This is a genomic window from Deinococcus marmoris DSM 12784, from assembly GCF_000701405.1.
Lineage (GTDB): Bacteria > Deinococcota > Deinococci > Deinococcales > Deinococcaceae > Deinococcus > Deinococcus marmoris.
Genome location: NZ_JNIV01000022.1, coordinates 1 through 52828, shown reverse-complemented (window position 1 = coordinate 52828; position 52828 = coordinate 1). Strand labels below are relative to the sequence as shown.

Here is a 52828-nt window from a genome sequence, read left to right as displayed (position 1 = left end):
GAATCACACAGTCATCGACACTCAGCGTTCCGTCCTCCTGCTCGATCTGCCTGACCAACGGCTTTGCCAGTTTCCAGAGCGTACGGGAAAAAGCCTCTTCCTGACGCAAAAAACGAGTGACCTGATCGTGACTGACTTCCCCCAGCAGCAACTGGGCGAGCATGGTGGCACTCGTTTGACCGAACGAGGAGATCAAGAAATCGCTGTACAGTTCCATCATCCGGCGAGTCACCTCCCCAGTTTGCGTCGCCGCAGTGCGAAGCAAGAAATCCTGATGATTTCATGGAGTCTTCAAATCGTAGCGCGTAAGGTCAGTAATGAATCATTCACCGCTTCTATCGGCTCTTTGGGAGCAACAAGTAACACTGTGGCGCAATCACTTTATCATTACTTCGTTTCTTCGGCCAAAGCTCAGGGCATTCCTGTCGAAGAGATGGAAGATGCAGAGTGTGAAGATTACGCCGTCGGTCTGGGTTTTGGAGCGACGACAGGTACGCCCCGTGCGTGGTACGGCGAACTTAACCTGTGGGATCTCTCCGCCTATGCCTCGTCAAATGCTAAAAACGGGTATGTTGAAGCGGTGAGCGTATGGAGTACAGGAGCCTATGACGTTTTGACCAGCAACGACGGATTGGCCGCTTATCTGATCGGTGAGGGCAAGACCATGATCAACACGTTCCTCAAAGAGTATAAGTCCGCCAACTGAGCCTTAAGGGTAGGTCAAATTTATAGCTTCTCAGATTGGTCGCATGGTATATGTCGTGTGACCAATCTGATTTTCATTTTTCCTGTGATCGCCGCCCGCAACGACGATAAGGTTTATCGGCTGATGGGGCGGCGCTTCGATTGACTGCTCCCGCTACTTCACTAGCTCACTCTTTAGCGTGTTAAAAGCTTCCGGGCGGTTCAGCAAGCGCCAGTTCAACTGATTTTCGCCGCTCAGTTCGGCCACGCGCTCAGTGGCGCAGTCATAGGTGGCGTTGGCTTTCCGCATGATCGGCCAGACCACGGCGGCGGCGCGTCCGGCTACATCGCGCCTTTGCACCGTGCCAAACAGCCGGGAATCCTCCGAGCCGTTGGCGGTGCGATTGTCGCCCATCACGAAATATTGGGCGGGCGGCACGGTGACCTCGGCCTGATCGGGCACCACGCCCGCGCGGCTGGAAGTGGCGTTGTTCGCCAGTTCGCTCTGGTTGTCCCAGCAGCCCTGCTGCCGCCAGTAATCGGTGGTCCAGCCGGAATCCAGCTTGACGCCGTTGACCGTGACCTCGCCGCCCTGCACCGTGATCGTGTCGCCGGGCAGGCCGATCACGCGCTTGATCAGGAAGGGGCGGTAGTCCCACAACCCCAGAAAATTCTTGTTCAGGTTGCCGATCTGCGCGGACGCCTCACGCGGGGGCTTGAAGATCACGATGTCGCCCCGGCTGAAGTCGCCGACGCCCGCCTTGTGCAGCCACGTTTCGTATTTGGGCACGAAGACCCGCTCGCGGTCCCGCAGGTTGGGCATCATGCTCACGCCGTCCACGCCCACCAGGGTAGCCACGAACTGGGTGATCACCACGGCAAAAACAATGGGTTCTAGAAAATCCTTCCAAACTTTTTGCAACGTGGAGGGCGCGGTGGACTGGAGTCTGGTCATGCACCGCGCAGGATAGCGGATTAAGGGTTGATGGAAGGTTAAAGGCGGGCGGCGGCTGCCGGGTTGTTGCGCGCTTCGGCGCTCAGCTCTCGCCCAGCAGCGCTTTCAGGCGCGGCAGGTCTTCCAGCGCCGCGTCCCGGCCCGCCGCGATGGCCTGATCGGTGCGGTTGAAATTCATCAGATCGATGTTGCCCAGGCGGGGGCGCAGCAGCACGTCGGGGCGGTACAGGCTCAGGCGCGCGTCGGTCAGTTGCGCCTGCATGATCTCCACCGCGCGCCTCAGCGCCCGCACCGGACTCAGGGAGGCCTCACGCTTCCACAGCAGCACGCGGCGTTCGTGCAGTTCCAGCGCGTCGGGGGCCGTGACATCTACCGCCAGTACTTTCTGAACGCCCAGAAACAGCGCGGCGTCCACCGGCACCTGATTCAGGATGCCGCCGTCCGAGAGCAGCATGCCCTGCACCGGCACGCTGTCCAGTGCGCCGGGATAGGCACTGGTGGCGCGCAGGGCGTCGAACAGGCTGCCGCGCGTCAGGTACACGCCCCGGCCCGTCAGCATGTCGGTGGCCGTGATCGCCAGGGGCAGGGACAGTTCCTCGAAGGTCTGGGGCAGGTTGTGGGCCAGCCAGCCTTCCATCGCCGAGATCTTCAGCAGGCCGGTGCCGGGCCGCCAGTCCAGCAGGCGACGCCACGACACCGTGCCGGAGATGCGCTCCAGTTCGGCCCCGCTGTAGCCCGCCGCGATAAAGGCCCCCACCAGACCGCCCATGCTGGTTCCAGTGACCACGCTGGGCCTCAGTCCCGCCTCCTCCAGCACCTGCCACACGCCGATGTGCGCCAGCCCACGCGCGCCGCCGCCGCCCAGCACCAGACCGTAACCGTTCATTTCCTGTGCTCGCCGCTGCTCATGGTGGGATTGTAGTCCGGCTGCGCTGATGCCGGGAACCGGATTTGGTGGCCTGACACTCGGGCAGTCTGTCTCTGAACTGGTCAGTTTGGGAACGTCTATGCCAATTGCTCCAGTCTGCCCCGCCGAATTGGATTAAGATGGGATGAATGGCTCTGGCAGGACAGGTGGTAGGCGACGGTGTGCGGCTGATCAGGCCCATCGGGCGTGGCTCCCACAGCCTGGTGTATTTTGCGGTGGACGGATTCGGTCAGCCGTGCGCCGTCAAGGTCTTCCATGCGAATTTGAGCGCCTTTGCCGAACGCGAATTTCAGCATGCCAGCGGGCTGGACCATCCCCGGCTGGCTTCCATGCTGGGCCGGGACACCCTGGAGGGCCGCCCGGTCCTGATCAGCACGCTGGCACGCGGCGAGGTGTTGTTCTCGCGCTACGTGCGGCGGCCCGCCCTGAAAACCGAGCGCCGGGCCTTTCTGCTGACGCTGGCGCACCTGCTTGACGCCCTGGCGTATCTGCATTCCTGCGGGCTGGTCCACCGCGATATTAAACCGGAAAACATTGTGGTGGAGCCGGACGGCAGCGCCAAGCTGGTGGATCTGGACCTGTCCGGCCCGGCCCTGGAAACCTTCCCGGTGCCCACCCGTTTCGGCACGGCGGCCTTCCAGAGTCCCGAGGCGGCGCGCGGCGAACCGCTGGGGCCGGAGGCGGACCTGTACGGGGTGGGCATGTTGCTGGGCTGGGGCATTTTCGGCTCGCTGCCGGACCCCACCCGCCCCGCGCCGTACCACCCGGACCCGCTGTGTTCGCTGTACCTGTCCCTGACCCGCCCGGACCGCCAGCAGCGCCCCAGTGACGCCGCCTGGGTCCGCGCCCGGATTCTGAAGCTGTCCAGAGTGAAATCCTGAATCCGGGAAACAGAGACCGACAGCAAAGGCCGCCAGCAGGACTTGTCCCTCTGGCGGTTTCGGGTGTTGCTTCCCTGTCCCAGCGCTACCCCAGCAGAATGCGGGCCTCGTTGGGCCGCAGCTTCGCGCTGCTTTCAGGCTGATCGTTCAGCGAGCTGAGCAGCGCCTGCCCCACCGCCACCTCGTCCAGATCATGTTCGCCCGCGCCGAAGTTCAGCAGCACCGTCACGCTCTGCCCGTCCAGGGTGCGGCGGAAGGCGAAGACGTCCTCATGACTGCTGTCCACGCTCTGATAGTCGCCCGCCACCAGTGCGGGGTGCTGTTGCCGCAGCCGTGTCAGCGCGCGGAAATAATTCAGATCGCTGTGCGGGTCCGCCTCCTGCGCCTGCACGTTCACGGCTGCGAAGTCGCCCGCCAGGGGCAGCCAGGGCGTCGTGTCCGCCGCGCTGAATCCCGCGTTGGGCGAGGCGTCCCACTGCATCGGGGTGCGCTCCGGGTCACGGCTGGCGGCGGGGACATCTGGCTGTTGCAGGCCCGCCGGGTCCACCATGCGCTCCAGGGGAACGGACACGTCCTGCATCCCGATCTCGTCGCCGTAATAGACCGTGGGCGTGCCGCGCAGGGTCAGCAGCAGGGTCTGGGCCACCCGGTACTGATCTGCGCCCAGACGCGATTTGAAACGGCGCTGATCGTGGTTCCCCAGCACCCAGTTGGGCCAGGTGCCGATTTCACGACACGCGGCGTCGTAGCTGTCGGCAAATTCGCGGACCGCCTGCGCCTGCCAGGGCCGCAGGATTAGGTGGAAGTTGAAGGGCAGGTGGACCATCGGGGCGTCGGGCGTGCCCGCGTAGGGCAGCAATTGATCCACCGGCAGGTAAATCTCGCCCACCATCATGCGGTCATCGAATTCGTCCAGCACCGCCCGCATCTCGCGGATGTAGGCGTGGGTCTCCGGCTGGTCCTGGGTGTAGATGTGAGAAACGCTGTTGTGTTCGATGTCGCCGGGGGTCCACTCCGGGTTGGCGGGTTCGTCCAGAAAGCGGTCGTCCTCGGCCAGCAGCCAGATCACGTCCACCCGGAAGCCGTCCACACCCCGGCGCATCCAGAAGCGCAGTACCTCGAACATGGCGGCGCGCACGTCCGGGTTGCGCCAGTTCAGATCCGGCTGGCTGGGCAGAAACTGGTGCAGATAGTATTGCCCGCTGGCCTCGTCCAATGTCCAGGCCGGGCCGCCAAAGAAGGATTTCCAGTTGTTGGGCAGCCCACCGTCCGGGCCGGGGTCGCGCCAAACGTACCAGTCGCGCTTCTCGCTTCCTTTGCCGCTCAGCGCCTCCTGAAACCACGCATGGTCCGAGGACGTGTGGTTGGGCACGTAGTCCAGCATCACCTTGAGGCCCAGCCCGTGCGCCTCACTGACCAGCGCGTCGAAATCGGCCAGATCGCCGAACAGTGGGTCGATGTCGCAGTAGTCGGCCACGTCATAGCCGAAGTCGCGCATGGGACTGGTGAAAATGGGCGAGAGCCACGCGGCCTCCACCCCCAGGCTTTTCAGGTACGGCAGCCGCGCCGTGATGCCGCGCAGGTCGCCCACGCCGCCGCCTGTGCTGTCCTGAAAGGAACGCGGGTAAATCTGATAGATGACGCCACTCTGCCACCACTTGAGCTGCTGTGCGCCGTGCGCCGGATTGGTCATGCCCAGAGGCTAGCAGGAACAAGGGGGTAACTTAATCGATTCAGAACAATTATATAGAGAATCAGGGGCAGTCAATGGACCGCGCCTAGAGCAGTTGTCATCAAAATGGTCTTTTGATGACCGAGCAGAGCGAGTAACTTGTCTCGAGCAGAACGGAGAATGGAGTCACCGGAAGTCTTTTATTCCGGTGACTCCATTCGCAGAACTGCTCCTAGTTTGTCGGGGTGTCGCTGCCCAGCCGCACTGTCACGTCCGCGCCGGGGACACCGGGAAGTTGCGCCACCTGACCATGCCCCACATCCTGCAAGATGCGGTCTGCCTGTGGACCGGTGATGGTGGTCATGGCGTTGCTCTGCGGCCCGTTGGCGACGCTGACCCGCAGGTAGCCCAGGCCCTCCAGCTTTTCTTGCAGGCGGCGGGCGCTGCCGTCGGGGGCGGCGGCGTTGATCACGGCGATGCTCAGACGGCGCGGATCGTCGGGATCGGTGAAGTTGTCGTCTACCAGGGTGGCCAGCGCGGCGCGGTCCGCTATCCAGGTGCCGCCGCCGCCGAAATCGCCCGGGACGGTGTGCATGGCCACCTTTGGGCCGCTCAGGGCCGCGCCCAGGATCCCGGACACCTGTGAGCGGCTCAGGTTGCTTTTCATGTTGCGGTCCACCGCGCCCACCATGCCGGGCATACGCCACCAGTTCAGCGGGCTTTTCACCTTGTTGAGCAGCGCTCCCAGAAAGTTCTGCTGCCGCGCCACCCGCCCGATATCGCCCAGATTGTCCTTGCGAAAACGCAGGTAGCCCTCGGCCTGTTCACCGCTGAGGTGCTGGCGGCCTGCCTTGAGGTCGATGTGCAGTTTCCCGGCGTTGTCGTCGTATTTCATGTCCTGCGCCACGTCCAGCGTCACGCCGCCCGCCGCCGTGGTCATGGCGCGCATGGCGTTCAGCGACAGCAGGGCGTAGGCGTCCACCTTCACGCCGGTCAGGTTCTGGACCGCCGCCACCAGCGTGTCCGGGCCGCCGTGGGGGTTGGAGCCGTTGATCTTGCCCCAGCCATTGCCCGGCACATTCACCCAGGTATCGCGCGGAATGCTGAGCATGTTGGTGGTGCCGTCGGGCCGCAGTTGGGCCATCACGATGGTGTCCGTGATCCCGCTGTAATCCTCCGGGCGGGTGGGCCAGGGCCACACTGGAGCGCTGTCGTCGTATCTGGGGGTCACGCCCGCCAGCAGAACAGTGACTGGCCCATCCGCCTTGCGGGGAACCGTTCCGTACCGCACCAAAAAAGGAAAAGCCGGGGCCGCCACCGCCACCATACCTGCCAACACCACCAGACCAATTACACGCCGCCGCACGCCCCGAGCATAGCGGCTGCGGGGTGAGGAAAGCATGCGCCTTTCGGATGACTGGCAGCGGGAGAGCTGGCGTGCAGGAAGCAGAAAGCGGAGGCCGAACCCCTTTCAGGTCCGGCCTCCGCCTTTCAAAAAGCTCAGTTGAAGCTCAGTTCAGGGTGACTTTGTTGGCGATCAGGGTGCTAGCAGCCTCGTCGATGGTGCCCTCAACGGCCACGTTGGCGGCGGCACGGTCCGTCCCGAAGAAGTCCTCGGCAGTGGTGGCGGTGCCTTCAAAGACCGTTTCAGGGGTGATGGTCACGGCATAGTTGGCGTCGTTCTCGTTCAGGGTGAACGTCTGGGCCGTGCCGTCAAAGTCGGCCACAGTGCCTTCCAGGCCGTCGCCCACGGCCATATCGATTTCCTCACCGGTGCCTGCATCGTCGGCATTGGTCAGGGTGCTGTCGACACCGGGATCGGCGGCGTCATCCATCGCGCCTTCACCCTCGGCAATCGGGTTGTCGATGCCGGCCTCGTCGGTTTCCATCGTGTCGGTGGTGGACTCGGTGGTGGTGGTCTCATCCGGCACAGCGGCATCCGTGGTGGTGGTCGTGTCGGTGGTCGTGGTGGTCGTCTCGGTCTTGGGCGTGCAGGCGGCCAGCAGAGAACCGGTCAGCAGGATCAGCAGAATATTCTTCATGCCCCGATTGTCCATTCTGTTTCATTGTCCAACATGAAAGAAAACCCGGTGAATCTTTACACCCGTGGGCCAGGGCCGATACCAACGCCATTTGGTCTGGTCTGGTGTGAATCTCACCGGCCCTGTCCGGTGCCTGAAAAAGCCGTCTCCAGCGGCAAAATAAAGTTCTGTGGTCAGAAGGGCGGGACCAGAGACTTCCCCGGAGAGACCTGGGATTATGGAGAGAAGATAAACGTCTCGCCTTCCAGGGAAACGTTCACCGTGCCGCCGTCCCTGAGACGGCCAAAGAGCAGTTCGTCGGCCAGCGGGCGTTTGAGGCGTTCCTCTATTACGCGGGCCAGCGGGCGCGCGCCCATCTGAGGGTCATAGCCCAGCTCGGCCAGCCGGGCGCGGGCCTCCGGCGACACGCTCAGGCTCACCTTGCGCCCGGCCAGTTGCGCTTCCAGCTCGCGCAGGAACTTGTCCACGACGGCGGCCATCACCTCGCGCGACAGCGGGCGGAAGTAGATCACGGCGTCCAGACGGTTGCGGAACTCGGGGGTAAAGGTGCGCTTGACGGCTTCGGCTTCCTCGCCCGCGCGGCCCTCGCGCCCGAAGCCCAGCGCGGGGCGGCTGGCGTCGGCGGCCCCGGCGTTGGTGGTGAAGACCAGGATCAGTCCGCGTCCGTCCACCTTCTTGCCCGCGTGATCGGTCAGCGTGCCGTGGTCCATCAGTTGCAGGAAGACGTTGTACACGTCCGGGTGCGCCTTCTCGATCTCGTCCAGCAGCAGCACGGCGTGTGGGTTCTTTGCCACCGCGTCGGTCAGCAGGCCGCCCTGATCGAAGCCCACGTAGCCGGGAGGTGCGCCGATCAGCCGGGCGACGGTGTGCGCCTCCTGGTACTCGGACATGTCGAAGCGGGCAAGGTGGATGCCCAGGCGGTCTGCCAGCGCGCGGGCCAGCTCCGTCTTGCCCACCCCTGTCGGCCCGGCGAACAGGAACGCCCCCTGCGGCTTCTGCGGATCGCGCAGGCCCGCGCGGGCCAGTTTGACGGCGCTGGCGACAGCCCCGACTGCCGCGTCCTGCCCGAACACACGCCCCTGCAAGTCCGTTTCCAGCGTGGCAAGCGACTGGATTTCCTCGGCCCTGACCGCGCCCACCGGAACGCGGGCCATACGGGCCACCGTGGCCTCCAGATCGGTCACATCGATCTGGCCGCCCACCCCGGCGCTGCTGCGGGCGGCCCCGGCCTCGTCAATGACGTCGATGGCCTTGTCGGGCAGAAAGCGGTCCCGCAGGTGGCGCACGCTCAGGCGCACGGCGGCGTCCAGGGCTTCGGGCGTGTACGTCACGCCGTGGTGCTGGGCGTACTTGGGGGCCAGCCCGCGCAGAATTTCCAGCGCATCTTCCTCGGAAGGTTCGGCCACGTCCACGGTCTGAAACCGCCGCCACAGTGCCCGGTCTTTTTCCAGGTGGCGCAGCTCGGCAGGGGTGGTGGCCCCCATCACCCGCAGTTTGCCGCGTGCCAGCGCGGGTTTGAGCAGGTTGGCGGCGTCCACGTTGCCGCCCTCGGTGGCCCCCGCGCCCACTAACGTGTGCAACTCGTCGATGAAGAGGACGCTGTTTTTGCCGTCCAGAGCTGCCAGCACCGCTTTCAATCGCTGCTCAAAGTCGCCCCGGTAGCGCGCTCCGGCCAGCAACGCACCCAGGTCAAGGGCATAGACGGACGCGCCTTTCAGAAATCCGGGCGCTTTGCCGTCTGCCACGCGCTGCGCCAGTCCCTCGGCCAGCGCGGTTTTGCCCACCCCTGGCTCGCCCACCAGCACGGGGTTGTTCTTGCCGCGCCGCGCCAGGATATGCACCGTGCGCGTCAGTTCGGCGTCTCGCCCGATCACCGGGTCAAATTCCCCAGCTTTGGCGGCAGCAGTCAAATCCTGGGTGTACGCCTCCAGCGGGTCCTGCTCGGTCTCGGCTTCCGGCGCACCTTCCTCCACTCCGGCCACGCGGCGCTCCCGGCCCCGGCCTTCCACTTTGGCCGTGCCGTGTGACACGTAGGCCAGTACGTCCAGCCGGGTCACGCCTAGGCTCTCCAGCGCGGCGCGGGCCGGGGAGTCGGCCTCTTCCAGCAGTTCCACCAGCACACGCGCTCCGTCGGCGTCCTCGCCCCCCTTGCCGCTGGCGTGCAGTTGCAGGACCGCGCCCTGCACGACGCGGTGGAAGCCTAGCGTGAAATCCGGTTCGGAATCCTCCACCGATTCCAGCACGTCCAGTTGCGCCTCCAACTCGCCGCGCAGGTGTTCCACATCCGCGCCCACGGCCAGCAGCGCGTCCCTGCCTTCCGGGTCATGCGTCAGCGCCAGCAGCAGGTGTTCCAGGGTCACGTATTCATGCCCGGCCTCCCGCGCGTAGTCGGCGGCGCGGGCGATGGTGACTTGCAGGTGATCGCCGATCATTCTGCCGCCTCCGGTTCTGCCACCACGCGCAGCGGGTGGCCTTCCTGGCGGGCGTGGGCGGTCACCTGGGCCACCTTCGTCTCGGCCACGTCGCGGGTGTAAACGCCGGCCACGCCCTGACCCTTGTGATGCACGGCCAGCATGATCATTTCTGCGTCACCTTCGGCCTTGCGGAAATACTGGGATAGGACCATCACCACAAAATCCATCGGGGTGTAATCGTCGTTGAGGAGCAGCACCCGGTACAGCCGGGGGCGCTGGGTCGTGGTGCGTTCTAGGGTCTGGGTGCGGCCTTCTGGGTCACGGCCACCGTCACGGCGCGTCATGGGGGGAGTGTAGCGGGCGCGGAGGGCGGTAGGCGGGGCAGAGGTTACGGTGACCCGCCAGAAAGGCCCGGAGGAAGACCCGGAAGAAACCGTTACGCCATTTCGCCTACTTCCCCCGCAGAAATCCGTTTCTGGCGTATTCTGAGCGCACTTATGACCACATCATCCCCGGACGCCTCCGTTCACGTCCGAGACCTGAAAAAACAGTACGCCGTCCACGAGAAGGAACCCGGTTTCATGGGCAGCCTCCGCAGCTTCGTGAGTCGCAAGACCAAGTACGTGGAGGCCGTCAAGGGCGTGTCCTTTGACCTCGCGCCCGGCGAGGTGGTGGGCTTTCTGGGGCCGAACGGGGCAGGGAAGACCACCACCCTCAAGATGCTGTCGGGGTTACTGCACCCGTCCGGCGGCGTGGCAAAGATCGCTGGATTTGAGCCGCGCAAACGCGAAACGGCCTTCCTGAAGCAGATCACCCTCGTCATGGGCCAGAAGCAGCAATTGATCTGGGATTTGCCCGCGCTGGACAGCTTTCTGGTCAACCAGGCCATCTACGAGATTCCCGACGCCCAGTACCACGCCACCATGCGCGAGTTCACGGAGGTGCTGTCGCTGGACGGCATTCTGAAAAAACAGGTCCGCAAACTGAGCCTGGGCGAGCGCATGAAGTGCGAGCTGGCCGCCGCGCTGCTGCACCGCCCGCGCGTGCTGTTTCTGGACGAGCCGACGATTGGCCTGGACGTGAACATGCAGGAGGCCGTGCGCGCCTTTATCCGCGACTACAACGAGCGCTACGGGGCCACCGTCATTCTGACCAGTCACTACATGGCCGACGTGACGGCGCTGGCCCAGCGGATTCTGGTGATTGACAGCGGTCAACTGGTCTTTGACGGCGATCTGGCGCGACTGGCCGAACAGGGGAAAGGGGGCGGCAAAACCGTAAAGCTCAAGCTGCGCGAGGCCGTCAGTGCCGCACAACTGGCCCCCTACGGGCAGGATGTGAAGGTGGACGGCCTGAGCGTGGAGTTGACGGTTCCCCGCTCCGAGGTCAGCGCCCGCGCTGCAAAGTTACTGGCCGATCTGGACGTGGCGGACTTGACTGTGGAAGACCCGCCCATTGAAGCAGTGATGGCGGAGTTGTTTGGGGCAGGGGAGAAGGCGACAGTGGAAAAGGAGGTAGTGCGGGGATGAGGCACCTTGAATTCGCGGCCTGCCCGGTGGCCCCCCCTCCCCAGCCCTCCCCCACGAGGAGGGAGGGAGTTAAAAGCCTCAGTCTTTTAGACCTTCAGACCCCCAAATCGCCTCGCCAGAGGCACCCATGATCCGCAAGACCCGTGTCCTCTTCGCCACCCGTTTCGCGGAGATGGCCGAATACCGTGCCGAGGTCATCATCTGGATGCTGTCGGGCACGATCTCGCTGGTCATGATGCTGGTGTGGATGGCGCAGGCGGCGAATGCTCCGGGTGGGCAGATCAACGGCTACGACGCCTCCCAGTTCGCCACCTATTTCCTCAGCGTGTGGCTGGTGGGGCAACTGCTGGTGGTCTGGGTGGGCTGGGAACTGGACTTCATGATCCGGCAGGGCACGCTGTCGCCCAAGCTGCTGCGCCCGATGGATCCGATGTGGCAGGAATACGCCGCCCACGTCGCCGAGCGTTTTGTGCGTATTGGGCCGATGCTGGTGCTGCTGGTGATCTTTGCCGCCCTATCCGGCGCGTCCTTTACCCGCGAGTGGTGGGCCTATCCGGTCACGCTGGGCCTGTGCATCCTGGGCTTTACCTGCCGCTTTCTCTACGAGTACACCCTGGGCCTGCTGGCCTTCTGGACCGAAAGCAGCACCAGCTTTTCGGAGGTGGCGTGGTTGCTGTACGCCGCACTGGGCGGCCTGTTCGCCCCGCTGGCCTTTTACCCGCAGTGGGTGCAGGACATCGCGGTGTGGACACCGTTTCCCTACATGCTGGGGCTGCCCGCGCAGTTGCTGGCGGGTAAGGCTACGCTGGCGCAGGCGGGTTCCGGCGCGCTGATTCTGTTCGGCTGGGTGGTCTTCTTCTGGTTTGCGCGACTGCTGGTCTGGCGGCTGGGGCTAAGGAAGTATGGAGCGGTGGGAGCGTGACCCGGTATCTGCGCCTAGTCCGCATCTTTACTGGGGCCACCATCTCGGCTCAGCTAGAGTACCGGGCGAATTTCATCGGGGCCGTGCTAAGCAGTCTGGGGCAGGTGGGCGTGGCGCTGCTGGCGATTGGCGTGTTGTTCGGGCAGGGCAGCGATACGGTGGGCGGCTGGACCTTCCGCGAGGCGCTGCTGGTCACCGGGTTTTTCATTCTCACCGAGGGTTTCATCGCTGTGTTCGTCCAGCCCAACATGAGCCGCATTGCCGAGGCCATCCGCACCGGCAGCATGGATTTCACGCTGCTCAAGCCGCTGGACGCCCAGTTCAGCGTCAGCACGCGCTACCTGAACGTGCTGCGCGTGCCCGACATCCTGATTGGACTGGGGCTGATCGTGTACGCGGCCTCGGCGCTGACCATCACGCTGGGAGGGGTGCTGATCGCCGCCGTGCTGTACCTGTCGGCATTGACCATCGTGTACTGCATCTGGCTGGCGCTGTCCACCACGGCGTTCTGGTTCGTCAAGACGCAGAACGTTGCGGAACTGTTCAACGGCATCTTCGGCGCGGGGCGTTTTCCGGTCACGGCTTTTCCGCTGCCCGTGCGTTTCGCCCTGACCTTTATCGTGCCCATCGCCCTGATCACCACCGTTCCCGCACAGGCCATGACCGGGCGGCTGTCGCCCGCGCTGGCGGTGGCCTCGCCGCTGGTGGCGTTGGCGCTGTTCGCCGTCACCCGCTGGTTCTGGCTCAGGGCCGTCGCCAGTTACACGAGTGCCAGCAGTTGAACGCTGGGCAGAGGCTGGAACGTCTGGGCGCGGCGCTGCTGGGGGAGGGATTTGAACTTCGCGCGGAGGTGGATTTCTCCAGTCTCGCCACTCTGAATGCCTCGCTGCAAGCTCAAAACATCATCCTGGACTCCCAAACTCTGCGCCACGTTGCCTGGGCCGCACTCGGCCAGCCCCGCCCCCGTAGCGTCATGCTCAAGCCTGAAGCCCGCGCCCGCCTGTCCCACCTGACCGACTTGCGCGACGTGTTCTCGCCGTCCGACGCCGAACGGGTGGGCCGTGAATTCGCGGGTGAAAGGTGGCTGGCCCCCGACTTGCTGGCCGCGCGCCCGTGGCTGATGTCCACCACGCCTCCAAAGCAGGTGATTTCCGATGTGATGCACTCGCAGTGGTCTGGACTGGTGGCATTGCTGGGCGAATACGGCCCGTGGGTCTACGCCGCGAATGTGGCGGATTTGCAGATTCTGGGACGGCTGTACGGCGAACTGGTCAGGGGAGCGGCCCTGTCCTCCGAAGATGAGGTGCTGGACGCGGCTTTCAAGCAGACTGAGCATCCCTCGCTGCTGGCCCGGCTGGAGGCCACCGATTACCGCCAGCCAGCATCTGACCCGAACGCTGATCTGACGGCGCTGGAATCCGCTTTCTGGGCGGTGGCGCAGGCACAGGCACGGCGCGACTGGGAAGCGTGGCAGGCCCGGCGCAGCGGTTAAGCTGAGCAGCATGACGAATCTTCTTGCCAATCGGTGGGGCATTCGCTCGTGGCCTGGGCGTTCCCTGAGCCTCGCCCTGCTGCTCTCTGCTGGCATGGCCTTGGCGCAATATTCGCCTTCCGGGACTTTCGATCTGGGCGTGGGTTTCGGCCAGACAGCGCTGAGCAGTTCCATCCTTCAGGGAACCCTCGAACTGCCCGTCAAGTCGGTCAAGACCACAGCCCCGCCCGCATACAGACCCGATCTGCGACTGGCCGTGACGTTCAGTGAAGCCCGTCTGGCGCTGTTCCGGCAGACGCTGGCCGATCAGGCCCTGAAGGGGAAGTCCCAGCAGGAGAAGCGGGCGTTTGTCGTCCACTTGAAGGACAACGATCTGGCGAATGGCCTGTGGGTCTTCAACGCGTTCGATAAACGCAGTCCGGGCCTACCGGAACTGGTGGCCACCTATCTGGGCGGGATGTGGAAGCAGGTCTCTGGCAGGAGTCCTGACCCGGCCAAGCTGGACATCCTCAGAAGCCAGCTTCAGCGGTCCATGCTTCAACCTGCCCAGTTCTCCAGAATCAAGGCCATGTCAACCGATCAGCGCCTGGACTGGATGTTTGGCCTGTCGTATCACCACGACGCTCTGGCCCAGGACGGTCTCTTCAACAATGATCAGACAAGTCGGCAGCAACGCGCCCGTCTGGCCCTCGAATCCAGCAGGGGCAACGGCTTTGATCTGAATGGACTTGACCTGAAGTAAGCGTGAGCCTCGCCGATTTTTCCCCGTCACATGTGCGCTAGCCTCCTTCCCGTGTCCACGCTGATCACTGCCGAAAACCTGACCGTGTTCTACGCGGAGCGGGCGGTGCTGCGTGACGTGTCCCTGAGCGTTTCGAGCGGTGAGCGTGTGGCACTGCTGGGCCGCAACGGGGCGGGCAAGACCACCCTGTTGCGCGTGCTGACGGCGGAGTTGCTGCCCGAGGAAGGCACGGTCTGGCGCGCGGATGGCCTGCGCCTGGGCGTGCTGGAGCAGCACCACGCGCACCCGCCGGGCAAAACGGTGCGCGCCCTGGTGGACGCCGCGCACCCCTACCGCGAGCTGGAAGCCGAACTGCTGGCACTGGAGGCCGATCTGGGTGATCCGGCAGTCCTGGCCGCCTGGACCGAACTGAACGCCCGCCTGGAGGACGCTGAAGCCTACGCGTGGCCCTCGCGCGTGGCCCGTGTGCTGGGGATGCTGGACCTGACCCGCTTTCTGGGCCGTGAGGCCACCACGCTGTCCGGCGGCGAGCGCACCCGGCTGGCCCTGGCTCTAGCCCTGGCCCGCGAACCTGATCTGCTGCTGCTGGACGAACCCACCAACCATCTGGATATCCGTATGCGCGAGTGGCTGGAAGGCTGGCTGCGGACGTTCCGGGGCGGCGTGGTCCTGACCAGCCATGACCGCGACTTTCTGGACGCGGTGGCCGATTCATCCGGTGGGCGCAGCGTCTGGCTGGAGGCGGGCGAGGCAACCGCGTATCCCGGCGGGTACACACGGGCGAAGGCGCAGCGCGATCTGGAGCGGCGCACCCAGGAACGCGCCGCGAAGCTCTCGGCACAGGAACAGCGCCGACTCGTGGGCAGTGCGGAGAATCTGGACCGCTGGGGCCGCCGCTCACGCGGTCTCAAATCCCGCGCCGAGCGGCTGCCGAATGCCGAGGCCCCACTGCCCGAACGCCAGTTGCGAATGCGCCTGCTGGCCGGAAGCGCCCGCGCCCCGCTGGTGGCCTGGGGCGATCACCTCTCCAAGTCCTATGACGGGCGCAACGTCATTTCGGGCGTGGCCTTCAAGCTGCGCCAGGGGGACCGCGTGGCTTTAATGGGCGCGAACGGCACTGGCAAGACCACCCTGATGAAACTGCTGTCGGGCGAGGAACACCCGGACGCAGCCGCTGGCCTGGGTGAACCCGCCCCCCTGCTGCGCGTGGCGGGCGGCGTGACCGTCGCCAGCCTGGACCAGACCTGGCATGGCCTGCTGCCCGGCGATGGATTGCACGCCCAGTTCACGGGCCGCTTCGGCAAGCAGGCCAATACCCTGCTGGGCCGCGCGGGCTTCACCGAGGCCGACTGGCCCAAGACCCCGCGCCAGCTCTCTGGCGGCGAGCGGGCGCGGGCGGGGCTGGCCCTGGTGAGTGCCCTGCGCGCCGATCTGCTGCTGCTGGACGAACCCACCAACCATCTGGATATCGAGGCGCTGGACGCGCTGGAGGCCGCCGTCCACGCTTACGGCGGCGCGGTGGTAATCGTGACCCATGACCGCCGCTTTGCCCGCGAGGTGGCCAACCGCCTGTGGCTGATCGAGGACGGCCAGCTCCGCGAGGTCACCGGCTGGGGCAGCCGCGAGTACACGGACCCGGCCCGGCACCTTCAGGGCGATCCGCCGCCACCGCCGCCGCGTCCCACGGCCCGGCAGCGGCTGGTCCACATCGAGAACCAGTTGGCCGATGTGCGTACGGCGCTGGACTCCACCCCCGGCGGCCTCAGCGGGCGCGAGGAAGGGCGGCTGCGGTCCCAGGCACACGGGTTGCAGCAGCACCTCTATGACCTGTACGCCGAGGCGTTCGAGTGTCCGCAGTACGACATTCAAGTGCGTGAGCCGCCGCTGATGGTGCGTGCCCAGCGACTTGGAGAGGACGAATTGTGCGGGGGCGGGATGTTCTGGGCCGCGCGGGATGAGACCTGCCCGCATCTGGCCTGGGACGGAACGGTGCTGCGCTGGAGTGCCCTGCCGCCCGACTGGTACGGCGCGGCGCTGCTGGGCGGAACGTTGCGAATCCTCTTTGAGCGCTGGAACGCGGGCCGGGTCCAACTGGGCGAGGGCGGCCCCACGCTGACCCGTCGCCAGTATTTCGAGAAGCTGGGCTTGATCCGCTTGCCAGCGTCCTCACCCCCAGTTTCACAGGCGTAACCCCACGGTCATGCGCCGCCCGCTATACTTCCGCGCATGGACGACCTCATCAAAGGACGCCTCGGGGGCGCGGACGGATACGACATCCGCTGCGTTATCGAAGGCGACAGTATTTCGGGCCGCGCAGGCGGCAAGTTACACGGCAAGGACATCGATCTGGAAATCACCGAGCGCGGCGTGCAGGGCACTGTGGGCAACGATCCGGTCAAGATCGAGCTGGACGGCGGCGAGCTGAAAGGCAACGTGGGCAGCCAGAAGCTGGTGCTGCGCGGTGTGGACCGCGTGACCGGCTTCATGGGCGAACCCATCGTCGGCTGGAACGTGGTGGCGCAGCAGACCGGCGAACACCTGAGCGGGCAACTGGGCAGCACCGTGCTGGGCCGCCCCTTCGAGATGGAACTGGGCAGCGCCCCCGGCTGGGTCGGCACCCTGGTGGCCCTGGTGGCCTTCTACGCGCTGGAACCCCGCGCCAGCGTGACCGTCAACCGCTGAGCAGGGTCAGCCACTAGATTCAATCAATCCAGAAGGGGGCCGCCGATACTGGGCGGCCCCTCTTCTTTGGATGAGGATAGACAGCTCGTATCACCCAGACAGCCTCTAGCGTCCCCCGATCCGGTAGGTCACCCCGAATCTGACCCGTGTACTCGCGTCCGTGTTCTGCACGCCGATGCTCAGGTTGGTGCGCGGGTTGATGTTGTACCCGGCGCTGAAGCTGGGGCGCAGGGTGCCCAGGTCCAGCCCCGTCAGCGGCGTGCTGACCCGGAAGGTGAAGCGGTCATCTGGGGTGCTGTAGGTGGCGTCCAGCAGGCCCTTGCCCGCCAGATCCACCTGATATTGCAGGTACAGGTCACGGGTCAGGTACGAACCCAGTGTCAGGGTCGCGTTCACGCCGTCCACCCCGTTCAGGTTGGGAGTCAGGCGGAAGACGTCTAGGCCAAACGCCCGGGCCAGTGTGCGTTCCAGTTCGCCCAGCACGAAGACATTCAGGGCGGTCTGCACGGCGCTGGCCCCCAGCGCGCCGATGTTGCCGGGCAGCGCGGTCAGGTTGGGCACCCCGGTGGCCACCAGGGCGTACAGTTCCGGCTCGGTGTAGCCCTGCCCGGTGTCGGGATCGTTGCAGGCTGTGCCCTCAGTGGCGCAGTTCAGCGTGGTGGTCAGGTTCAGGGCGGCCTGACCGTCCGCGCGGGTCACGAACTCGCCGCTCAGGTTGAGGGTCACGGGCACGCGCTGGCGGGTGGTCACGGCCTGCACCTGTCCGGTGGCCGCGATGTTGAAAGCGGGCAGCAGGCTGTCTCCAGCAAAGGTTACGCTGCTGTCACCCAGCGTGAATTCGTTCTCGCGCAGATAGATGAAGCCGCGCTCGGAGCGGACGCTGCCGCTCATGCGGGGCCGCGCGCCGCTGCCCGAGAGGGTCAGGCCCGCCGTGCTGAACTCGGCGCGGGCCAGGCTCTCGTCCACCCGGATGCCGCCGGGGGCGCGGATGGGAATGTCCTCGAAAACCACCCGCTCCAGAAAAGGGCGCGCGGGCCGGGGCGCGGCCTCGTCTGTATCCGTGGCCGGAGCCGGGAAGGTGGAGTAGACATCGGGCAGGGGGCTGACATAGTTGTCAGTGGTGCGCCCTGTGCTGGCGTTCGGCCCGCTATCTGTGCCGCTCACCGCCTGCCCGTTGGTCTTCCCTGGCGTGGGAAGAGCAGTCGTGGCAGCAGCGCGCCCCAGCGTCAGGCGCAGGAAGTCCGCCGCGCCGCTGACGCGGATCAGGGTGCCGTCGTCCACCGCGCGCAGATCGGCGTTCAGGGCACTTTCGCGGGCAAAGATGATCGACAGCGGCAGGTTGTAGTTGCGGGCGGTCAGCGTCAGGTCAAGTCTGGGCGAGACCTGCCCGCTCAGCCGCAGGTTGCCCGCCCCGGTGGCCGCATTGGTGCTGCGGCTCTGGGCGTCCAGCGTGAAGCCCTCCCCGTTTTGCGCCAGCACCACTGTGCTGCCCGGCAGCGCGCCCAGTCCCTGCGGGGCCAGCAGACCCGCAAAGCCCACCCGCGCGCCGCTCAGCTTGCCCAGCGTGAGCTGTCCGGTCACGTCCAGTCTGCCGTTGGCTCCCAGCGCGCCGCCCGTCAGGATGGTGCCCCCTGCCGTGAACGCGCCGCTGTCGGGCAGGTCTCCCGCGAAGTCGGGGATTTCCAGGCTCAGGCCCGCCACACTGCCGCTGACGTTCTGCACGCGCAGCAGCCCGCGTGGGCGCTCATACGTGCCCGCCGCGCTGAGGGTCAGGCTGCCGCGCAGGCTGGGGTCCAGCTCGCTCAGTCCAGGGATCAGGCGCAGAACCGGGGTAAAGGTGGTGTTGGTGAAGCGGGCATTCACGTCCACCTTCTGGCGGGTGTACTGCCCACGCACGTCCCAGGTACCCGCCCCCGTGAGCTGCACGTTCAGGCCGCGCAGTTCCCCCGCCGCGTATTCCAGCGTGCCGGTGCCGGTCAGGGTCTCGGTGGAGGCGGCCTCGCCTGTCCCGTTGGTGGCGCTGACCCGGATGCGCTCGGCCACCACGCTGACGCTGCCGGAAGGCGGATCGGCCAGCGGGAAGCGGAAGCGGGCCACCCCGGTCACGACGCCCTCGCCGGGGGCCGCCCCCGTGAAGGCCGCCACCAGCGCGCCCACCGGGAGCGCCCGCAGGCTGCCCTGGCCGAAGACCTCGCCGCTCCCTTCTCCAGAGGTACTGAATCCGGCTGTGAAATCCGACTGACCCAGGAAGCCCCGAATGCGCCAGCTTCCCCCGGCCAGCGTGCCTTCCAGCCGGGCGGGCAGGGTTTTGGACCCCACCATCAGGCCTTCTGAGCGCAGCACGAAGGTGCCGCCGCCGTCCTGCAAGTTGGCGTTGCCGTTCAGGCGGCCCGAGAGGTCGGGGGCGATCTTGAGGTTACTGACCTCCAGATCGTCCAGCACGGCGCGGACGCTGTAGCCGTCGCCCGTGGGTCTCAGCGCCAGCGCGGCCAGTGGAGTCTGAGGCAGCAGATCGGCGATGCCGCCGGACGCGTCCACGCTGACCTCGCCCACCTCGTTGCGGGCGGCCAGAGCGGCCACGAAAGTCTGGCCCTTCAGGTTCACCTCGCCGTCCACGGTGAGCTTCTGCCCTCCCACATCCACCGGATAGGTCCCCACGCCCAGCAATCCGGTCAGGCCGCCGCTGTCCAGTCCGACATTCACATTCAGCGTGCCGCCCGCCTGCTTCAGGCTGCCGCTCAGGCGTCCGGTCCAGTTCTTCTCGCCCTGCAAGGCATTGAGTTGCAGCGTACCGGAGGGCAGCGTCACCTGCGCCGCCACGGTAGGCCGCCCGCCGCGCAGGGTCACGTTCGCGCTGGCCTCGCCGGACAGTTGCAGCCCCAGGTACGGAAGCTCAGCGGGCGAGGTGAAGTTCGTGACCTTCAGCGCCACCTGCCCGTTCTGCGTGCTGGTGTTCAGCGTGCCGCTGGCGGTCAGCACGCCGTTGAGGTTGGGAATGCCCAGCCGTGCCAGTTGCAGCCCCGGCAGATTGGTGGCGAGTTGCCCATCCCTGAAACTCAGGGAACCGTCGCGTTCGCCGTCGCTGACGCGCAGATCGGCCCCCTCCAGCGTGGCCGTGCCACTGGCGCGCCACTCGCCCCGCCGCACGCTGAGCAGCACACTGGGATCAGCCAGCAGACCGCTGGGGGTCACGCTCAGGCTCAGTTCGGGACGGGTCAGACTGGCCGCCCCGTTCCAGCGCCACTCGCCGTTTGCGTCAGGGCGCACGCCCACCGCGCCATTGGCCGTCGCGCCGGGGCCGTCTATCAGCCGCACCTGTACGCCGCTCGGTGACGCCACGATGCGCGCCCCTGCCCCCAGCAGGCCCGCCGTGCCCTGTGCCAGTGGGTGCGCCAGCGGCCCGGACAGGCTCAGCACTGCCGGGGCGGTCAGCACGTCGCCGCTGCCACCCAGGGATGGGCCGCCAGTCACGCGCACGCCCCCGTGCCAGCCCGTGAACGGATCGGCGCGCAGGTCCACCGCCGCTGCCAGTTTCTGCGGCCCGGTCAGGCTGCCGACCAGCGACAGGGACCGGGCGCGGTAGGCGGCTTTCAGGTTGCCGCTCAGGGTTCCGCTGGCGTTCAGACTCAGGTCCGCCCGCCCGTCCACACCTGCCGTGCCGCTGGCGCGGATGACGCTGCCCGCCGCGTTCAGACGCAGGCCATTCAGGGTCACCTTGCCGCCGTCCAGTGCGGCCACCGTTTCGCCCGCCTGACTCAGCGTTCCGGTCAGCCCACTGAGGGTGCCGCCCAGCCGCCCCGTCGTGTCTGCCAGCGTCACCCCGTAGGCCGAGGCGGTGCGCGAAGTTACGGTGGCCGCGAGCGTCGGGGCACTCAAAGTCCCGGCCAGCGTGGCGGCGACGCTCAGTTGTCCGCTGCCGCCCACCAGTGGCAATGGCGTCAGGTTCAGGCTGCCGCTGAGGCTGGGAATGAAGCCCTGACCCGACTGAAGCCTGACCGCGCCGCCGCCCAGTTCGCCGCCGTCCAGCACGTAGGAGCCGCGCCCATCAGAATTTAGCATGAGCGGTTCTTTCAAGCCTGCCAGCGTCGCTTCCACGGTTCCGGCCAGTTGGGGCCAGACGCCATTCAGATTCACCTTGGCGGTGTTGCCGCCGCTCTGGACCGTGCCATACAACTTCGCGCGCACGGTACCTGCACCCAGATTCAGGTCCTGCGCGTCGGCGTAGAGGGTGCCGCCCGCCGCGCCGAGAAGATTGACGCGGGCCACGGCGCGGGGATCACGCACCCGCCCGGAGAGGGTTGCCAGCGCATCAAATGCGGCGGTTCTGGCGGTGACCGAGCCTTCCAGCGCCGGATTGCCCACCGCGCCGCGTAGGGTCACATCTGCGCCCACGGTGCCGCCGTTCAGGGCAGGCGTATTCAGGAAACCCGTTCCCAGATCGCGCACGGTCACACGCACGCCTTCTGGCAACTGCCCGTCCGCCTTCAGGACGCCGCCGCGCAGGCTGCCGCTCAGGGCGGTCCTGAGTTCATCGGTCCCGCCCGCCCGCCAGCGGTAACTCGCACTGCCGTACAGGCTGAACGGTCCGGTCTGTTCCTGCTGACCCTTCAGGGCCAGATTCTGCACGCTCACCACCTGAGGCCCGTCCGCCAGCGTGCCCGTCGCCTCCAGGCGGCCCGCAAAGGTCAGGGCGTCCACGTCCAGCCCGCGCGGCAGCAGGCGGGCAATCCGCAGGGTGTCGGCCTTCAGGCTGGCCGTGTAGCGCCCGTCTTCCAGCGTGCCGCCCCCCGCCACCTTCGCCCCGTTCAGCCGCACGCTGAGATCCCCGGCGCGGTAGGAGGCCCCCAGATCGCCCGTCAGCTCATTGCCGCTGTCCGCCAGTTTCCCGGCGAAGGCGGCCTCGGGAGCGCTCCACGACGCGCCGCCCACATTCACGGTTCCGCTGACGCGCAGTTGCTCCGGGCGGCCCCACAGCGCCCCCACGTCAAAGGCCAGCAGATCCAGCGTGCCGCCGGGTTTGAAGGCCAGATCGGCGGGCAGGCTGCCCGTCAGCCGGGCCTGGGTGTTGCCTGTCCCCACCAGCGCGGCCACCTTCAACGCCCCGTTCCCGTCCAGCACTGCGTCCAAGGGACCACCTGGAATGTCACCCACCGCGCGCAGGGTGCCGCTCCAGCCTGTGCGGGCGTTCCAGCCAGGGGTGCCGTTCAGACGCACGTCGATGGGCGCATCGGGGCTGCCTCCCACATAAGCGGCGTTGACGGTCAGGTTGGCGTTTGTCAAGCCGCCCAGCGCATTCGTTCCCAGTTGGCCGCGCAGGGTTCCGGCCAGATTCTTGCCGCTCAGGCCCACCTTCCAGTCCTGGCCCAGCAGCCGGGCAGTCAGGCGCGTTCCCTGGGCCTGGAGACCCGCAACCCCTTCACTCAACGCGCCCTGAACGTTCACGTCTGGCTTGCTGTACGCGCCCGTGATCCGCGCCGTGTAGTTGCCCGGCAGCAGATCCGTCACCCTGGCTTTTGCGCTCAGCTTCAGCTCTGGAAAGACGGGTCCGCTGGCGCGCACAGTTCCCTGCGGCAATGTGGCCGTGGCCCCTTGCAGGCGCAGCACACCGTCACGGTAGGAGGCTGGGGCCTGGAACTTCACGCCCGCCCCAGTTCCCACAGACAGTGTGCCAGCCGTGTCCAGTCGCAGATCGGCCAGCGTGCCGCCCAGGGTTGCCGTGACATTGCCCACCGTCTCCGAGAGCAACACGGTCCCCAGGTCGGGAACGCTGACGCTGCCCGCCGTTTTCCAGGCCGCCAGACCCGTCCCCGCACCCTGATTGACGGCCAGATTCAGCGCCGCCCCTGCCACCGTGCCGCCGAGCTGGACGTTGGCCGCGCCGTTCGTGAGTCCAGTCGCCGTCGCGCTCAGGTCCACCGCACGCCCGGCGTACTGGCCCGTCGCCTGCAAGGTCAGGGTGCTTTCCGCGTTTCCACGCAGGGTGGCGTTCAGGCCGTCCAGCGTCAGCCGCGCGTCGGCCTGTGGGTACAGCGGCCCGCGCACGCCCACGTTCAGGCCCGCCAGCGTGCTGTTCAGGTTGGCGCTGAGTTGTCCTTTCGCCAGCGAAACGCTGCCCGCCGCGCGCTGGCCCGCCGCCCTCAGATTCACGCGCGCCTGTCCGCTGGCCTGTGCGAAGTCCAGCCCAGGCACGCTCAGATCGAGACTGGCCCGGCCCGTCAGGTCTGCCAGTTGCTCGGTCAGCACCGGCCCCAGCGCGCGGGCGTCCAGGGTGGCTCCCCTGATGTTCAAGTCCTGTCCGTTATAGCCAAAAGGCAGCCGCGCCCACGGATGCCGCAGCGTGCCGGACGCGCTCAGGGTGTTCTGCCAGTTCACGCGGGCATTCAGGGTCAGCGGTTGGTTCAGATACCGCGTGCTCGTGCTGGTCAGGGTGGCTCCTGTTGTCGTCAGTTGCACGGTCAGGCGGCCCGGCACCACTTCCGCCCGCAGGTTGTCGGGCAGCAGGGGCAGGGCGGGAGAGAGGCTGGCCGTGACCGCGCCGCCCACCTTCGGCAGCACTTCTACCCGGCCCGTCAGCGGCCCGAACGGCAGCGCCGCCAGGGTCTGGCCCGCGCCCAGCAACTTGACCGTACCGGGGGTGCCGGACAGCGCGTATTTCGCCTGCAAACTGCCGCTCCACTGGCCGCCCGCATAGCTCAGCCCGCCCACCGTCGCCCGCGCCCCAGTCAGTGAAGCGGTCAGCGGAAAGCTCTGGGCCGGCACGCTCAGAGTGAGCGGTGAGGTGCCAAAACGCTGCGCCTTCACGTTGACCGTGCCCCGCAGATCGGCCACGCCGCCCCCTGCCGTCGCGGTGAAATACGGCCCGCTGACATTCAGCTTCAGGTCATCCACTGTTGCCGGAAGGGTCAGTCTTCCGGTGGCGCTGACTGTCTGCCCAGCGATCTCGCCCCCCGCGCTGATGCGTCCGTTCTGTGCATTCACGGTGAAGGGTCCGGCTTGCAAGGTGCCGCTCAGGACGCCTCCGCGTGCCTTCAGGTCGCCCACCAGCTTCTGCCCCGCCAGCGTCAGCCCGCGCGCCTGCACATCGAAGTCCGAGAAGCCGCGCAGGTCCACGGTGGCCGCGCCGCCCCCGGCGTCCCGCACGTTGATGCGTCCGCGTGGTTCGGTGCCGCGCCCGGTGACATTGCCCTCCACGAACAGCCCGCCCGCGATGGGGCCGCGCACCTGCACGTCGTAACGCCCTTCTGGCAGCGAGGCGGTGCCGCGTGCGCTGAGGCCCTCGCGGTCCGTCAGCAGCACGTTCAGATCGCTCCAGGGGCCGCTCAGGGCCACCGTGTACTGGTCCAGTTGCCCGCTTGCGTCCACCGCGCCCCGGAAGGTGTTGTTCGGTCCCGATCCCTTTTGACTCAGGCCCCAGGTGGCGCGGCCCTGCACGCGGCCCTCCTGCCCGAAGGCGGTCAGCGGCTGCGCGCCGGTCACGCGGGCCAGTCCGGTTGCGCCGTCGTAGGTCACGTTCAGATCGCCCCAGGTGCCACCCACCGCCAGCTTCGGCGTCAGCGTTGCGGTCAGGTCCATCGCCTGAGCGGGCAGGGTCACGCCGCTGAAGGACAGTTCGCCGCTGCGGCCCGTGACCCGCGCCCGCAGCGCGTTGTAAGGACCATTGACCGCCGCGTTTAACGTCTGGCCCTGCGCCGACACCGTGCCGCTGACGCCCACCTGCGGATAGACCTGACCGCTGATGCTGGCGGTGGCCCCGGCGTAGGCTGCCTTCAGATCAGCCGTCAATGCTGCGTCTGCACGGGTCAGTGTTCCCGCCACGTCTGCCCCCGCCACACTGGCGTTCACAGTTGCTGTGCCCCCCCGTCCGGCCAGATTCAGGTCCAGCGTGCCGGAAAGGTCCGACAGATTCACCAGCGGACGTAGCGCGGCAAGGTCCATGCGCCCGCTGGCGTTCACGTCCTGCCCGTCGATCACCCCCCGCGCGGTCTGTCCCGCCGTGGTCAGATCAAAGCGGACTGCTCCCTCGTCGGTCAGGCTGAGGTTGCCCGCAATGTCCGTCCCCTGAATGCGGGCGGTGGTGTCATAGGGGGCACTCAGACTGGTGTCGGCCAGCACGGTCACGCCGTTTGCCGCGCCCCCATTCACCGTGCCGCTGAGGCTGGCGCGGCTGCCGCGTCCGGTAGCGGTCAGGTCAAAGCCATTGCCGCGCGCCGTCAGCGTGCCGAACGCCTTGAGGGTGTTGGTCACGGTCACGTCGCCGCTGACCTTCAGGCCGCCCAGGACTTCCAGATTGCGCGCCGTGATCGGGAAGGAATCGCCGTTCCAGCGCAGCACCTGCTGACCAGAGGTAAAGGTGCCACTCTGGCGCAGGTAATTCACGTCCAGCGGCCCGCTGAGGGTCTGGACCAGTCCGGGCACCTGTGCCGTCAGGTTGCCCGTCACGTCCCCGGCCTCCAGATCGAGTTGCCCCGCGCCGGAAAGCGTCAGGCCCGCGCCTTGCAGATTGCTGGCACTCCAGCCCCCACGAAATTCCGGGTCAAGATCAAGAGTTACGGTTCCCAGGTCCGCTTTCAGCCCTTGCTTGTTCAGCCGCGCCGTGCCTGCCAGCGCGAACGGTCCCGCCGTGCCGCCCGTGATGATGGCCCGCAGGTCGCCCGGCGTGCCGCTCAGGGCCACCCGCGCCCCCGCCGCACCGTAGGTGGGATTGAGGACGGCCCTGAGCTGCTCGTCGCCCAGTGCGAAAGTCCCCGACAGTGGGCCGCCCAGCCCCTGCCCCTGAAGGGTGATCAGGTTCTGCGCGTCGATGCTGGCCTGTATATTCAGCGGCTTTTGCCCGAACGCCCCCACCAGTTCGGCCTCGCCGGACCGGCCAAGGGTCCAGGTGCCGCTCAGTTTCTGAAGGGAGTCGCCCAGCCGGGTGTCGGCGCTGAAGGTCAGGTCGTTGCTCTGCGGCGCTTCTTCCCCGGCTGCACGCATGAAGGCGTAACTGGCCTGCACGTCACTGAAGGCAACGCCCGCCAGCTTGCCCGCGCCCCCCACCTGCGCCGAGACCTGCACATCCTGCCAGCCGCCCGCCGTGATCCGCAAGTTCAGTGCGCCCTCGCCCGTGGTGCCCAGCGCCCGCGCCAGCCCGGAAACGGTGGGGGCAGCGTCTGCCATGACCGTCCAGTTCTTTGCTTTCAGGTCCACATTGCCAGTGGCAGTGATCGGGCCGTTCCAGCCCTGGCCGCCCAGTTTCAGGTCCACCGTGTCGCCGCGCTGGGTCACCGTGCCGCCGATTCCCGTCACGGTCACGAACTTGGCCTCCGGCACGCGCACGGCGGCGTCGCTGATCCTGAGATCGCCGCGTACTGGGCCGTCGTTCAGCACGTATTTTCCGCTGATGCGCCCCGCCGTCACACCCGGCCAGTAAAAGTTCAGCAGCCGCGCGTCGGCGTTCAGGTCGGCGGTGATCACGTTGTTCTCGCCCAGTGTCACGTCGGCGTTCAGTTCGCCCTGCGCCGTGCGGCCCTGAACCGTCCATCCCCCGTCCTGGCGTGACCCGATCCGAAACTGTCCATCTGGAATCTCGCCCTTCTTGCCGTCCACGCTGAGGCGCGCATTCTGGATGTCGAGCCTGCCAGGGGTGACGTTCCAGCCGTTCCCGGTTCCCTCGCCTCCACCCGCTGTTCCCAGGCTCTCGATCAACTCGGCGGCGTTCAGGTTCACGGTGGCGTCCACGAGACTCGCACCCAGCCGCAGCGTTTTGCTGAAGGGGTTGAATGCCTCCACAGTCACGCCCGCTTGCCCCACCTGCGCGTCCACGCCGGGCTGCCGCACGGTCACGCCCTCCAGCCGGGGGGACCAGATCGGTCCGCTGACCCGCTCCGCGCTGATGCCCAGTTCCGGGCCGTAGCGGGCCAGCAGCCAGCCGCCGAACAGAGTGGGGGAGAAAACCACCACCAGCGCCAGCACGGCCACCACGCCCAGCAGGAGCCACGGCCAGCGCCGCCGCCGGGCCGGAGTGCGGGGCGATTTTTTCAGGTCTGATTCGGTGGAAACGTCACTGGCCGCCGGATCGTCGGTCACGCGCCCCCCACGCCGCGCCCGGTCCTGTCGTTCTTCCTTTGTTCCGGGGCCGCGCGCATTGCTGGCATTCTAACGGGCAGCGCGTGAGTTGGCAGCCCGCAGCCTCACCGGACCGTCAGATTTCCACCCTCTGCCCCCCCGTTCCGGCGTTACTCTGAATCCCATGCGTCTGACTGCCCTTGTGATCGGCCACGTTCAGGGGGTTGGATACCGCCTGTACGTCCAGAGATATGCCCGTGACCTGAAGTTGCAGGGTTACGCCGAGAACCTGACCGATGGCCGCGTGGAAGTCGTCGCAGAGGGCCACGAGGCCGATCTGTCGCGCCTGCTGCACTGGCTACGGCGCGGCCCACCCCACGCCCGCGTGCGTGATGTCCAGACCCAGACCAGCGAGGAGACGGGCCTGAAGGACTTTCACATTTACTGAGCGGTGTTTTGAGCCGGGCGGATCATGTGGTCATAGACGTGACTGCCCAGCGTCCGCTTTCCCTCGACGCTGAAGCCCTCACGTTCATACAGCCGGGCGGCGCGGTTGCCGCGCTCCACGAGCAGGCCCACGCGTTCCAGGCCATTTGCCAAGGCTTGTGTGGCGGCTTCCCGCAACAGCCGCGCCCCGACGCCGTGCCCGCGCGCCGCCTCCGTGACGGCCAGCGTATCCAGATACCACTCGCCGGGCAGCCCCTCGGACAGAAAGTCGCCGGTCAGGTTGCGTCCACGTAAATGTTCGCGGAACGGCTCGTCCAGCGCCCCGGAATCGGCCCCCGCGTACCCCAGCAGCAGGCCCAGCGCCTCGGCAGAATTCTGGGCGATCCACACGTTCTGAAAGCTGAGGCGGTTGCCGGGAAGCTTGAAGAACTCCAGCATCACGCCCTCGGCCTCGGCGTCGCTTGCTGCGCCAGTCAGGACCAAGCCGATGTGGCCGATGGTCTCCTGAATCAGCGGAATGGCGAACGGGGCGTCGTCAGGGCGCGCAGGACGGACGGTCAGGACCTGGGTCACTGGCCCGCCACCCGCCCGAGCACCAGCGCCTCCAGCCGCTCGGCCACATTCACCAGATGGTCTCCCAGCCGTTCCAGATTGCGGGCGATCCGGCCAGCGGTCAGGGCGACTTCGGTGTCCTCGGGGCGTTCCAGCAGACGGGTCAGGCTGGCGCGCTGCATCTGCTCGTACAGGGCGTCCACCTGTTCGTAGTCCAGGCGCATGACTTCTCTGGCCGCGCCCACATCCCGCTCGGCGAAGGCGTAGGCCAGCCGCTCCAGCATCCGCGAGAGCAACCTGACCAGCGGCAGCACGTCCTGCAAGGTGGCGCTGCGGGCGCGTGGGGCGAAATGTTCCAGGTCACGGGCCAGCTTCAGGGCGTAGTCGCCCACCCGTTCCAGATTGGTCAGGCTGCGGAACACCACCAGATGAAAGGCCAGTTCCCCGGCGCTCAGCGGCGCGGCGAAGGCGCTCAGGCAGGCGTCCTCAATCTCGCGTTCCAGTTCGTTGGTTTCCTGCTCCAGCACCCCGGCTCGGACGCTCAGGCCAGCAAATTCAGCGCGGGCATCGGCGTCGCGCACAGCTTCCAGTTGCTCCAGCGTGATACTCAGCATTCGCAGAAAACGGGCCGTGACCCGCTCCACGCTGGCCGCGCCGCCCGGAGTCGGGCGCTGGGGGAAGGGTTGTACGCTCATGCGGCCAGTATCGCGCCTCCGTGTGATGCGGCGGTCATACAGGCCGGACATGGCCCAGACTTCCCCATATATCCTCGCGCTTAGCCGAAGCGCCCGGTCACATACGCCTCGGTGCGTTCGTCGCGCGGCGACTGGAACAGTTGATCGGTGGGGCCGTGTTCCACCAGATCGCCCACCAGAAAAAATGAGGTGGTGTCGCTGACCCGTGCGGCCTGGTGCATGTTGTGGGTCACGATGATGATGGTGGTGACCTTCTTCAGATCGGTCATCAGTTCTTCGATCTTTGCCGTGCTGGACGGATCGAGGGCGCTCGTCGGCTCGTCCATCAACAGGATCTCGGGGTCCACCGCCAGCGCGCGGGCGATGCACAGCCGCTGCTGCTGCCCCCCTGAAAGCCCGGTGGCCGGGGTGTTCAGCCGCTCGCGGACCTCCTCCCACAGCGCCGCGCCCTTCAGACTGCGCTCGGCCACAGCCATCAACTGGTCCTTGTTCCGCATGCCTGCCAGTTTCAGGCCCGCCACCACGTTGTCGAACACGCTCATGGTGGGAAAGGGGTTGGGTTTCTGAAACACCATACCCACGCGGCGGCGCATGGCGACGGGATCGACGCCCGGTGCGTAGATGTTCTCGCCGTCCAACAGAATCTGCCCGCTGACCCGCGCCCCTGGCGTCAGGTCGTGCATACGGTTGATCGCCCGCAGAAAGGTGGTCTTGCCGCAGCCGCTGGGGCCGATCAATGCGTTGACGGTGCCGGGCTGCACGTCCAGATTCACGTTCTGCACGGCCTGCTTGTCGCCGTAGAAGATATTGACGTTCTTGGCACTGAGAATGGGGGTCATTTTGGCTCCTTTGGAGCGGTCTAAGAGCGTGTTTTAGAAGGTGTCTCACGTTGAGGCAGAAGATGGATGTCGTTTCGTTCGGATTGCGCTGGGAAGGCGTTTGCGGTTCCCCCCTCCCAGCCTCTCCTGCGGAGCTGTACCAGTCCCCCGCAGGGGGGGAGGAGCTAAAGGCGCGTGTTCCTAGGACTGGCAGGAATCCTGAAAGGCTTTTGAAACACGCTCTAAGGCAAAGAGAAAGAGCGCGTCGTCGGGTCTCGTTTCTTCCTTAGACCCTTCGACTCTTGACCCTCAAACCTTCCGGCTGAACCGCCGCGCCAGCAGACTGGTCACGAAGATCAGCACGATCAGCAGCAGCGCTCCAGCCTTGGCCATGCGCTGGTTCTCGTCGTAGGCACTCGTTGCGCCCCGGTAGATTTCCAGCGGCAGGGCGCTCATGGGTTTGCTGGGGTCAAAGTTGACGTTGGGGTTGCCGAAGGCGGTGAAGATCAGCGGGGCCGCCTCGCCTGCCACGCGCGCTAGCGCCAGCATGATGCCGGTAATGATGCCCCCGGCGGCGGCAGGCAGCACGATCTTCAGCGTGACCAGCCACTGCGGCAGACCCAGGCTCAGTCCCGCCTCGCGCACGGTCTGCGGCACCAGTTTCAGCACTTCCTCGGTGGTCCGCACGACAATCGGGATCATCAGGAAGCCCAGCGCCAGCGCCCCGGCAAAGCCCGAGAAGCCGAAGGTCAGCACGATCAGCCCGTAGGCCACCAGTCCCATCACGATGGCTGGAATCCCTGCCAGCACGTCGCTGACCAGACGGATGCTGGGCATCAGCGGATGGCGCGGGTACTCGGCCAGAAAGATGCCCCCGGCCAGCCCGATCAGCACGCCGAACACCGAGGCCATCGCCAGCATGATCAGGCTCCCGGTGATGGCGTTCAGCAGGCCGCCCCCTGTCTCGCCCTCGGGGGCAGGCACCTTGGTAAAGAAGTCCAGATTGATCGCGCCAATCCCCTCGCGGATCAGGTACACGAAGATCAGGATCAGCGGTGCAACCACCAGCAGGGTGGCCAGCAGGATCAGGCCGCCCATGACCATGTTCTGCGCCTTGCGCGCCGTGCTGAGGCCGGGTTTAAGTGGAGGCCGGGCCGAAGTCGCGGTACTCATCATTTGACACCTTTAGGCGTCAGCCGCCCGATCAGCACGCGGGCCAGCAGGTTGACCGCCACGCTGACGAAGAACAGGATGAAGCCCAGGGTCACCACGCTGGAGCGGTGCAGCAGTTCCTGCGCGTCCCCGAACTGGTTGGCGATCACCGAGGCCATCGTGCTGGCGTTGCCCCACAGGCTTTTCAGGATGTCCTGGCTGTCCCCGATCACCATCGCCACCGCCAGCGTCTCGCCCAGCGCGCGCCCCAGCGCCAGAATCACGCCGCCCATGATGCCAGCCCGCGCATACGGCAGGATGGCCCGCGAGATCACTTCCCACTTGGTTGCGCCCAGCGCGTACATCGCCTCGCGCTGATCGGCGGGGACCAGCCGGATCACGTCCCGCGCCACGCTCGCCGTGTACGGCAGGATCATCACCGTCAGAATGATGATCGCCAGCGCCAGCCCGCGCCCCGCCCCCGACGACGGCACGAAAAAGCATTGCAGGGTGGTCTGATCGTTGGCCCAGATACCCGCGCATTTGGTGTACAGCGCCAGCCGCTCCGGGTATTCCGGGCTAAAAAAGGTGATCTGCCAGCGCGCCAGCACCGGGGCGATCACGAACAGCGCCCACAGCCCGTAGACCACGCTGGGAATGGCGGCCAGCAACTCGATCAGGTAGCCCACTGGATTTGCCAGCCACTTTGGCGCGTACTCGGCCACGAACAATGCACTGGCAATCGCCAATGGCACGCTGATGATCAGTGCCGCGAAACTGGTGACCAGCGTGCCCGTGATCATCGCGGCGGCCCCGAAGGTTCCGTTGACCGGATTCCAGGTGCGCTGGGTGAAGAACTCCACGCCGAAGCGTTGCAATGCGGGCCAACTGTCCTTGCCCAGCAGGTACAGGCTGACCACGAACACCAGCACGATCACGCTGGCCAGCGCCAGGATCAGGTACTGAAAGGCGCGGTCACTGCCGCTGGACATTGACGCGCGGGTGGGCAGGCGGCGGGCGGGGTCACTCATGCCTGTCCTCGCTTATAGCTGTGTCGCATTCATGTCGGGTTCTCCCAGATGGGCGCATGGGGGCAGTTGAACGGAGGGGCGTCAGGGGGATGTCAGGGGACGGGGTGGGGAAGGATGTTCGGGGCCCGTTCCCCCTGCCGGTGACCCGCAGAACTGTGGAGAGCTATGAACGTGGCGGCGAGAGGGGGCCACCGGACAGGCCAGAAACGAACACCGAAGGCCCACATCCAGATCCCGCCCGGTGCCAAAAAACGCGGGACGCAGAGGAAAAATCTCCCTCCACATCCCGCGTCATCCGTCCGTCGTTTACAGCTTCTTGCCGCCGTAGGTCATGCTGGCGATGATGCTCCTGGCCTTGTTCGCCGCGTTGGTGGGCAGCTTGGCGTAGTCCAGCGCCTCGTTGTACTGCTGCCCGGTGGTGGTCATCCAGCTCAGCATTTTCCTGAGTTCCGTCGCCTGCGCCTCGGTGCGGTTGCCGTACTTCTGCTCCTGGTAAAAGATCACGTAGGTGAAGCTGGCAATCGGGTAGGCGTCGGCATTGGGGCTGTTGGTGATGCTGACGCGGGTATCACTAGGGATCACGACGCCCTCGGCGGCCTTGCTGGCAGGGCCGTTGTCGGCCAGGATGAACTTGCCCGCGCGGTTTTGCACGCTGCCGTAGGGCAGTTTGTTCTGCTTGGCGTACACCAGTTCCACGTAGCCCAGTGCGCCGGGCGTGCTTTTCACGACGCCTGCCACGCCGTCATTGCCCTTGGCCCCGGTGCCCACGGGCCAGTCCAGGCTGTTGCCGGTGCCCACCTTGGTCTTCCACTCGCTGCTGACCTTGCTCAGGTAATCGCTGAACACGAAGGTGGTGCCGGAGCCGTCACTACGCCGCGCCACGGTGATTGGCAGCGGGGGAATGGTCACACCGGGATTGAGGGCGGCAATCGCCTTGTCGTTCCACAACTTGATCTTGCCCAGGTAGATGTCGGCCAGCACCTTGCCGGTGAACTTGAGTGGCGCGGTCACGCCGGGCAGGTTGTACGACGGCACCACTGCGCCGATGGCCGTGGGAATGTGCAGCAGTTTGGCGGGCGCGGTCTTCATGGTCTCATCGCTCATGGGGTTGTCTGATCCGGCAAAATCCACGGTGCGCTCGATGATCTGCTTCTGGCCGCTGCCGCTGCCCACGCTCTGGTAGTTGACGCTCACGCCCTTGTCCTTCTTGTACTCGGCAAACATCTTGCTGTACAGCGGGTAGGGAAAGCTTGCGCCTGCCCCGGTCAGGCTCTGGGCAGAGGCGGACGTGGCCATCAGGGCGAGGCCCAGCAGGAAAATCTTCTTCATGCCTCCGAGTCTGCGGGCCGAGTGTCAGCCCCCGGTCACTGGGAAGTCAGCGGAATGTCAGGCCGGATCGTTAAAGGTGCGGATCAGGTTTCCTGGGTCTGGGCGGGGTCAGATGCCGAGCGCCGTGTCTGGGGCTGAGTGTCCGAACCTAACATTCATCAAGCCTTCAGAACCTGTCAAACTGCGGGTGTGACCCAGCCACAACCGAATTCCAGTCCGCCCGCGCTGGAGCTGCGCGGGATTACCAAGCGTTTTCCGGGCGTGGTGGCCAATGACGGCGTCGACCTGACCGTTGCTGCTGGCGAGGTGCTGGCCCTGCTGGGCGAGAACGGCGCGGGCAAAAGCACCCTGATTTCCATCCTGTACGGCCTGTATCAGCCCGACGAGGGTACGGTGCAACTGGGCGGTCAGACCGTCCGCATCGGCAGCCCGGCAGAGGCCAAGAAGCTGGGCATCGGTCTGGTGCCGCAGCATCCGCTGCTGGTCTCAAGGCATTCGGTGGCCGAGAATCTGGCGCTGGGCGGCGGCTCTGGCCTGTTTCCTGCGCGGGGTGTGGCGGGCCGCGTGCGTGAACTCTCTGAAAAATATGGGCTGGAGGTAGGCCCTACCGCCCGCGTTTCTGACCTGTCCCCTGGCGAGAAGCAGCGTGTGGAGATCATCCGCGCCCTGCTGGGCGGCGCGCGGGTGCTGATTCTGGACGAACCGACGAGCGTCCTGACCCCCCAGGAAGCCTCGGGCCTGTTCCGCGTGATGCGTGAGCTGAGGGCCGATGGCCGCAGCCTGATCTTCATCTCGCACAAGCTGGATGAGGTGCTGGACGTGGCGGACCGCGTGACCGTGCTGCGGCGCGGCAAGGTGGTGGGCGGCGTGCCCACGGCGGGCGCAACCCGCGAGAGTCTGGCCGAGCTGATGGTGGGCCGGGGCGTGGATTTTACCCGCAAGCGCGGTGCAGCTCCGGCGAACCGTGAAGTGTTGCTGGACGTGCAGAATCTGACTGCCAGCGGCTCGCGCGGTCTGCCCGCCCTGCGCAGCGTCGGCTTCACGCTGGGGCGCGGCGAGGTGCTGGGGGTGGCCGGAATCGCTGGAAACGGCCAGAGCGAACTGGTGGAGGTGCTGGCCGGTCTGCACCCGGCGCGCGGCACGGTCACGCTGGACGGCCAGCCGCTGACCGGCGGCGCGGCAGAGCGCTTTCAGGGCGGCGTGGCCCACATTCCCGAAGACCGGATTCACAGCGGCACCGTGCCCAGCATGACCGTGGCCGACAATCTGGCGTTGCGCGGTTATGACCGCTTCCCGCTGGCGCGCGGGCTGGCGCGTGATCTGAAAGCCACCGACGAGCGGGCGCGGCAGGATGTCGAGCAGTACAGCGTCGCCACCCCCGGCATCCACACCCACAGCCGCCTGCTTAGCGGGGGCAACATCCAGAAACTGATCCTGGCGCGCGAGCTGCATGGCAATCCCCGGCTGATCCTGGCGGTTCATCCCACCTATGGTCTGGACATCGGCGCAACCGATCAGGTTCACCGCGTGCTGCTGGAGCGCACCAATGAAGGCGCAGGCGTGCTGCTGGTCAGCGAGGATCTAGACGAGCTGCTCAGCCTCTCAGACCGCATCGGTGTGATGGTGGGCGGTGAACTGCGCGGCCCCTTCCCAGTCGGTGAAGTCACGCGCGAGTCGCTGGGCCTGCTGATGGGCGGCGCGCACCCGCACAGTGTGCCGGGCGCGGATCAGGGGGTGGGGGCGTGAGGGAAAGGCTGTCGATGATGGATGTTCTGGAATTGGCCCCACGGTTAACCCCTCAGTCTGCTTCGCAGCCAGCTCTCCTCAAGGGGAGCCAAGAAAAGCTGCTGGCCCGGCGATTCCGCAACTCTTGCCTCCCTTCTAAGGGGAGGTGGCGCGGAGCGCCGGACTCGCAGAGCTGCGAAGCAGAGGGGTTAAACCGTGGGAGCTACCCTTTCACCTCAACTCACTTCACTCCAACCTCCCAGGTGACCCCATGAGATTCATCCCCCTCGCCGCGCCCTCCACCACCCGCGCGGGCCTGGTCACGCTGGCCTCCGTCGCCGTGGCGCTGGCCCTGTGCGCGCTGATCTTCGTGTTCTACGGCGTCTCGCCTGCCGAGGTCTACTCCACCATGCTGCGCGGCACGCTGGGCGACTCCACCGGGCTGGCCGAAGTCGGGCGGCGCACCATTCCGCTGCTGCTGATCGGCTCGGGTCTGGCGATTGCCTTTCGGGCGCAGTTCTTCAACATCGGCGGCGAGGGGCAACTCTTGCTGGGCGCGGTTTTCGCGGCGGGGACGGCGCTGTTCGTGCCGCTGCCGGGGCCGATCCTGCTGCCCGCCGTCTTCATCATGGGCGCGGTGGGCGGCGGATTGTGGGCGCTCATCGCCGCGCTGCTGCGCCGATTGAACGTCAACGAAATCCTGTCCACGTTGATGCTCAATTACATCGCCGTCGCGCTTGTCACGTACCTGATCGCCGGGCCGTGGAAGGGCAAGGACGTGCGCGGCTACATCTACACCGATTCCTTTCCAGACGCGGCCAACCTGCCCGTGATCGCCGGAACGCAGGTGCATTGGCCCACGCTCGTTCTCGGTGTGGCGGTGGCGCTGGGCCTGCAATGGCTGCTGAGCCGCTCCACCTTCGGCTACGCCCTGCGCGTGGTGGGCGAGAATCCCGGCGCGGCGCGCTACGCGGGCATCAGCTCGGCGCGCGTGATGACCATCGTCGCCCTGATCACGGGCGGCGCGGCGGGTCTGGCTGGGGCGGGCGAGGTGGCTGGAATCCACCACCGCCTGCTGGAAGCCGGGCAGATCAGCCTGGGCTACGGCTTCACGGCGGTGATCGTGGCGTGGCTGGCGCGCGGCAACCCGGCGCTGTGCCTGATCACCGCCCCGGTCATGGGCGTCATTCTGGCCGGGGGCGATATTCTCAAGATCGATCTGAACATGCCTTTCCGCGTGGTGGACGTATTTTCCGGCGTGATCCTGCTGTGTCTGATCGCCTCGGAAGTGTTCGTGCGTAACCGCGTGGTCTGGGGAGCGCGGGCGTGAGGGGTCAAATCAAAACATCCCGGATGGAGGCCCCACATGGATAACATCGTCGTCGAAGCCCTGATCCGCGCGCTGGCGGTGGGTACGCCGTTGCTGCTGGCCTGCCTGGGCGCAATCATCAATGAGCGGGGCGGCGTGGTCAATCTGGGCGTGGAGGGCATGATGGCCGTGGGCGCGCTGGCGGCCTTTGCGGTGGCCTCCAGCAGCCCGGACGCGAATCTATGGCTGGCCGTGGGCGCGTCCATGCTGGCGGGCGCGGCGCTGGCGTCTCTGCACGCGCTCGCCACCGTCACCCTGCGCGCCAATCAATTCGTCAGCGGGCTGGCGCTGGCGCTGATCGGCACCGGGGCGGCGGGCCTGCTGGGTAAGAAGTTCGAGGGCCTGCCGCTGTTCAACAAGGTGAACGACTGGAATCTGGGCGGCTTTGTCATCAACCCGTTCACAGTGGCGGCGTTGCTGTTGGCCGCCGCCCTGGCCTTTTACCTCAATTCCACCCGCTCGGGCTTGACCCTGCGCTCGGTGGGTGAGAACCCGGCGGCGGCGGACGTACTGGGCGTCAACGTGGGTGCGGTGAGAATCTGGGCGGTGCTGGCGGGCGGCTCGCTGTCGGGACTGGCCGGGGCCTTTCTGGCGCTGTCGTACCGTGCGTCGTGGGCCGACAACATGACGGCGGGTCTGGGCTGGATTGCCGTGGCGCTGGTGATTTTCGTGGGCTGGCGGCCCCTACGCGCTGTTCTGGGGGCGCTGTTCTTCGGGTTTCTGTATTACCTGCAATTCCGCTTGCAGGGCAACAGCCCCGTGCCCACGGAAGTCTTCAACGCCATGCCCTTCATTCTGGTGCTGGTGGTGCTGGCATTGGCCGGATTGCGGGGTCAGCAGGGCGACGCGCCTGCCGGGCTGGGAAGGCCCTACGTGCGCGGCGAACGCTAGAGCAGTTGTCGGAAAAGTAGTTATGTCCTGTCCAGTCCCCGACACTTTCCGCAGCGTCAGTGGGAACTGAGGACACGCGGCCTGGATGACGCGCAAGCTGGTGTGATGCAGCGGCTTTATCGGAATCTGACTGGGGATCGTCCACTTTGCTGCATACAGCAAAAAAGCGATCCCCACATCATTCGTCAAAAAGGTTTCTGATTATCGTCGTTGCCTACCCCCGCTCTGCCTCTTCACCGTCGTCCGGCGTCAACCTTTGAGAACGTCCTCCACTTCAGAGGTGTCCAGCTCCCAGCTTGCCGCCCTCACATTCTGGGCGATCTGCTCCGGTTTGGTGGCTCCGGCGATCACGCTGCTGACGGTGGGCTGGGCGGCCAGCCAGCTAAAGGCCAGTTCCAGCAGGGTGTGTCCGCGCGTCTGGGCATATTCCTCCAGCGCCTGCACCTTGCGCCAGTTGTCCGGCGTCATGTACCTGTCCTGCGCGCCCTGCGAGGAGGCGAAGCGCGTACCTTCGGGGATGTTGTCTGGGCCGTATTTGCCACTCAGCAGGCCGCTGGCCAGCGGAAAGTACGGTAGCAGACCCATCTGCAACTCTTCCAGGGTGGGAAGCAGTTCGGCCTCTGCGTCCCGCACCAGCAGGCTGTACTCGTCCTGGGCACAGATGAAGGGAGTCAGATTGTGGTCCTTTGCGATCTGCGCCGCTTCCCGCACCCCCGCCGCGTCCAGATTGGAGCAACCGATGGCCCGCACCTGCCCGGCCAGCACCAGTTCGTGCAGCGTGCCCAGCGTGTCGGCCAGCGGCGTTTCGGGGTCCGGTCTGTGAAGTTGATACAGGTCCAGATAGTCGGTCCCCAGGCGCTTCAGGCTGTCGGCCAGTGCCTTGCGGATGTACTCGGGTCTGGCCCCCTGGCCCGCCTCGCCCATATCCATTCCGAATTTGCTGGCCAGAACGATCTTGCCGCGCTCTGATCCCAGCGCTTTGCCCAGCATGGTTTCCGAGCCACCCTGATTGCCGTAGATGTCGGCGGTGTCGAACAGCGTGATGCCGTGATCCAGCGCGGCCCTGACCACCGCATTGGTGGCCTCCTGATCCAGTCGGCCCCCGAAGTTGTTGCACCCCAGACCCACCACAGAGACATCGGGACCGTTTTTGCCAAGTTTGCGTTGTTGCATGGCCCCCATTGTGTGCTGTGGGAGTGCCGCCCCCATGAGGCGATTGCCCGAATCCCTTGGTGAACGCAACCCCTCTGTGGACAGAACATCCATAGAGATAGAACGTTGCCGAGTCCTTTTAGCTCCGCTCCAATCTGAACCTGATCCCTTCACGGCGCGCTTATACTTCGCGAAATGACAACCATTCCTCCCCGTCCGCCCCAGCCGTGGGTGCTGTCCGCCTTCTGGTTCGGCACGGCCTTTCACTGGCTGGTGCTGCTGCTGATCCTGATGCCCGCCAACGTGGAAATGTTCGTGGGCGAGGCGCGCAAGGGTACCTATCTGGGCGCACTGGTGGCGATTGGCGCGGTAATGGCGCTGGTCCTGCCGCCGCTGGTGGGCGCGCACAGTGACCGCAGCGGGCGGCGGCTGCCGTACATGCGGCTGGGCGTGGCCGTCAATCTGGTGGGTCTGGCGATCATGGGCTTTGCGGCCATGACCCTGACTGGCATGAACGGCTTCTGGGTTTACGTGCTGGGTTTCCTTTTCGTCCAGTTCGGCAACAACTACGCCACCGCCCCGTATTCGGCCCTGATCCCTCAACTGGTGCCGCCCGAACAACGCGGACGGTACAGCGGCGTGATGGCGCTGCTTCAGGCGTCGGGGCAACTGCTGGGGGCGGTGGCGGCCTTCGCGGTGGGGATTCTCAAGCTGCCGGTGATCGTGTCGTTCGTGCTGATCGCCGTGGTGCTGCTCCTTCCCGCCCTGATCACCATGCGCGGCATTCCTGAGGCCACCCATCCCAGACCGCTGGAAACGGCAGGCGGAAAGACCCTGAGCATCCGGGAACTGTTCGCCCATCAGGCGTTCCTGTGGGTCTTTCTGACGCGGGTGCTGTTCTCGCTGGGGCAGTACAGCGTGCAGCCGTTCCTCCAGTACTACAACCGCGACGTCCTGCGCCAGACTGACGCCCCCACCAGCACCAGCATCATGCTGGCGTGCATCATCGTGGGCAGCATCGTCTCGGCGCTGATCGGCGGGCGGATCAGTGACCGGGTGGGCCGCAAGCCAGTGATCTACGTGGCGGGTGCGGCGATGGCCGCCGCCGCGCTGCTGCTGCTGGTTGCGCCCAATTACCCGGTGGCCCTGGCCCTGGCGCTGTTCTTCGGGCTGGGTTTCGGGGCCTTTACCAGCGTGGACTGGGCGCTGGGCAGCGACGCCATGCCCAGCGCCAGCAGCTACGCCCGCGACATGGGGATCTGGCATGTGGCCTTCGTCGCGCCGCAGATGAGCAGTGCGCCGCAGGGAGCGCTGCTGGACTGGGGCAACGCGCGCGGGGACAACTTCGGTTACACGCTGGTCTTCGGCATCGCGGCGCTGTTCTTCATCGCGGGCGTGCTGCTGGTCCGCAAGGTGCCGGACAACGCGCACGAAGGGCAGCAGGCGGCGGCCTAGACTTCGCTTAACCCGTCTAGCGAATTTCTTGACCTGTTATTCAGACGGTGCGGGGACTCCCACAGCCCCTGGCCCGTGCGTGGCAGGCTCGGACTTATGAGCGACGATCTGACCCGTGAACAGTCCATCAAACATATTGCCGGCATCATCAAGGACGTCAAGTTCGCCATGCTGACCACCGTGACCGATGAGGGCCACATGCACGCGCGCCCTATGACCACCCAGCAGGTAGAGTTCGACGGTGACCTGTGGTTTATCGGCGGCAAGGACACCGAGGGCGTCCACGACATGCGCCAGCGCCCGCAGGTGAACGTCAGCTATTCCAATCCCGATGACAGCAACTATGTCAGCCTGACCGGCACCGCCGAACTGGTCGAGGACCGCGCCAAGCTGGACGAGCTGTGGAGCGACTTCTACAAGACCTACTTCGAGGGCGGCAAGGAAGATCCCAACGTCCAACTGATCAAGATCAGTGCCCACGGTGCGGAGCTGTGGGAAGGCCCCGGCAAGATCAAGGGCCTGTACGAGATGGCCAAGGGTGCCGTCACCGGCAAACGTGGCGATATGGGCAACAACGAAACCGTCAATCTGTAAGACCGGCCTCGCCTCCAGGCTGTTCCCCACCCCCCAATCTTCTGGATGGTGGGGATTTTCCATGTCTGAATGTTCAGGCCGTGCCTGCCGGGTGGTGTGCCCAATTGGTCCTCACGCCCGGTAAACTGTGCTTCAGATGCGTAAGTTTCTGGCCTTTGGCGACGTACACGCCGATTTTGAAACCCTGTGGGCCGCCCTGCGCGCCGCGAGCTGTGTGGACGGCGCGTTCCTGCCGACGCCCCCGGTGCAGGCCGGACTGTTTCAGGTGGTGCTGATCGGGGATCTGGTTCATCCCAAGAACGAGGGCGAGTATGCCCGGCTGACCGGCCTGCCGCGCTTCGACATGTATGACCCCGAACATCTGTTGCTGGCCGCGCGCAATCAGGCGGCGCATCTGGAACTTCTGCGGGCCTATCAGGCCGCCGCGCCCCACGCGGTCCACATCCTGCTGGGCAACCACGACGACGCCGTGTTGAACGGCAGCTACACCCTGGGGACCAGCGGCGGTCTGGTGCATCTGGAGTTTGATCCCGAGCGCGGCGGCGTGCTTCTGCCCGAACACCTGCGGACCTGGATCGCCGGGTTTCCCCGCGAACTGCGGATGGGGGCAGTCCAGTTCGCCCACGTCTCGCCGCTGCCCGCCCACACGCATTACGACGATCTGTTCTACGCGGACCGCAGCGCCAAACGCTGGTTCCGTGAAACGCCGGAATACGTGGAGATGGCAGGTCTGGAATTCGGCGTCTACGGCCACACCCAGATCGACGACGCCATCCTGCTGGATCAGGACCACCGCTTCGCCATGATTGACGCCCTGCACGCCCGCGAGTACCTGGAACTGATGCTCGGCGACTCCGGCGACGTGGCGCTTCAGGCGGTGCGGGCCGTTCCGTTCTGAGCTGTCCCGGCGGAAATGTGCCCGGCAGAACTGTAGTGCTTGTTGACAAGTTCCCAGAGCGCGGCTATCCTTAACCCCGCTGCTTTTCGTGGGCAGCACAATGACAATCAAGCACCAGAAAAAAGTATGGTCCGGTAGTGTAGCGGTTAGCATATCTGCCTGTCACGCAGAAGGTCGCGGGTTCAAATCCCGTCCGGACCGCCACTGTTTTCTCCCCTGCGGGGAAAGCAAGGCTGGATAGCTCAGCTGGTAGAGCAAACGATTGAAAATCGTTGGGTCGCCGGTTCAAGTCCGGCTCTGGCCACCAAGTTTAAACCTCGTCCTAGACGGGGTTTTTTCCTTTTGTCTTGACAGCTTGAAACGTGCCCAACTGGCCCATATGCCCAACGCGTGCCCAACGGGTTTTTCATGGCGTCCTTTCTGAGTCTGGAATGAGTGCGGGAAAGTCCAGCGTCAGGGCCTCACGTTCCTTATCGAATACCGTCCTGTACCGGTCCTGAGTGAATGACGCGCGGGCATGGCCCACATGGGCAGAGATGACCTCGACGGGCCGCCCGTGCTGCCCCTGGATTGAAATGAAGCTGTGCCGTAGAACGTGCGTCCCTTTGTAGGGCACGTCTGCCGCCGCGCACAGCCGCCGCATGAAGCTATACACCGTGTCCGGCAGAATCGCCCCACCCTTCGAGTTCGTGAATACGGCGTCACTGGGGGCGTATCGGGCGGCCTGGGCTTCCATATCCAGGGCCACCTTCTGCGGCTGTTCCTTGAGGATCGCCAGGGCGTCCCCAGCCACGCGCACCGTCCGGCGGGACCGGGCTGTTTTGGGTGTGGTCCGGTGCGCGTGCCCATTGACGCTAACCAGACTTTCTCTGATATGGACGGCGGCAGATGCCTCGCCCAGCTCTACATTCTCCCAGCGCAAGCCCAGGGCCTCCCCGATCCGTAGGCCAGTCGCCAGCATGAAGCAGAAGGGCGTGCCGCGCTGGTCACGTCTGGCCACCGCGTAGAACCTTCCAGCCTCTTCTTCTGTCCACGCCTTCACTGTCACTTCGCGCGCCGCTTCCCGCGTGTATTTGGGTCGCGCCACGTCTGCCGGATTCCGGGGCAGGTCGCCATGCCGCACCGCTTCCGAGAACATCTGGTACAGCATGTTGTGAATGAGCCGCTTCATGGAATCGCCCAGTGGCTTGACGCCCTTCAATCCTTCGCCGCGCCGCGCGTCCTGATAAGTCAGTCCGGCATAGAAGGATTCAAGGTCGCGCGGCGTGATCGTCGATAGGCGGCGTCTGCCCAGGCTGGGCAGGATGTGGACGTTCATCATGCTTTCGTGACTGCGGGCATACGTCGCCGCCTGACTCTGTTTCTTGACCGCGTGCCACGCCTCCAGATACTCGCCCAGCGTGGTCTTCTCCGTCATGGTGAACTGACCGCGCGCCGCGTCCGTCCTGGCACGGCTGAGGGCCTCTTCTGCCTCGGTTTTGGTGTCAACCGTTCCGGCCACCCGCACCAGCTCCCCATTCGACAGCTCGATACTGGCCCGCCATTGCCAGCGCCCCGAAGGCAAGCGCCGGACACTGCCGCGCCCATTGCCCCGCTTCACCGTGGGTTGCTCTGTTTTTTTCGCCATGCGGTCAACCTCGTTTGGTGCCCCGTCTATTGGTGCAAAACTTGATTTGGTGCAAACTGCCCTGCCCCTAATTCCATGCTGTCCAGCACGCTAAAAATGATTTGGTGCAAAGGTGCAGCTACATACCAGAGTGGGGGAGGCGGTAGACCATCCGGTTAAGCAGTTGATTTGGGCCGAATGATGTTTCTCTGACTGGACCTCACTTCACCCTCTTGTCTGCCACTGCGTAGGCGTCCCGCTTATCGCCTTCCTTCCGTATGCCGATGACTACCACCACCACAGCGCGCGTTTCGGCGTCCATTGCCACCTGATACACGATCCGGTATCGCTGGCCAGCAGCCCGGATGCTCCGAAAGTTCTTGAGTGGCCCGGTGAGCTGCTTCCCCTTCTGATCCGGGTCAACTTCCAGGCCGTCGATCTGCTTTCCGATGGCCTTCACGGTGCGCTGATCAGAGATGTCCAGCAGATCGGCGCGAGCATCAGCGGTCAAGATGACCGTGAAGAGGTCTGGGCGGGTCACAGGCTCAGTTCAGCCTTCACGTCCTGCCAGGGGATCAGCTTTGACTCTCCTGCTTCCAGCCCCCGCATGCGCTCAAGGATGTCCGGGTGGTCTGCCAGGACTGCCGCTGTCTCTTCCGTATCTTCTTCAGTGGGCGCGTATTCCAGCAGATCGGCCACGGTGTACGCCTGCCCGGTAAGGGTCTTCAAAGCATCTAGCAGCGCCGCCAGAGTAGAGCGGTCTACCCGTTCGGTATCGCCCCGCGCGATGGCGTAAACGCTGTTTCTGTTGACCTTGCCGCTCAGCTCTGCGGCCAGCTTGTACGCGGTCAGCCCATGCTCGCGCAGCACTTCACCCACGCGCCAGTTCACCCCGTTCTCAGTCATAGTCATGCGTAGACAGTACCACACAAGAGAGGTCTATCTATAGTTGACATAGTACATAGAAAGCTGTACTATTAGGGCAGCAGAGAAGGGACGCCACTCCGACTAAGAAAAAGCGTCCCCACCTGACTCCCCACCTGAGTTAAGGAGCAAGATGAACACTACCGCACCCCGCACCATGAGCCGCACCTGGAAGGCCCACACCACCTACAGAGAGTGCAGCGTGGTCACAGGCACGGCCACCTACACCGTGACCATGACCCGCACCGCCACCGGCTTCACGGCCACTGTGGACGGGCAGCCGGTGGACGTACTCGCCGCCGCCCGCACCCTGTCCGGCGCTGACCGCCTCACCGTGACCGCCGAAGTTCTGGACACGCCGCCCACCATCGGCAAGGGCCGCGCCTGCGAGTTGCACCGGATCATGGGGAAGGTGGGCCTCTCCCACGCCCAGCACTACGCCTTCGCCGCCGCCGCGCTGGGGGAGTGGTCCCCGCTGCTTAGCCTTGCAGACCTGACGGAAGGCGAGGCCCGCACCGTCTGGGCGCACCTGTCCACTCTGTACCCCGCCGCCCGCGCCTTCGCCGCCTAGACCCGACTGGGGGCCACCGCGCCCCCACCTTTCCCCCTGGAGGTTGCCCGATGACCACACTGATCCTGACCACCTGTGACTCTTGCCCCGCACCGGTTCCCGCTCTGCCAGTCATACAGATGGGCCGCCCCTATACCTGTCCGACATGTGCCACCCGCGAAGCACTGGAGGACGCCGCCGGTCAGCACCTTCACGCCTTGATCTATTCGACGGTGCTTGACTGGGCGCGACATTGGAACGCGGCGGGGGTGTCTGACAGCGCCCTGAGTGCCGTTCTGTCGGTTGAAGGAATGTACTGGCATCCTGACGGCGCGCGGTATCGCGGTTCCGGTGACGCCTTCGACAGTGGTGACGCCGTGATCCGTGAGGCATTGGGCGCAGGCTGACCAGCAACACCAGCGGGCGGCCCCTTCGAGTGGTGGGGCCGCCCGCTCGGCTCTGGGCTTGAGTCGGTTGACGGCGTGACTATCCTGCCCTCTCTGCTGCTGGCCTTCGACTGCACATCGAGATGCCGATGATTAGGTGTGTGGGCGAGTGGCATAAGCCAGTGCAGCCGTTGCTCCGGCAATAACCACCAAGTAGGCCAATAGCAAGCTCCCATCAGGATTTGCAAGTTCAAGGCAATCACGGCGTACCCTTTCGCCGCCACCATCTATGCATTGGTCCATGTTGAGACGAGTGCCGTTAACTTGTACATATACAGGCGGCCAGATGAATGCGGTCCCAAGAGCTGCAATCACGCCCAGAACTACTATCACTCTTTGCACATTCAACATCCGTCAATTTTAATCTTGGGAAAGTGCCTCTGCCCCACTTCGCCTTCAGTGCCCAGCCGCAGACCAGCAGCGACAACGCTGGCCAAAGTAAGAACCGTTTGTATGAGGGACTCGATTGCCATACAGGTAGGTTAGTCCCTCGCCCGCTTGTCGGGACCACATGTACGGCAATGCCAGCCAGCCCGATATAGGACAATCTAGCTGGAGGCTCATATGCAAAACATCCGTCCTGCCACAGCTCTATTCGCTCTCCTTATTACCAGCGCTGCATCCGCCGGCCCACTACGCGGTGCCTTGATCGTCGCCGCTGACGGCACCTTTCTGGGCACGTGCAACGGCTCATATGACAACCTCAGCATCTCTAACGCGTTCGGCAAATACGGGAGCGAGTACAACGGCTCCAGCATCTTCAACAAGTACGGCTCCTACGGCAGCGAGTACAGCAGCTCCAGCGCCTTCAACCCGTACACCTCAAGTGCTCCGTACATTCTGGCCGCAGATCCGGATCTTATTTCCATGTTCACCGCCTTCAACTACCGGCCAACTCCGAAGATCGTCGACGCGTTGCGCGCCTCCGGTGCCAACCGGGTCAGCGCCAACCGGAACCTCCTCCGGGCTATTGATCCCAACGCCCTGCGGGTGGCCTGCGCGAACCCCTGATACACCCTGCCTCTTATGATCGTGGGGGACATGCCCATCGTCCGCTGCTTCACTGAACTCTCTGACGTCTGCCCCGCAGGTCTCAGGGCGTCACTCGCCGAGCGACAAGAGAGGGTGGGGCGGGTACCCCACCTTCAGACCCCGGTGCCCCTGTCCCCATCATGATGCCCTCAGACTTTTCACCGCTGATTTTCTGCCTATAGGTGGCCCCGCCTCAAGCGTGCCAACCACCAGCAAGCCATGCGGCAGCATGGCAGCATGACTCTTTCCCCCGATGAGCAGGCCCCGCTGGCCTTCTGCCCCGGCGATCCCGCCGATTGGACGCCAGCGCAGCGCAGCCGCAACGAGCGCATGACCTCGTTTCTCCAGCATCTCCAGAGTGAGGGCATGATCAACCCGGCCAGCAAGTCCAGCGGGGTCAGCCTTGCCACCATCTGGCGCTGGCGCGACGAGTACCCGGCCTTCAATGACGCCGTGATCAAGTTCATGACCCGTACCCGGATGCTGAAATTGGAAGAGAACATGTACCGCATCGCCAACAACGACGATCCGAAGGTCGCTATGGCCGCTGTGCGGGCCAATGAATTCCTGATGCGGTCCTGGGACCGCGAACAGTACGGCGAATTCAGGAAGGTGGAACAGACCGTGAATATCAACCACATCGTGCAGATCAGCCATGACGCCCGTCAGGCCATTCAGGAGCGCCAGGCGGAGAAGCTCCAGGCCCTGCGAACCATCGATGTCCAGCCCAGTCGCCGGGACCATGCCGAATCTGACGGTGGGCCGAACTAGCCTTGCTGCTGGATGATTTGGAAGGGGCCACGCGTGACCCAGCCGGACATGTTGAATCAGCAGGAGAGGGAGGGATACGGGGGCATTGCTCTCCCCACCCTCACACGCGCCCTCGTTGGGGTAACGACAAGATCCAAGAATTTTACACCGCTAAGGGAAATTTACCCTCCAGCACGTGCTGTAATCGCTGAGGTTGCGGAACGTCCCCGGCAGCGGCACTTCTTCGGGCCGCCACAGGTAGTCCCCAGTCAGGCCGATATGCTCCCAACCCAGTGGTGAAACATGCCCAAGTAGTTCATCATGTTCCGTTGATTTGACAGAACCGTTACATCAGCGAAAATGAGGCTGGACGCGGCGCGCTATTTTGACGTATGCAAACGCCAGAACTCCTCCGTGAAGCGTGGACGCGGAACATGGGAGCTAACACGGCCCTCCTCGACGTTATCCCCGTGCATGCCCTACTTGCAGCAGTGCCGGCTGGAATACCGGTCGGGCAACATCTGCAACACCTCGCCCTCGACGTGTGTAAGTGGTTGGCTCATTTGAACGCTGACCGGGCCAGCGCGTTGCGTGCCTCACTCCCCGCATGGAATGGTCAAGACTCAGATCATACATTTTTGCGCCGTGCACGTGAGGTGTGGCTCGGCGCGGAAGAAAGCCTGATTGAGGAGGTACTCGTGGGTGGACAGGTGGACCGGTTGCCGCATGCCGCTTACGAGTTGCTCCCGGTACATATGCTGGTGCACGATGCCTATCATCGCGGCCAGATTGTGGCCGCTCTCCGTGCCAACGGACACCCTGCTCCCGACGTAGAAACATTTTGGGGACCCTGGCGAAGTTAAGGCGGTCAAGCGGCTGAAACTGGGGACGTAATGACAAGAAGCTGGAAACGCTGTCCTGGCGCGTGCTTTTTCCTTAGCGGTGTAAAATTCCTGGATCTTGTCGTTACCCCTCGTTCCCCGTCAGGCCTGAGCGGGTGGCCTCTGCGGCCTGGGAATCCCATGCAGCGCCAGGGCCAGCAGGGTTGCCATGTCGCCGGCATCGCGAGGAGCGTGTCCCTCAGCCAGATCATTGACTACCCGCTGCACCTGCGGACCGTGAAGCGTGGCATAGGGCTGCAACAACTGCCCGGTGGTGGTCAGCGTCGTATGAACAGCCGCGTCGTGTTCTGGATCGGCAGGGTAACCAAGTTCAATGGCAGTGATCCCGGTCAACTGATGACGTTGGGCCAGCAGCACTAGGGCAACCTCAGCCCGGCTCAGGCGGTCCTCGTCGGCGATCAGCAGCAGCGTCTCCCGTATGTCGCGAATAGCGCCTGCATTCGACGCGTCTCGGACTTCGGGAACTACCAACTGACGGTCATAGAAGGCCACCATGCCAGCGATGGAGGAGTCGAGGGAATCAGGGCGTCTCGGGGGGTTAGTCATAGGCATCTCCAGCATGGGCGAAGTGGAGGAGGAGGCTGGCACAGCAGCAGCGGCAAGGAGCGCACGGGCCAGAAGCATCCCGGCCACGGTGGGGCGCGCGCGACGAGTCAGGCCCAGGTCTAACGCCAGCACCAGCGCGCGGCCCATCTCTCCACCGAGCGGCAGACAGCGCAACGCCAGAGTGCGCGCCCTGGTGCGCCGTGGTCCGAGAGGCAGGATCCGCGCGTAGGCAGACAGCACCGCTCACTGCACACCTCGCGCCGTGGGACAGATCACTGGAGATCACCATGTCGGGCTGCGCGCCGGGCGGCAAGGACCATTGAGAGCCACAGCGCGGCCCACTGATGCGGCGGCGGGTAGGGCGTCATGTTACCCACACTCCACGTGCTGCCCACAGCGCCTCGAGCTGTCGGTCAGGTTCCACGCCTGCCGCGTACTGAGCTGCGCAGGACAGCACATATTCTCCCAGGTTGGGCACGATCCCCGATGGCAGAAAGCCGGGGCGGTTGAGTTGATTACAGATCGCCGCGCCGATCAACCGGGCCAGCGGTTCAGGCAGGGGGGCCAGCGCCCCGACCGGTCCACGCTGCAACTCGAGTAGCAGCTCGGCTTTCTGCGCCTTGATCGCGGCGGCCAGCTCGGGCGTGATGGCCCCGGCGGGGGCGCGGGTGGTCAGGTATCCACCGTCGACGCCCAGGCGCACCCCGCGCCCTTCCAGCACGCGCAACAGGTCACGCGCTACCACCGCTCCTCCTCAAATGATTTGGGGCCAACAGGTGATTTGAGGTCAGGGGGTGAATCAAATAAAATGCTGTCTGACACGCTGTTTTGATTTGGGGCCAACACTTCTACACTACTGTCGGGGGGGGTCAATGAATCCAGCGGGCCAGGGTCAGCCGGTTCAAGCACGCTTTTGTAGCCCACCGGATTCCCGCGCCCATGCAGCGCGATTACCTGGGCCGCCCCATCAGAGACAACCTCAGCCATAGCCCGCTTCACTGTCCGCTCGGAGACGTTCAATCGGGTAATGATTTGGTCGAAAAGTTCTTTGCGGGGGATGACAGTACCCGCCCGGTCATCCAGATACGCCTCTAGCGCCTTGCGGGCCTTCGTGCTGGGCATGTTCTGATCGGCGTCAGGCAGCTCATACAGCTCGAAGCGTAGGCCGTCGCCCTCCCACACCCGTAACACGCCCACCGGCTCACCCACGGCGGCCAGGTTGTTCTTGTGGGCCTCCAGTTTCAGCACGTCCTGGCCGCCGACCTCACTGGGCTTGACGCGCGACAGCAGATGCACCGCCCGCGCTCCTGCGCTCTTGATCGTGCTGCCCAGCAACCCGCGCCCCTCGGGCATGTTTGCCATGGGCTTAGGGGTGTGATCCAGAATCACCACCGCCGCATTTGTCTCTTTGGCCAGCGCTCGGAACGCGGCCATGACTTGCATCACCTCGCCCGCGTCATTCCCCCGGATCATGGGAAAAGCAGACGTGAAGGCGTCAATCACGATCAGCACCGCGCCTGTCTCGATAGCGTGGGCGCGTAGGGCGGCCAGTCCGGCCTCATCCATGAATCCGCCGGACTCGGAGTCGACGTAAGTAATGTGCTGCAATACGTCGCGCGAGACGCCCTGGCCCACCACCGCGCGCTCTAACCACGGGATCTGGGCGCGGGCGTCCGTGTCGAAGTCGCCGTGAATGATTGGCCCCTGAATGGTGCCCCCGCCCAGGAACATCTGACCACTCAGCACCGCGACTTCCAGTGAGGCCACCAGGGCGCTTTTGCCCACGCCCCCCGCGCCGCCCAGCATGGTCACGTAGCCCCGCGCTATGCGGTTTTCCCAGACCCACTCGATAGGGGGCGGCGTGCCGATCTCGGAGACGGTACGGAAGCGCAGACTCACAGCCGCCCCCGTTTCGTTCCCCAGATGGTCCTCATATGCTGGGAACGCTGGCCCCAAATACTTTTTACCGTGCCAGACAGTGTTTTATTTGATTCGCCCCCTGGCCCCAAATCATTCTTTGGCCCCAAATGATTGGCCCCAAATACTGCCGGTGTTTCGGCCCTGAATACGCATATCCCGCCGCCGATGCCGCCCACATGTTCCAGCGGATCAGCAGCGGCCAGGCCGTCCCGTATGGCGCGCGGTACGGTGCTTCTAATCTCGTTGTCTGGCAGGCCCGCCGATGCTGCCGCCTGCCAGAGAAGGGGCTGGGCCTCATCGATCTCCAGGTGGCCGCCGCCGATCAACTGGCCCACTCGGAACGCGGCGGCATTCATGCGCTTATTTCTCTCACCTTCGCCCGCCTGGGCCAGCTCATCGACAACGGCGTACAGCGTTTTGAGGGCGTACTTCCGCCGCGCGCTGCTCGGCCCGGTGTACGTGCTGAGTATGGGGGCCAGCGGTGCGGCAGGGCGTACAGGCAGGGGGAAGGCCGCCCGTATCTGGGCCAGCGTGAACCGCTCGCCCGTACTGGAGAGGGTGCGGGTTATGAATAGGTTGCCCTTTTGGTGTAGGAACCCCGGCAGACGCATCACTCGGGCCAGACCCTTGCAGTCATCTGGACAGCTCCCCACCGCGTGCGCCAGGGCCTCTTGCTGAACATTGAAGGTGTGGTCCAGAGGGGGCGTTTCGCCGTCTCCAAGAATCCAATACGCATGAAACTTGCCGGTGCTGCTCTCAATCAGAATAGAAGGCTCAAGAGACCACCGCGCGGGTAGCGGCTGACCGTCGAAGTCTGCGAAGTACGCCCGCACGCGGGTCACGTTGGCATTCTTCCGGCCTGCGCCGTCGCCTTCGTTGACCATCACGAACACGCCCGCGCCCTGACGGTTCTGGGCGGCCAGCTCTGCCGGATCGTGCAGCACGCGGGACAGCCGCGCACTTTTGTCGGAGTGATCGTCAAAGGTCTGGAAGGTGTGCCGCCCGTCGAACTGGGCGAGGAAGGCGGCGGTTTCAGAGGGGAGAGTCACGCCACACCCCCAGTCCTGGGTCGGAAGTGCGGAAGGTTCATCAGCGCCTCAAGTACCTTCCGGCCCGCGCCAGTGTTGCCGGGCCGCTGGGCGTCCAAGCGGGCCAACTCGTACAGGTACGCTAGACTTTGCTTACTTCCCACGGCGTCCTCCGTGGGGCGTTTCATTTGGTGCCGCTTAGAAAATCGTCGATGGCAGACAGCGGAACAAGAATCTTCCGGCCTACGCGAATGCTACGAAGTTTGCCGGTGCGGATCAGTTCATAGACGCCGCAGCGCCCGACGCCCAGCATGGGCGCGGCCTCTTCGGGTTTGCGGGTCAGGCGTTGGGGTTGCTCAGCGTGAACGGGTAAAGTCATGGGTGCGACCTCCAATGGTCGTCCTGTGGTGCCCCTTGCGGGGAACTCTGGGTTAAGGGGGTGCGTGGGAGTGCTGATCTTGCCGGACTGACACTCCTACGCGCTTTCGTTTCGTGCTGTTTCTTTCTGCTAGCTCCTGACTCAGAAGATAGAAACATCTGCCGTGCCTATGGTTCAGTTCGGCGCACAGGACTCAACTGAACACCCAGGCGGTCAGCCATCTTGATGGTGCCGTCCCGGACTCCAGTGATGCCCACCCGTCCATCCGCATCTATCTGAACGACTGCCTTTAAGGACCTTTTCCCCACAACCCTAGCCACCAGCCACTTGAGATGTTCGGCCTCTTTAGGAGCATCTTCGGGCGGGCGTAACCCCAGTTCACGGTGGGCGCGTTTCTCTCTCAAGATGTAGTCATCCAGGGTTCGCTTGCACTCCGCGCGATAAGTCGATTCACTTGTTTTGCCGGGATAAAACCTGGGCAGGATCGGGCCAAGTTCAAAAACGCCCGCAGCGGCAGTAGGGGGCATATGCAGGGCGGGCAATACCATAAAATCGCCCTGAGCCTGGGCAGTGGCAATAAACAGATAACGGCAGAGCATTTGCGGCTCTGTTGCTTGCGGCATACGTGCAAGCACGAAAAACGCCGCGCCCAGCATCCACGTATACGGCAGGTTCACAGATTTCACCCACCGGCTTAACTCATCGAAGATAGGCCCCGCGCCCCGTTGCTGCCATTGTGCTTGCAGGTCATCAAGCGATTCAGTCTTCCGGGTGGCGATGTACAGGACGCCAGATTCAGCGGTAGAGAGTTGCGCGATTGCGGGCCAGGCTTTTAGCAAATCAGAAGCGGGCCAGCCTTTCGGCAAACTGGAGCCTGATCCTGGATAGTAGAGGAGAACAGCCTCAAGGAAACGCAGTCGTAAAACGTCCCGCTCGATTATTGGGGCTGTGAACTCAGGCGAAAAGCCTTCCCGTACCATGTGCGCTCCATTTCGCGCCCGGTGTAGATTGGAGAGGCCCACCCGCAACAGTTGGCCCGCTCCTCCAGGAGCGGTTTTCTTTTGTCGATCCTTCCACATTCCCCAGTCGTGCCCAACGCGTGCCCAACCGATACAGGATGAAGCAGCACGAAATGAGTTTAACTGATCTGCTGACCCTTCGAGTAATCCAGAAAAGCCCATCCCAGAAGACTCAAATAGAATCTGTCGAGACGGGCTAAACGGAGGTAATATGAGCCGCCGTACACTTGAAAATCGTTGGGTCGCCGGTTCAAGTCCGGCTCTGGCCACCAAGTTTAAACCTCGTCTCCGGGCGGGGTTTTTTCGTCGTCTGAGCTTAGTTCGACTTTGTCCATTTTGGGAATCAAGCTGCGTAACACAACGCGTCTGACATGCGCTCAAAAACCTGTCGCGGGACTTTTACGATGTCCCGGCATGACCGGGACATCGTAAAAGTCGGTAGACGCCACAACGCCCGCCTGACTGTCGCCAGGGCATCTGAGAACGTCGGCAGGGTTTTGCTATACCAGGCGCAAGTCCTGATTTCCACATCACCCTGCGACCAGAGACGCTGGGCAAGCAGCGTCACGATAGAGAACAGCCCCAAAAGAAGTGGCGTGGTTCTGGCAATGGTGAGGGCAGACCAACCCCG

The 52828-nt window shown here is 65.0% G+C and carries 46 protein-coding genes, 2 tRNA genes and 1 pseudogene; 23 read left to right on the top strand and 26 right to left on the bottom strand.

Going from position 1 to position 52828, the window contains the following annotated elements; genetic code table 11:
* On the top strand, positions 1–706 hold a 706-nt coding region (locus Q319_RS27855; protein WP_162178628.1), incomplete at its 5' end, for a hypothetical protein.
* Between the two features lie 153 nt (positions 707–859).
* On the opposite strand, the gene lepB is transcribed toward Q319_RS27855, so the two are convergent.
* Complete coding sequence (lepB, locus tag Q319_RS0107235) at positions 860–1639, bottom strand: signal peptidase I (RefSeq protein WP_029481468.1); 780 nt, start codon at positions 1637–1639, stop codon at positions 860–862.
* An 82-nt stretch (positions 1640–1721) separates the two neighbouring features.
* Entirely contained in the window at positions 1722–2525 is an 804-nt protein-coding gene (locus Q319_RS0107230) for a patatin-like phospholipase family protein (protein ID WP_034414171.1), read from the bottom strand.
* A 170-nt stretch (positions 2526–2695) separates the two neighbouring features.
* Between Q319_RS0107230 and Q319_RS0107225 the strand changes: the two genes are divergently transcribed.
* Positions 2696–3448: a serine/threonine-protein kinase gene (locus Q319_RS0107225; protein ID WP_029481466.1), complete on the top strand. Its 753-nt coding sequence runs from the start codon at positions 2696–2698 to the stop codon at positions 3446–3448.
* 85 nt (positions 3449–3533) lie between these two features.
* Here Q319_RS0107225 and Q319_RS0107220 read toward each other — a convergent pair whose 3' ends face one another.
* From Q319_RS0107220 to clpS, 5 genes are all read right to left on the bottom strand, one after another.
* Positions 3534–5141: an alpha-amylase family glycosyl hydrolase gene (locus Q319_RS0107220; protein WP_029481465.1), complete on the bottom strand. Its 1608-nt coding sequence runs from the start codon at positions 5139–5141 to the stop codon at positions 3534–3536.
* 211 nt (positions 5142–5352) lie between these two features.
* The gene (locus Q319_RS0107215; protein WP_029481464.1) at positions 5353–6486 is read right to left on the bottom strand and encodes an LCP family protein; all 1134 of its coding nucleotides are present in this window, start codon (positions 6484–6486) and stop codon (positions 5353–5355) included.
* A 145-nt stretch (positions 6487–6631) separates the two neighbouring features.
* Complete coding sequence (locus Q319_RS0107210) at positions 6632–7162, bottom strand: hypothetical protein (RefSeq protein WP_029481463.1); 531 nt, start codon at positions 7160–7162, stop codon at positions 6632–6634.
* Between the two features lie 215 nt (positions 7163–7377).
* Positions 7378–9594, bottom strand: coding sequence for an AAA family ATPase (locus Q319_RS0107205; protein ID WP_029481461.1), 2217 nt, complete (start codon positions 9592–9594; stop codon positions 7378–7380).
* Positions 9591–9920 (bottom strand): ATP-dependent Clp protease adapter ClpS, encoded by a 330-nt coding sequence (gene clpS / locus Q319_RS0107200; protein WP_029481460.1) that lies wholly within the window; start codon positions 9918–9920, stop codon positions 9591–9593. Before clpS ends, Q319_RS0107205 begins: the two co-directional genes overlap by 4 nt.
* Before the next feature lie 153 nt (positions 9921–10073).
* On the opposite strand from clpS, the gene Q319_RS0107195 reads away from it, so the two are divergent.
* From Q319_RS0107195 to Q319_RS0107165, 7 genes are all read left to right on the top strand, one after another.
* Positions 10074–11105 carry an ABC transporter ATP-binding protein gene (locus Q319_RS0107195; RefSeq protein WP_034414169.1) on the top strand — a complete coding sequence of 344 codons (1032 nt, stop codon included), beginning with the start codon at positions 10074–10076 and terminating at the stop codon, positions 11103–11105.
* 127 nt (positions 11106–11232) lie between these two features.
* Positions 11233–12027, top strand: coding sequence for an ABC transporter permease (locus Q319_RS0107190; RefSeq protein WP_029481458.1), 795 nt, complete (start codon positions 11233–11235; stop codon positions 12025–12027).
* On the top strand, positions 12024–12809 hold the full coding sequence (locus tag Q319_RS0107185; RefSeq protein WP_029481456.1) for an ABC transporter permease: 786 nt from the start codon (positions 12024–12026) through the stop codon (positions 12807–12809). The genes Q319_RS0107190 and Q319_RS0107185 overlap by 4 nt, the downstream gene beginning before the upstream one ends.
* A complete protein-coding gene (locus Q319_RS0107180; RefSeq protein ID WP_029481454.1) occupies positions 12806–13519 on the top strand; it encodes a hypothetical protein in 714 nt (237 codons plus the stop codon). Before Q319_RS0107185 ends, Q319_RS0107180 begins: the two co-directional genes overlap by 4 nt.
* A 10-nt stretch (positions 13520–13529) precedes the next feature.
* Positions 13530–14261 carry a hypothetical protein gene (locus tag Q319_RS0107175; protein WP_156039213.1) on the top strand — a complete coding sequence of 244 codons (732 nt, stop codon included), beginning with the start codon at positions 13530–13532 and terminating at the stop codon, positions 14259–14261.
* Between the two features lie 51 nt (positions 14262–14312).
* On the top strand, positions 14313–16451 hold the full coding sequence (locus Q319_RS0107170) for an ABC-F family ATP-binding cassette domain-containing protein (RefSeq protein WP_029481450.1): 2139 nt from the start codon (positions 14313–14315) through the stop codon (positions 16449–16451).
* 36 nt (positions 16452–16487) lie between these two features.
* Positions 16488–16943 carry a hypothetical protein gene (locus Q319_RS0107165; protein ID WP_029481448.1) on the top strand — a complete coding sequence of 152 codons (456 nt, stop codon included), beginning with the start codon at positions 16488–16490 and terminating at the stop codon, positions 16941–16943.
* A 105-nt stretch (positions 16944–17048) separates the two neighbouring features.
* Here Q319_RS0107165 and Q319_RS0107160 read toward each other — a convergent pair whose 3' ends face one another.
* Positions 17049–27008: a translocation/assembly module TamB domain-containing protein gene (locus Q319_RS0107160; protein ID WP_245619031.1), complete on the bottom strand. Its 9960-nt coding sequence runs from the start codon at positions 27006–27008 to the stop codon at positions 17049–17051.
* A gap of 163 nt (positions 27009–27171) precedes the next feature.
* Between Q319_RS0107160 and Q319_RS0107155 the strand changes: the two genes are divergently transcribed.
* Entirely contained in the window at positions 27172–27435 is a 264-nt protein-coding gene (locus Q319_RS0107155) for an acylphosphatase (RefSeq protein ID WP_029481445.1), read from the top strand.
* Here the strand turns inward: Q319_RS0107155 and Q319_RS0107150 are convergent.
* From Q319_RS0107150 to pstS, 6 genes are all read right to left on the bottom strand, one after another.
* Positions 27429–28007 carry a GNAT family N-acetyltransferase gene (locus Q319_RS0107150; RefSeq protein ID WP_051655185.1) on the bottom strand — a complete coding sequence of 193 codons (579 nt, stop codon included), beginning with the start codon at positions 28005–28007 and terminating at the stop codon, positions 27429–27431. The two genes, Q319_RS0107155 and Q319_RS0107150, sit on opposite strands and share 7 nt — an antisense overlap.
* On the bottom strand, positions 28004–28681 hold the full coding sequence (locus Q319_RS0107145) for a phosphate signaling complex PhoU family protein (protein ID WP_051655184.1): 678 nt from the start codon (positions 28679–28681) through the stop codon (positions 28004–28006). Before Q319_RS0107145 ends, Q319_RS0107150 begins: the two co-directional genes overlap by 4 nt.
* Before the next feature lie 80 nt (positions 28682–28761).
* Positions 28762–29520 (bottom strand): phosphate ABC transporter ATP-binding protein PstB, encoded by a 759-nt coding sequence (pstB, locus tag Q319_RS0107140; RefSeq protein ID WP_029481440.1) that lies wholly within the window; start codon positions 29518–29520, stop codon positions 28762–28764.
* Between the two features lie 288 nt (positions 29521–29808).
* A complete protein-coding gene (gene pstA / locus Q319_RS0107135; protein WP_081845930.1) occupies positions 29809–30672 on the bottom strand; it encodes a phosphate ABC transporter permease PstA in 864 nt (287 codons plus the stop codon).
* Positions 30672–31682, bottom strand: coding sequence for a phosphate ABC transporter permease subunit PstC (gene pstC / locus Q319_RS0107130; protein WP_029481438.1), 1011 nt, complete (start codon positions 31680–31682; stop codon positions 30672–30674). The genes pstA and pstC overlap by 1 nt, the downstream gene beginning before the upstream one ends.
* A 306-nt stretch (positions 31683–31988) precedes the next feature.
* Positions 31989–33011: a phosphate ABC transporter substrate-binding protein PstS gene (pstS, locus tag Q319_RS0107125; RefSeq protein WP_029481437.1), complete on the bottom strand. Its 1023-nt coding sequence runs from the start codon at positions 33009–33011 to the stop codon at positions 31989–31991.
* A gap of 189 nt (positions 33012–33200) precedes the next feature.
* Here pstS and Q319_RS0107120 point away from each other — a divergent pair, with 189 nt between their 5' ends.
* The 3 genes from Q319_RS0107120 to Q319_RS0107110 all read left to right on the top strand — a co-directional run bounded on the left by Q319_RS0107120 (position 33201) and on the right by Q319_RS0107110 (position 36996).
* On the top strand, positions 33201–34757 hold the full coding sequence (locus tag Q319_RS0107120) for an ABC transporter ATP-binding protein (protein ID WP_029481436.1): 1557 nt from the start codon (positions 33201–33203) through the stop codon (positions 34755–34757).
* 250 nt (positions 34758–35007) lie between these two features.
* On the top strand, positions 35008–36066 hold the full coding sequence (locus Q319_RS0107115; RefSeq protein ID WP_029481435.1) for an ABC transporter permease: 1059 nt from the start codon (positions 35008–35010) through the stop codon (positions 36064–36066).
* 36 nt (positions 36067–36102) lie between these two features.
* Entirely contained in the window at positions 36103–36996 is an 894-nt protein-coding gene (locus Q319_RS0107110) for an ABC transporter permease (protein ID WP_029481434.1), read from the top strand.
* 249 nt (positions 36997–37245) lie between these two features.
* On the opposite strand, the gene Q319_RS0107105 is transcribed toward Q319_RS0107110, so the two are convergent.
* Positions 37246–38169, bottom strand: coding sequence for an aldo/keto reductase (locus tag Q319_RS0107105; RefSeq protein ID WP_029481433.1), 924 nt, complete (start codon positions 38167–38169; stop codon positions 37246–37248).
* Positions 38170–38343: 174 nt separating this feature from the next.
* Here Q319_RS0107105 and Q319_RS0107100 point away from each other — a divergent pair, with 174 nt between their 5' ends.
* The 5 genes from Q319_RS0107100 (at position 38344) to Q319_RS0107080 (ending at position 41402) form a co-directional block, all read left to right on the top strand.
* Entirely contained in the window at positions 38344–39603 is a 1260-nt protein-coding gene (locus Q319_RS0107100; protein ID WP_029481432.1) for an MFS transporter, read from the top strand.
* A 96-nt stretch (positions 39604–39699) separates the two neighbouring features.
* The gene (locus Q319_RS0107095; RefSeq protein WP_029481431.1) at positions 39700–40197 is read left to right on the top strand and encodes a pyridoxamine 5'-phosphate oxidase family protein; all 498 of its coding nucleotides are present in this window, start codon (positions 39700–39702) and stop codon (positions 40195–40197) included.
* A 136-nt stretch (positions 40198–40333) separates the two neighbouring features.
* Positions 40334–41095, top strand: coding sequence for a metallophosphoesterase (locus Q319_RS0107090; protein WP_029481430.1), 762 nt, complete (start codon positions 40334–40336; stop codon positions 41093–41095).
* A 128-nt stretch (positions 41096–41223) separates the two neighbouring features.
* Positions 41224–41299 (top strand) — tRNA-Asp (locus Q319_RS0107085).
* A 27-nt stretch (positions 41300–41326) separates the two neighbouring features.
* Positions 41327–41402, top strand: a tRNA-Phe gene (locus Q319_RS0107080).
* 99 nt (positions 41403–41501) lie between these two features.
* Here the strand turns inward: Q319_RS0107080 and Q319_RS0107075 are convergent.
* The 3 genes from Q319_RS0107075 to Q319_RS26935 all read right to left on the bottom strand — a co-directional run bounded on the left by Q319_RS0107075 (position 41502) and on the right by Q319_RS26935 (position 43613).
* A complete protein-coding gene (locus Q319_RS0107075; RefSeq protein ID WP_029481429.1) occupies positions 41502–42722 on the bottom strand; it encodes a tyrosine-type recombinase/integrase in 1221 nt (406 codons plus the stop codon).
* Between the two features lie 199 nt (positions 42723–42921).
* Entirely contained in the window at positions 42922–43242 is a 321-nt protein-coding gene (locus Q319_RS0107070; RefSeq protein ID WP_051655183.1) for a type II toxin-antitoxin system RelE family toxin, read from the bottom strand.
* Positions 43239–43613 (bottom strand): helix-turn-helix domain-containing protein, encoded by a 375-nt coding sequence (locus Q319_RS26935; protein ID WP_211252335.1) that lies wholly within the window; start codon positions 43611–43613, stop codon positions 43239–43241. Before Q319_RS26935 ends, Q319_RS0107070 begins: the two co-directional genes overlap by 4 nt.
* A gap of 145 nt (positions 43614–43758) precedes the next feature.
* Here Q319_RS26935 and Q319_RS0107060 point away from each other — a divergent pair, with 145 nt between their 5' ends.
* The 5 genes from Q319_RS0107060 (at position 43759) to Q319_RS29090 (ending at position 47266) form a co-directional block, all read left to right on the top strand.
* Positions 43759–44196 (top strand): hypothetical protein, encoded by a 438-nt coding sequence (locus tag Q319_RS0107060; protein WP_051655182.1) that lies wholly within the window; start codon positions 43759–43761, stop codon positions 44194–44196.
* 50 nt (positions 44197–44246) lie between these two features.
* Positions 44247–44582 (top strand): hypothetical protein, encoded by a 336-nt coding sequence (locus Q319_RS0107055; protein ID WP_029481425.1) that lies wholly within the window; start codon positions 44247–44249, stop codon positions 44580–44582.
* Positions 44583–45185: 603 nt separating this feature from the next.
* On the top strand, positions 45186–45632 hold the full coding sequence (locus Q319_RS28190; RefSeq protein ID WP_156039212.1) for a hypothetical protein: 447 nt from the start codon (positions 45186–45188) through the stop codon (positions 45630–45632).
* A 258-nt stretch (positions 45633–45890) separates the two neighbouring features.
* Complete coding sequence (locus tag Q319_RS0107045) at positions 45891–46424, top strand: hypothetical protein (RefSeq protein WP_156039211.1); 534 nt, start codon at positions 45891–45893, stop codon at positions 46422–46424.
* 371 nt (positions 46425–46795) lie between these two features.
* Positions 46796–47266, top strand: a complete 471-nt coding sequence (locus tag Q319_RS29090; RefSeq protein WP_156039210.1) for a DinB family protein — start codon at positions 46796–46798, stop codon at positions 47264–47266.
* A 120-nt stretch (positions 47267–47386) separates the two neighbouring features.
* Here the strand turns inward: Q319_RS29090 and Q319_RS0107035 are convergent, their stop codons facing one another.
* The 8 genes and pseudogenes from Q319_RS0107035 to Q319_RS28185 form a co-directional block, all read right to left on the bottom strand.
* The gene (locus Q319_RS0107035; protein ID WP_156039209.1) at positions 47387–47851 is read right to left on the bottom strand and encodes a hypothetical protein; all 465 of its coding nucleotides are present in this window, start codon (positions 47849–47851) and stop codon (positions 47387–47389) included.
* A gap of 364 nt (positions 47852–48215) precedes the next feature.
* Complete coding sequence (locus tag Q319_RS0107030) at positions 48216–48596, bottom strand: TubC N-terminal docking domain-related protein (protein WP_029481421.1); 381 nt, start codon at positions 48594–48596, stop codon at positions 48216–48218.
* A complete protein-coding gene (locus Q319_RS0107025) occupies positions 48590–49750 on the bottom strand; it encodes an AAA family ATPase (protein WP_029481420.1) in 1161 nt (386 codons plus the stop codon). Before Q319_RS0107025 ends, Q319_RS0107030 begins: the two co-directional genes overlap by 7 nt.
* Entirely contained in the window at positions 49747–50820 is a 1074-nt protein-coding gene (locus Q319_RS0107020) for a DNA-primase RepB domain-containing protein (RefSeq protein WP_029481419.1), read from the bottom strand. Before Q319_RS0107020 ends, Q319_RS0107025 begins: the two co-directional genes overlap by 4 nt.
* On the bottom strand, positions 50817–50987 hold the full coding sequence (locus Q319_RS26920) for a hypothetical protein (protein ID WP_156039208.1): 171 nt from the start codon (positions 50985–50987) through the stop codon (positions 50817–50819). The genes Q319_RS0107020 and Q319_RS26920 overlap by 4 nt, the downstream gene beginning before the upstream one ends.
* Entirely contained in the window at positions 50984–51178 is a 195-nt protein-coding gene (locus tag Q319_RS0107010) for a helix-turn-helix domain-containing protein (RefSeq protein WP_029481418.1), read from the bottom strand. The genes Q319_RS26920 and Q319_RS0107010 overlap by 4 nt, the downstream gene beginning before the upstream one ends.
* Before the next feature lie 167 nt (positions 51179–51345).
* The gene (locus Q319_RS0107005; protein ID WP_029481417.1) at positions 51346–52158 is read right to left on the bottom strand and encodes a hypothetical protein; all 813 of its coding nucleotides are present in this window, start codon (positions 52156–52158) and stop codon (positions 51346–51348) included.
* 382 nt (positions 52159–52540) lie between these two features.
* Positions 52541–52828 (bottom strand): annotated as a pseudogene (locus Q319_RS28185) (IS701 family transposase); the annotation flags it as partial.

Excerpts from the sequence above, each read along its gene's own strand:
- Q319_RS0107115 (WP_029481435.1), top strand. The coding sequence starts at position 35,008 with ATGAGATTCATCCCCCTCGCCGCGCCCTCCACCACCCGCGCGGGCCTG.
- Q319_RS0107035 (WP_156039209.1), bottom strand. The coding sequence starts at position 47,851 with ATGACTAACCCCCCGAGACGCCCTGATTCCCTCGACTCCTCCATCGCT.
- Q319_RS0107105 (WP_029481433.1), bottom strand. The coding sequence starts at position 38,169 with ATGCAACAACGCAAACTTGGCAAAAACGGTCCCGATGTCTCTGTGGTG.
- pstS (WP_029481437.1), bottom strand. The coding sequence starts at position 33,011 with ATGAAGAAGATTTTCCTGCTGGGCCTCGCCCTGATGGCCACGTCCGCC.
- Q319_RS0107075 (WP_029481429.1), bottom strand. The coding sequence starts at position 42,722 with ATGGCGAAAAAAACAGAGCAACCCACGGTGAAGCGGGGCAATGGGCGC.
- Q319_RS0107175 (WP_156039213.1), top strand. The coding sequence starts at position 13,530 with ATGACGAATCTTCTTGCCAATCGGTGGGGCATTCGCTCGTGGCCTGGG.
- lepB (WP_029481468.1), bottom strand. The coding sequence starts at position 1,639 with ATGACCAGACTCCAGTCCACCGCGCCCTCCACGTTGCAAAAAGTTTGG.
- Q319_RS0107205 (WP_029481461.1), bottom strand. The coding sequence starts at position 9,594 with ATGATCGGCGATCACCTGCAAGTCACCATCGCCCGCGCCGCCGACTAC.
- Q319_RS29090 (WP_156039210.1), top strand. The coding sequence starts at position 46,796 with ATGCAAACGCCAGAACTCCTCCGTGAAGCGTGGACGCGGAACATGGGA.
- Q319_RS0107095 (WP_029481431.1), top strand. The coding sequence starts at position 39,700 with ATGAGCGACGATCTGACCCGTGAACAGTCCATCAAACATATTGCCGGC.
- Q319_RS0107165 (WP_029481448.1), top strand. The coding sequence starts at position 16,488 with ATGGACGACCTCATCAAAGGACGCCTCGGGGGCGCGGACGGATACGAC.
- Q319_RS0107110 (WP_029481434.1), top strand. The coding sequence starts at position 36,103 with ATGGATAACATCGTCGTCGAAGCCCTGATCCGCGCGCTGGCGGTGGGT.
- Q319_RS28190 (WP_156039212.1), top strand. The coding sequence starts at position 45,186 with ATGCAAAACATCCGTCCTGCCACAGCTCTATTCGCTCTCCTTATTACC.
- Q319_RS0107155 (WP_029481445.1), top strand. The coding sequence starts at position 27,172 with ATGCGTCTGACTGCCCTTGTGATCGGCCACGTTCAGGGGGTTGGATAC.
- Q319_RS0107100 (WP_029481432.1), top strand. The coding sequence starts at position 38,344 with ATGACAACCATTCCTCCCCGTCCGCCCCAGCCGTGGGTGCTGTCCGCC.
- Q319_RS0107195 (WP_034414169.1), top strand. The coding sequence starts at position 10,074 with ATGACCACATCATCCCCGGACGCCTCCGTTCACGTCCGAGACCTGAAA.
- Q319_RS0107225 (WP_029481466.1), top strand. The coding sequence starts at position 2,696 with ATGGCTCTGGCAGGACAGGTGGTAGGCGACGGTGTGCGGCTGATCAGG.
- Q319_RS0107190 (WP_029481458.1), top strand. The coding sequence starts at position 11,233 with ATGATCCGCAAGACCCGTGTCCTCTTCGCCACCCGTTTCGCGGAGATG.
- Q319_RS26935 (WP_211252335.1), bottom strand. The coding sequence starts at position 43,613 with ATGACTATGACTGAGAACGGGGTGAACTGGCGCGTGGGTGAAGTGCTG.
- Q319_RS0107060 (WP_051655182.1), top strand. The coding sequence starts at position 43,759 with ATGAACACTACCGCACCCCGCACCATGAGCCGCACCTGGAAGGCCCAC.
- Q319_RS0107045 (WP_156039211.1), top strand. The coding sequence starts at position 45,891 with ATGACTCTTTCCCCCGATGAGCAGGCCCCGCTGGCCTTCTGCCCCGGC.
- Q319_RS0107055 (WP_029481425.1), top strand. The coding sequence starts at position 44,247 with ATGACCACACTGATCCTGACCACCTGTGACTCTTGCCCCGCACCGGTT.
- Q319_RS0107220 (WP_029481465.1), bottom strand. The coding sequence starts at position 5,141 with ATGACCAATCCGGCGCACGGCGCACAGCAGCTCAAGTGGTGGCAGAGT.
- Q319_RS0107210 (WP_029481463.1), bottom strand. The coding sequence starts at position 7,162 with ATGAAGAATATTCTGCTGATCCTGCTGACCGGTTCTCTGCTGGCCGCC.
- pstB (WP_029481440.1), bottom strand. The coding sequence starts at position 29,520 with ATGACCCCCATTCTCAGTGCCAAGAACGTCAATATCTTCTACGGCGAC.
- Q319_RS0107005 (WP_029481417.1), bottom strand. The coding sequence starts at position 52,158 with ATGGTACGGGAAGGCTTTTCGCCTGAGTTCACAGCCCCAATAATCGAG.
- pstA (WP_081845930.1), bottom strand. The coding sequence starts at position 30,672 with ATGAGTACCGCGACTTCGGCCCGGCCTCCACTTAAACCCGGCCTCAGC.
- pstC (WP_029481438.1), bottom strand. The coding sequence starts at position 31,682 with ATGAGTGACCCCGCCCGCCGCCTGCCCACCCGCGCGTCAATGTCCAGC.
- Q319_RS0107230 (WP_034414171.1), bottom strand. The coding sequence starts at position 2,525 with ATGAACGGTTACGGTCTGGTGCTGGGCGGCGGCGGCGCGCGTGGGCTG.
- Q319_RS0107010 (WP_029481418.1), bottom strand. The coding sequence starts at position 51,178 with ATGACTTTACCCGTTCACGCTGAGCAACCCCAACGCCTGACCCGCAAA.
- clpS (WP_029481460.1), bottom strand. The coding sequence starts at position 9,920 with ATGACGCGCCGTGACGGTGGCCGTGACCCAGAAGGCCGCACCCAGACC.
- Q319_RS0107145 (WP_051655184.1), bottom strand. The coding sequence starts at position 28,681 with ATGAGCGTACAACCCTTCCCCCAGCGCCCGACTCCGGGCGGCGCGGCC.
- Q319_RS26920 (WP_156039208.1), bottom strand. The coding sequence starts at position 50,987 with ATGAAACGCCCCACGGAGGACGCCGTGGGAAGTAAGCAAAGTCTAGCG.
- Q319_RS0107090 (WP_029481430.1), top strand. The coding sequence starts at position 40,334 with ATGCGTAAGTTTCTGGCCTTTGGCGACGTACACGCCGATTTTGAAACC.